Genomic DNA, 53,040 nt, shown 5'->3' on the forward strand with positions numbered 1-53,040 from the left:
CCGGTAGCTGCCGTGGGTGATCAGACGGTGGTAGACCGCGGTGGTGGCCAGCATCCGGATCAGGTAGAGCGCCAGCGCCCAGCCCGCGGCCGCCAGGCTCAGCCCCGTGGCCAGCAGCAGCAGGCAGCCGAGGTGCGACACCAGGATGAAGACGGGCCCCAGGGCGTAGAGGAAAAAACGAACACGACCGCTGTCCAGAGGGAACGTCTGTAGAGAGGAGTTCACACTAGGCGCTGGCTTCGGGAAGCCGTGCCCGCCCTTCCAGTTCGGCAGCCGGGATGGGGTCCTCGGCTAACGCGGCCCGCCACCATCCGCCGCAGCGTGACCCCCGCCCTGCGTGGCGGGTCCTTATCGAAGCGGAAAGGCCTGCAGGCCGAGGCCGTAGGTCAGCCCCATGCGGCCGGCCCAGTACAGCAGCAGCAGCGCGCCCATGGCCGCCAGGTGCCAGCCCCGCAGCACCCGGGGCACCAGTCGGCCGGTGCGCAGCGCCTGCAGCGCCCAGAGCACCAGGCCGGCGGCCAGCACCGGGCCGAAGGCGTGCAGGGCCACGGCATCGTTGAAGCGACCCACCAGACTCGCCGCCGTGGCCCGGGTGAGATAGCAGGTGGGGCAGGGGATGCCGGTGAGGGCCCGCAACGGGCAACTCAGGCCGGGCAGACCCGGATGCAGCCCCTTGAGCACCAGAAAACCGGTGGCCCCCAGGGGCAGGAGGGGGCCGCAACGAGCAAGCCGGCGGATCCAGCGCCGGCCGGCCGTGCTCACCGATCCACCGATCCCATGATCACGTCGATCGAGCCCAGGATGGCCATGATGTCGGCCACCTTGGCCCCCTTGAGGATGTGGGGGAGGATCTGGAGGTTGTTGAAATCGGCGGCGCGGATCTTCCAGCGCCAGGGGGTGACGTCGTTGTTGCCCATGATGAACACGCCCAGTTCACCCTTGCCCGATTCCACCCGGCAGTAGAGCTCGCCATCGGGAATCTTGAAGGTGGGCGCCACCTTCTTGGCGACGTACTGGTAGTCGAAGCCGTACCACTCGCTCTTCTTGCCTTCGGCCATCCGGCGGGCCTCCAGATTCTCGGTGGGTCCGCCGGGAATCATGGCGATGGCCTGGCGCAGGATCTTCAGCGACTGGCGCATCTCCTCGATCCGCACCCGGTAGCGGGCATAGCAGTCTCCCTCCTTCTCCCAGGCCACCGACCATTCGAAGTCGTCGTAGCACTCATAGTGATCCACCTTGCGCAGATCCCAGGGCACGCCCGAAGCCCGCAGCATCGGACCGGAGAGGCTCCAGTTGATCGCCTGCTCCCGCTCGATCACCCCCAGCCCCTCGATCCGCTTGCGGAAGATGGGGTTGTTGGTGATCAGTTTTTCGTACTCGTCGATCTTGGGGCCGAACCAGTCGCAGAAGTCGGCGCACTTCTCCAGCCAGCCATAGGGAAGATCGACGGCCACCCCGCCGATGCGGAAGTAGTTGTTGTTGATCAGCCGCTGGCCGGTGGCCGCCTCCCACAGGTCGTAGATCATCTCCCGCTCCCGGAAGATGTAGAAGAAGGGCGTCTGGGCGCCGACGTCGGCGAGGAAGGGGCCAAGCCAGAGCAGGTGGTTGGCGATGCGGTTGAGCTCCAGCATCAGCACCCGGATGTAGCTGGCGCGCCTGGGCACCGGCACGTCAGCCAGCTTCTCGGGGGCATTCACCGTGATCGCCTCGTTGAACATGCCCGCCGCGTAGTCCCAGCGGCTCACGTAGGGCACGAACATGACGTTGGTGCGGTTCTCGGCGATCTTCTCCATGCCGCGATGGAGGTAGCCGATCACCGGCTCGCAGTCGATCACGTCCTCGCCGTCGAGGGTCACCACGAGCCGCAGCACCCCATGCATCGACGGGTGGTGGGGGCCGAAATTGACCACCATCGGCTCGGTGCGGGTCTCGAGCTGGGTCATGCCCTTCGCAAGGAACGGAGTGCCGGGATCTTAGGAAGGTGAGATGGCCGTTTCGTTCGCCCATCTCCCGGTTCTGGCCGATTCGGTGCTCGCAGCCTTCTCCGGGTTGCCTGGACAACCGGCCGGCGCCGATGACGGGGCTGTTCACGGGGCTGCCGAGGCCGGGGAAGCGCTGCTGCTCGACTGCACCCTCGGCGGGGGCGGCCACAGTGCCCTGCTGCTGGCGGCCCACCCCGCTCTGCGCCTGATCGGCCTCGACCGGGACCCCGCCGCCCGGGCCGCGGCCGCCGAGCGGCTCGCCCCCTTCGGTGATCGGGCCGTGATCCAGGCGGCCAACTTCGCCGACTTCACCCCGCCCGCTCCCCTGGTGGGGGTGCTGGCCGATCTGGGGGTGAGCAGTCCCCAGCTGGACGAGCCCGGTCGGGGCTTCAGCTTCCGCGCCCCCGGCCCCCTCGACATGCGCATGGACCCCGACGCCGGCGAGACCGCCGCCGAGCTGATCGACCGGTTGGACGAGTCGGCCCTGGCGGACCTGATCCACGCCTACGGCGAGGAGCGCCTGTCGCGCCGGATCGCCCGGCGCCTGGTGGCGGAGCGCCCCTGGGCCGGCAACGGCCGCACCACGGCCGATCTGGCCTACGCCGTGGCCGGCTGCTTCCCACCCAAGGCGCGCCACGGCCGGATCCACCCGGCCACCCGCACCTTCCAGGCCCTGCGGATCGCGGTCAACGATGAGCTGGGCGCCCTCGACCGGCTGCTGGTGCGGGCCCCCGACTGGCTGGTGCTGGGCGGGCTGCTGGCGGTGATCAGCTTCCACTCCCTCGAGGACCGGCGCGTCAAGACGGCTTTCCTCAGTGACCCGCGCCTGGAGCGGCTCACCCGCAAGCCGCTGGTGGCCAGCGAGGAGGAGGAGCAGGCCAATCCCCGCAGCCGCTCCGCCAAGCTGCGGGTGGCCCGCCGCGTGGCCTGAGCCGTTTGCCATGACCCCGGTCAGCCTGCCCAGCCTCGACCGCGCCGATCTGCTCTGGTGGATCGCCCTGCTGATCCAGGCCCTCGCCATCCCGGGCACGGTGCTGCCGGTGGCGCCCGGCCTGACCCTGCTGCCTGTGGGCGCCCTGCTCTGGTGCTGGGCGGTCGGCTGGGCCGCCGGCTGGCCGGCCCTGGCCCTGGCCGTGGTGCTGCTGCTCCTGGGCTGGGGGGCCGAGGCCCTGGGCCTGCTGCTCGGCCCGGCCCGGCTGCAGGCCACCCGCTGGAGCTACGTCGGGGCCGGCGTGAGGCTGGTGGTGGGTCTGCTGGGGCTGCTGCCGGCCCTGCCGGTGGGCGGACCCCTGCTGGGGGCCCTGGTGGGTCCGCTGCTGGGCGCCAGTCTGGGCGAGCTCATCACCGCCGCGCCGTCCCTCGGCCCGCCCGGCCTGGGCCGGCTGCGGCGCTCCCTGCTGGTGGGCCTGGCGGTGGTGGCCGGGATGCTCGTCAGCCGGCTGGCCCAGCTGCTGCTGGCCCTGGTGGGGTTGCTGGGATTCGTGCTGCTGACGGTGGGCCCCTTCGCTTAGCGGCCGGGCAGGGGCGGCAGGGGATCGGGGCCGCCGCCGGCCAGCACCAGCTGCCGGTAGGCCGCCGTGGCGATGCAGACCACCAGGGGCCAGGCCACGAAGCCGCCCACCAGGCAGGCCAGCAGCCCCAGGAGCACCAGCAGACCTTCGATCAGGGTGAGCAGCAGCACCATCAGCCAGCTGGGGTCCACCAGGGCCCGCCCGCGCTGCACGGCGGTGCGGGAGCCGGCGCGCTCGAACAGCACGATCTGGGTCAGGAAGCTCTGGTTGATCGCCAGGTAGATCACGCCCAGCAGCACCACCCCCAGCAGCAGGGCGAACACCACCGCCAGGCTCAGCCCGAGCACCTCCACCAGCGTGCGGCTGAACGGCACCAGTTGATCGGCATAGACGCTCAGCAGGGCCAGGGGCCCGCCCACCAGCAGCAGCAGGCCGAGCAGGGGCACCCCCACCACCGCCAACAGCACCAGCCAGGCGCGCAGCAGCCGCAGGAAGGCCTCCCCGTCCCAGCGCATCAGCTGCCCGAGGGAGGGGTGGCCGCCCTGCAGGGCGCTGCCGGCGCCGCGCACCAGCCCGATGGCGCACCAGAGATTCAGCAGCAGGTTGGCCGTCAGCCCGATCAGGTAGAGCACCCAGTCGAAGGGGTCGCTGGAGGCCACGCCGCCGCTGCTGATGCGGCTCTGCAGGGGCTGGATCAGGAACTGGAGGGCCACCACCACCAGGGGGAAACCCACGAAGGGCCCCGGGCTGCGGCTGAAGGCCCGCCAGCCCTCCTGCAGCGCATCACCGAAGTTGAGCCGGGGGCCCTGCCGACCGCCGGGTGTGGACATCAAGAAAAGGGCGCAGGCCCGAAAGCTAGACAGCCACCCGCAGCTCCGCCACCGCCTCGCTCACCGCCGCCACGGCCGCCTCGATGTCCGCCGCCGTGGTGCCCCGGCCCAGGCCGAAGCGGATCGCGGCGCTCGCGGCGCGCCTGTCGAGGCCGAGGGCGGCCAGAACGTGGGAGGGGCTGCCCTGGCTGCAGGCCGAACCGCTGCTCACCGCCAGCACCCGGCGCAGCTGGCGGTGCAGGCGGGTGCCGTCCACACCCTCGACGCTGACGTTGAGGCTGTGGGGCAGGCACTGGCGCGGGTGGCCGTTGCGGCGCACCCCGCCGAGGGCCGCCAGACCCTCCCACAGCCGGTCCCGCAGGGCCCCGAGCCGTCCGGCCCGCTCCTCCCGGTCGGCCAGGGCGCCGGCCACCGCAGCGCCGAGGCCCACGATCAGGGGCACCGGCAGGGTGCCGCCCCGCAGCCCGCCCTCCTGGCCGCCGCCGAGCTGCTGGGGGGCCAGGGGCACGCCCGGGCGCCGCAGCAGGGCGCCGATGCCCTTGGGGCCGTACAGCTTGTGGCCGCTGAGGCTGAGCAGGTCGATGCCCAGGTCGGCCATGGCCAGGGGGATGTGGCCCGCCCCCTGGGCGGCGTCGCAGTGGAACAGCACGCCGCGATCCCGGCAGAGGGCGCCGATGGTGGCCAGGGGCTGCAGCACGCCGATCTCGTTGTTCGCCGCCATCACCGACAGCAGCAGGGTGTCGGGGCCCAGGGCCGCCGCCAGCCGGTCGGGGTCCGCCAGGCCATCGGCTGCCACGGGCAGCACCGTGAGCGGAAAGCCATGGCGTTCCAGCCAGGCCAGCGGCTCCAGCACGGCCCGATGCTCGGTGGCCAGGGTCACCAGCTGGCGGCGGGGGTCCCCCCGCTCCAGGGCCGCTTCGGCCGCCCCCCGCAAGGCCAGGTTGTTGGCTTCGGTGGCGCCGCTGGTGAAGATCACCGCTTCGTCGGCCATGCCCAGGGCCGCGGCCACCCGGTGGCGGGCGATGTCCACCGCCGCGCCCGCCTCCAGGGACGGCCGGTGCAGGCGGCTGGAGGGGTTGGCGGGGTTCGCCGACCACCAGGGCGCCATGGCCGCCACCACCGCCGGATCGCATGGGGTGCTCGCGTGGTGGTCGAGGTACGTCAGCATGGGGCCATGCTGAACCGTCTCCGCTGCTTCGGTGTCGCCCCCCTGCGGCTGGCGTCGGCCTTGCTGATGGCCCCGTTGGCGGCGTTCACCCTGGCCGCCGTGACGGTCGGGGTCGCCGTGACGGCGGCCGTCCCCCTGGTCCTGCCCGGCCCGGCGGCGGCCCAGGAGCCGTCCCGCAGCAACGAGGAGAACCGACCCAAGGGCTTCCGGGTGCTGCTGGACCGGGTCACCCACCGGGGCCGGGAGGTGGTGGGCATCTACGGCCTGGTGCCCGAGCCGGCCCAGCCGGGCATGTGGCGCGTGCAGGTGTGGGAGGAGCTCGACGACCGGGTGACCGTCGCCACCGACAAGATCGGCTGCAGCGTCAGCGCCCCCCTGCGGATCACCGGCAGCTCCCGCCGCCTGATCATCCGCGAGCTCAACCCCGGCGGAGTGATCACCCCGGCCAACCGCCTCGATCACCTGATGTGGTGGGCGGTGTGCGTGCCCGAGCAGGCCGGCAGGGACCCAGCAAGCCTCGGTCCGGTGGCCCGGCAGCTGGGCTACAGCGGCCTGCTGCCCGAGCGGGAACAGGTGGTGCTCGGTCCCGGTCGATAGATTTCCCCCATGAGCCAGGAACCCGCCGCCGCCGCCGGCCCCAACCCCGAGCCGTCCGGGCCGCCGGAGGGGTCCGAAGCCGCCGTCAGCACCCCGGTGCGGCTGCTGCTGGTCGATGACGAGCCCGGGCTGCGCACGGCGGTCAAGGCCTACCTGGAGGACGAGGGGTTCGCCGTCACCACCGCCAATGACGGCGAAGAGGGTTGGACGGCCGCCCAGGCCCAGATGCCCGATGTCGTCATCACCGACGTGATGATGCCCCGCTGCGACGGCTACGGCCTGCTGAAGCGGCTGCGGGCCGACGAGCGGCTCGGTGGCACGCCGGTGATCTTCCTCACCGCCAAGGGCATGACGGCCGATCGCATCGCCGGCTTCCAGGCCGGCGCCGACGACTACATCCCCAAACCGTTCGATCCGGACGAGCTGGTGGCCCGGGTGCGCAATGTGGTGCGGCGCCAGGAGCGGCTGCTGGCGGAGGCGGCCCGCTTCGCCGATGCCGACATCGGCGCCATGGCGCGCCAGATCACCGAGATCCGCTCGATGCTGGGCGGCGGGGGTGGCTCCGGCACCGGCAGTGGCGGCAGCACCCGCAAGCCCGTCAGCGATGTGCGCCTGGACTTCACCCCCCGCGAGGCCAGCGTGCTGCAGCTGGTGGCGGAGGGAATGATGAACAAGGAGATCGCCCGCCGGCTGGAGACTTCGATCCGCAACGTCGAGAAGTACGTCAGCCGGCTGTTCATCAAGACCGGCACCGCCAGCCGCACCGAGCTGGTGCGCTTCGCCCTCGAGCATGGGCTGGTGGACTGATGGTCCCCCGTCCCTGGCTCTGAGCCTGCCGCCGGGCTGGCTGCCGTCCCGCCCCAACGACGGCTGGGCCTACCGCGATCGCATCCCCCCCGCGGCGGCCGGCCTGGGGGTGGTCGCCTTCTATGCCGGCCGCTACGGCCACTCCAGCGCGGCGGCATGGGAACGGCGTCTGGCCGCCGGCGAGATCAGCCGCAACGGGCTGCCGCTGCGGGCCGACGCGGTGCTGGCCGGCGGCGAGCGGTTGGTGTGGCGGCGTCCCCCCTGGCCGGAGCCCGCCGTCCCGGCCCACTGGACCGTGATCCACGACGACGGCGATCTGCTGGTGATCGACAAGCCCAGCGGCCTGCCCGTGCTGCCGGCGGGCGGCTTCCTGGAGCACACGGTGCTGCGGCTGCTGGAGCGCCGCCACGGCGACGACCCCGCCGGCGTGCCGCGGCCGGTGCACCGCCTGGGGCGCTTCACCTCCGGTCTGCTGGTGTGCGCCCGCCGGCCGGCCACCCGCGCCTGGCTGAGCGCCCAGCTACGGGAGAGCACGGGCTCCCTGGCCAGCGGCGCCGGTGGTGGTGGGGGTGGCGGGGAGGCTGGCGGCGTCGCTGGCGGGGCCCCGCCCTGCCGCAAGCTCTACCGGGCCCTGCTGGTGCCGGGCCGGCTGGTCCTGGCCCCCGGCGACAGCCTGGCGATCACCACACCGATCGGCCGGCGCCCCCACCCGCCGCTCGGGGAGATCTGGTGCGCGGCCGACGCCGGCGATCCGGGCGCCCTGGCGGCCCGCAGCCAGCTCACCCTGCTGGCGACGGGCCACGGGGCCGATCTGGTGGAGGTGGCGATCGTCAGCGGCCGCCCCCACCAGATCCGCATCCACTGCGCCGCCATCGGAGCGCCGCTGCTGGGGGATCCGCTGTACGGGCCGGGCGGGCGGGCCCGCCCCGGGGGCCTGCCGGGGGAGGGCGGCTACCGGCTCCAGGCCCGCTGGCTGCGGTTGCACCGCCCCGAAGGATCGATGCTGGAGCTGGAGGCCCCAGCGGTGGAAGGCCTGGGCTGATCGGCGCCATGCGGTGCCGCTGGAACGCTGGCCCGGACCTGGGCGGGCCCGTGCATGGCTGTGCGGGCGAGCAGGGCCGTCCACTGGTTCCCTTCAGCGCCTGTACAGGCTGTACAGAATCAGCACAACCTCCCGTGGAGGCCACGGGGCCAGGCGCCGCTGCGATACCCAGGGCTGCGGCCGCCGGTTGCCGGTCAGGCCGGTTCGCGCTCGAAGGCGATCAGGCGGGAGAAGTAGAACGGCGCCTGGTTGAGGCTGCGGTGCACGGGGCGGAAGCCGGCGGCCGCCGCCGCCGCCACGATCCCGTCCTCCCGCAGGGTGTAGGCGCGGGTGGTCTTGCTGGGCCCGGGAAACAGCTGGCCGATCTGCTTGAGCACCGCCAGCAGCGGCGTGTAGGGGGCGAAGCTGACGATCAGCTGTCGCTCGGCCATGGCCGCCAGGTGCCGCACCATCGCTTCGGCGGCCACCTGGGGGTAATGGATGAAGACATCCAGGCAGATCACGGTGTCGTAGCGGCCCTGGAGGCTCTCCAGGTCGGAGACGCTGAAGCTCAGCCGCTCCGAGGCCAGCCCGGCCTCGCTGGCCCGGCGGCTGGCCTCGGCCACCATGGCGGCGGAGAGATCGCTGGCGGCGATCGAGCCGGCCCCGAGGGCTGCCAGGGGCAGGCTGAGGCTGCCGACGCCACAGCCGGCGTCGCAGAAGCTGCGGCTCCCCAGGTCGCCCTGCTGCTGCAGCCAGGCCAGCACCGCATCCACGGTCTTCTGGTGGCCGAGGCGGATGTTGCGCTGGACCCGGTTCACCTCCTCACTGTCGCTGTAGATGCGGTTCCAGCGCTCGAAGCCGGTGCTCTCGAAATAGGCCTGCACCTCGGCCTTCTCGGCCTGCGTCTCGGCCTGTACCTCAGCGGGTGCGGGGGGTTGCAGTTCCGGGGACATGGGGCACGGGGCCGTTCAGGTGGGCCGGATCCTAGGGAGCTGGAGCCTGGGGCACCGCCGCAGATCCCCCGGCCGTCGCCGCAGATCCCCCGGCCACCGCCGCGGGGCGCCGCCAGTCCAGGCGCCCATCGGCCGCCGTGCTCCAGCGCAGGGTGTCCGCCAGGGGCCGCCCCAGCAGCAGCTGCTCCAGCGGCTGCCGCTCCCCCAGCAGGCGCCGCGGCGCCAGGGTGGCGGCGGCGATCGAGTCAGCCACCAGGCCGCCCCAGGCGGCCAGCCGCCGCACCCCCTCCAGCAGCGGCAGGGTCACCCCCGCCAGGGTGCCGTCCTCCAGCCGGCAGCTGCCGTCCTCCACCAGCAGGACGCGCTCGTCCCAGCGGTGGCGGCCGTCGGCCAGTCCGTAGGGGGCCAGGGCATCACTGACGATCACCACCTGCCGGGGCGCCAGCCGCTGCAGCAGCACCGCCACGGTGGGGTCGACGTGGACGCCGTCGGCGATCAGCCCCAGGGCCACCTGCCCCTGCCGCAGGGCCTCCCCCACCGGTCCCGGGGCGCGGTGGTGCAGCCCGGCCATGGCGTTGAAGCTGTGGGTGAGCATTCCCACCCCCTGGGAGAAGGCCCGGCGGGCCTGGGCCGCATCGGCGCCGCTGTGGCCCAGGCTCACCACCACGCCGGCGGCCCGCAGCGCCGCGATCAGCGCGTCGGCCCCCTCCAGCTCCGGGGCCAGGGTCACCAGGGCGACATCGGCCTCCGGGCCGCCCGTGAAGCCGGCGATCAGCCCCTCGAGGGCGGCCCGGCTGGGGGCCTGCAGGTGCTGGGCCGGGTGGGCGCCCCGGCGTTCCGGCGCCAGGAACGGCCCCTCCAGGTGGGCGCCCAGCAGACGGCAGCGGCCGGGCCGGTGCCGGCGGCGGGCCTCGGCCAGCACCGCCAGGGCCCGGCGCAGGGCCTCCGGGGCGCAGGTCACCAGGGTGGGACAGATGGCGTCCACCCCGTCGCTCCACAGCAGCTCCAGCAGGTCCTCCAGGCGGGGCAGGTCGTCGAAGCCCAGTTCGGGAAAGGCCAGACCGAGGCCACCGTTGATCTGCAGGTCCACTCCCCCCGGGGACAGCCAGTCGCCGTCCCAGTCCTCGCCGGCGGCCCGGCTGCCCGGCGGCGTCGGCCGCACCCGGGCGATCCGGCCGCCGTCGTCGACACCGACCCGCCAGCGCCAGCCCGCCTCGGCCCGGGCCGGGTCATCGCCCGGCAGTCGCAGGTTGGTCAGCCAGCGCATCCGGGCAGCGGCGGGACGGGACAATGCCATCCTCGCCGCCCCCGCCCCATGGATCCCGAGTCCACCCCGTCCGCCGACGCCCCAGCGCCCCGGGTGGCGATCGTGATGGGCAGCGATTCCGACCTGCCGACCCTGGAGCCGGCCGTGCGGATCCTGGAGCAGCTGGGGGTGGCCAGCGAGGTGCGGGTGCTCTCGGCCCACCGCACCCCGCGGGAGATGGCGGCCTTCGCCGAGACGGCCGCCTCCCGGGGACTGCGGGTGATCATCGCCGGGGCGGGTGGCGCCGCCCACCTGCCCGGCATGGTGGCCGCCTTCTCCATGCTCCCGGTGATCGGCGTGCCCGTGCGCAGCCAGGCCCTCTCCGGGGTGGACTCCCTCCATTCGATCGTGCAGATGCCGGCGGGGATCCCCGTGGCCACGGTGGCGATCGGCGGTGGCCTCAACGCCGGCCTGCTGGCGGCGGCCATGCTGGCGATCGCCGATCCGGTGCTCGCCCAGGCCCTCGAGGCCTACCGCCGGGGCCTGCATGACCAGGTGGTGGCCAAGGATGCGCGCCTCCAGGCCCTGGGCAGCGCCGCCTACCTGGAGCAGATGGGCCGGGGATGAGGACCCGGGCCCCCCTCCCCTGGCTGGTGCCGGTCCGGCAGGCCAAGCTGGTCGGCGATCGTCGATCCTCCGGGGCCAGGCCCCGCTCCCGCTGATGCTCGAGCGGCTGGTCCTGCCCCCCTGGCTGCGGTTCTCCCTGGCCCTGCCCCTGCTGGTGCTCAACCTCTGGGTGCTGCGCCAGCTGCTGCTGCCTTTGGCGCCGTTCCCGGCCCTGTTCCTGACGGCCGCCCTGCTGGCCTTCCTGCTCGACATCCCCAGCCGCTGGCTGATCCAGCGGGGGCTGCCGCGGGCCCTGGCCCTGCTACTGGTGCTGGGGCTGAGCCTCTCGGCGGTGGTGCTGGCGGCCCTGGTGCTGGTGCCCCGCCTGGTGGAGCAGCTCGGCGACCTGGTGCTCGCCCTCCCGGGTTGGCTGGCGGAGGGGGAGACGCTGCTGGGGCAGTTGCAGAGATGGGCCACCGAGCGGGGGCTGCCCACCGATTTCGGCGGCCTGAGCAGCGATCTGATCACCCGCACCAGCAAGATCGCCTCCCAGCTCAGCCAGCAGGTGCTGGGGATCCTGGGGGCCACGGTGAGCATCACCGTCAACACGGTGATCGTGCTGGTGCTGGCGGTGTTCCTGCTGCTGGGGGGCGAGGGCATCGCCAGGGGCCTGGCGGAATGGCTGCCCTCCGGCACCCGCGCCCTGGTGCTCAGCACCCTCGATCGCACCTTCCGGGGCTACTTCGCCGGCCAGGTGGTGCTGGCCCTGATCCTCAGCGGCGCCCAGTGCCTGGTGTTCACCCTGCTGGGGATTCCCTACGGCGTGCTGTTCGCGGTGGCGATCGGCTTCACCACCCTGATCCCCTACGCCAGCGCCCTCACCATCGTGGGGGTGAGCGTGCTGCTGGCCCTCGAGGATCCGCGCACTGGGCTGGAGGTGCTGGCGGTGGCGATCAGCGTCGGCCAGGTGGTCGACCAGGTGATCCAGCCGCGGCTGATGGGCTCGATCGTGGGGCTGCAGCCGGCCTGGCTGCTGATCAGCCTGCCGATCGGCGCCCGGCTGGGGGCGCTGATGGGGCTGGGGGAACTGCTGGGACTGCTGCTGGCGGTGCCGGTGGCCAGCTGTTCCAAGACCTTCCTCGATGCCTGGGCCCTGCGCCTGCGTGCCGAACCGCTCAGGCCTCCGCCGGAGCCGGAATGATGCCGCGGCGCTCCAGTTCCGCCATCACCTGGGCCACCGAATCCTCGAGGCCCTGCTCGCCGGTGGCCACCCGCAGCTCGGGGGCCTCCGGAGCCTCGTAGGGGCTGGAGATGCCGGTGAACTCCTTGATCTCACCGGCCCTCGCCTTGGCGTAGAGCCCCTTGGTGTCCCGCTGTTCGCAGACCGCCAGGTCGGCGGCGCAGTGGATCTCGAGGAAATCGCCGTCCTCCACCAGCGCGCGGGCCCGCTGACGGTCGGCGCGGAAGGGGGAGACGAAGGCGGTGAGCACCACCACGCCGGCATCCAGAAACAGCTTGGCCACCTCACCGATGCGGCGGATGTTCTCCTCCCGGTCGGCGTCCGAGAAACCCAGATCGCTGCACAGCCCGTGGCGCACGTTGTCGCCATCGAGCACGTAGCAGGCCAGCCCCTGCTCGAACAGGGCCGAATTGACCGCATTGGCCAGGGTGCTCTTGCCTGCCCCCGACAGGCCCGTGAACCAGAGGATGGCGCTGCGGTGGCCCCGCTGGTGGGCCCGGGCAGCCCGGGTCACGGTGGAGTGGTGCCAGACGATGTTGGTGGCCTTGGCCGGCGAGGTCATCTCGGACACGGAAACGGGGCGGTGGCTTCGGGCCGCATTCTCCCCTACCCCCCCGCCTGCTTCGGTCGGTAGCCGTCCTTCTCCAGGGCGGCCAGGGCCGCCGCCACGTGGTCCCCCTGCAGTTCGATCATCCCGTCCTTGAGGGTGCCGCCGGTGCCGGCGCTGGCCTTCAGCCGCTTGAGCAGCAGGCGCAGCTCGGCCTCGGGCGCCTCCAGCCCGGTGATGGCGGTGACCAGCTTCCCCCCCTTGCCCGCCTTGGTGCGCTGCACCCGCACCTTCTGGAGTGCCCGGGGCGTCGTGGCCGAGGCGGCCTCCGGCCGCTGCAGGCTGTCCGGCCCGCTGAACTCCCGCCAGCCCCCCTTAGGCATCGGTGGGCCCTCCCGTGATCAGCCGCCTGAGGCGGCGGCCGGTGGCGGCCACCAGCCGGGAGGGAAGCGATCTGGGGCGCATCGTCTCGGGCAGGGTGGGGGGTTCGGAGAAGTCGTAGCCATCCCCGACGCGGTGCCGGGCCAGGGCCTTGTGGCCGGCGGCGGCCGTGTAGTGGCAGACGTAGGAGCGGCGGGTGAGGCTGGGATCGCGCATCGGGGTGCCCCCGTGGATCAGGGCCCCGTGCCAGATCAGCACATCGCCCCGGCGGGGCAGGTAGATGCTCGGCGTCCAGCCCTGGGCCTCGATCAGGGCCTCCAGATACGGGCCGTAACCCGCCGCCGTCCGGGGGTCGCCGTCGCGGCTGGCCAGGATCCCCCCCTCGCCCCAGTCGTAGAACTGATCGTTCGCCAGCAGATGGGAGCCCTTGTAGTAGACGAGCGGTCCGGCCCGATCGCTGATGTCCTCCAGGGGGATCCAGGCGGCGGCCAGGTGGCCCAGGCGGCTGTGGTGGTGCACGTAGGAGAAGTCCTGGTGGAGGGACTGCTCGCTGCTCTTCCAGAAGGTGAGCGTCTGGATCAGCCCCGGCGCCGAACCGAAGAGTTCATCGAGGAAATGGATGATGGGATCGGCGAAGGCCAGCGAGCGGGCCGCCTCGAAGTAACGGTGCAGGTCGTTGAGCTTCAGCCCCGGGCCGGCATCGCGGAGATCGGTGATGCCGAGCAGCGACAGATTGCGCAGGACCCGGGCCCCGTAGTGCTCCGCCTTGCCGTCGATGCCGATCATCCCGTGCAGCAGGGAGGTGCGGGCCAGAGCGGGCAGGGCCTCGAGGTCGCGGTCCATCCGGTCGAGGAGCTCCGGGTCCAGCACCTGCGGGAAGATCGCCACCCCATCCCGCAGGAACTCGAGCACGGGGCCGGAGTAGATCCGGCCGGCCAGTTCCGGCTGCTGTCGATGCAGGCGTTCCGCCAGAGGCAGGGAGGTCAGATAGTCGGCGGGAAGCATCTCTGGCGTTCGTGGGCGACTCGGTCGGCAGCCATCCGCCACTGCCGCCCCGGGTGGCGGCTCCCTAAGGTGAATTATCTCCCCTTGCGCAGCGCCGGTGACCAGCACCGCCCCAACCCGCAGCGCCGATCCTGCCGAGCTGCAGCCGTCGGTCCGCCCGGATGGCCTGGGCCGTTTCGGCCCCTTCGGCGGGCAGTACGTCCCGGAAACGCTGATGCCCGCCCTGGCGGAACTGGAAGTGGCCGCGGCCGAGGCCTGGGCCGATCCCGCCTTCACCGCTCGGCTGGATCACCTGCTGCGCACCTACGTGGGCCGGCCCACCCCCCTGTATGAGGCCGAACGGCTCACGGCCCACTACCAGCGGCCCGAGGGAGGTCCGCGCCTGTGGCTGAAGCGGGAGGACCTCAACCACACCGGCGCCCACAAGATCAACAACGCCCTGGGCCAGGCCCTGCTGGCGCTGCGGATGGGCAAGAAGCGGATCATCGCCGAAACCGGCGCCGGCCAGCATGGTGTCGCCACGGCCACGGTCTGTGCCCGTTTCGGCCTGGAGTGCGTCATCTACATGGGCGCCGAGGACATGCGCCGCCAGGCCCTGAACGTGTTCCGGATGCGGCTGCTGGGCGCCACCGTCCAGCCCGTCACCGCCGGTACCGCCACCCTCAAGGACGCCACCAGCGAAGCCATCCGCGACTGGGTCACCAACGTGGAGAGCACCCACTACATCCTCGGCTCGGTGGCCGGCCCCCACCCCTACCCGATGCTGGTGCGGGATTTCCACGCCGTGATCGGCCAGGAGGCCCGGAGCCAGTGCCTGGAGGCCTTCGGCCGGCTGCCGGATGTGCTGATCGCCTGCGTGGGCGGCGGCTCCAATGCCATGGGGCTCTTCCATCCCTTCGTCGAGGACGCCTCCGTGCGCCTGATCGGGGTCGAGGCGGCCGGCGAGGGCGTGGCCACCGGCCGCCATGCCGCCACCATCACCGAAGGCCGGGTGGGGGTGCTCCACGGTGCCATGAGCCTGCTGCTTCAGGACGACGAGGGCCAGGTGCAGGAGGCCCACTCGATTAGCGCCGGCCTCGACTACCCGGGCGTCGGTCCGGAGCACAGCTACCTGCGCCAGATCGGCCGGGCCGAGTACGCCGCCGTCACCGATGCCGAGGCCCTCGAGGCCCTGCAGCGGGTGAGCGAACTGGAGGGCATCATCCCGGCGCTGGAGACGGCCCACGCCTTCGCCTGGCTGGAGTCCCTCTGCCCCACCCTGGCCCCCGGTACCGAAGTGGTGCTCAATCTCTCCGGCCGCGGCGACAAGGACGTCAACACGGTGGCGGAAAAGCTGGGCGACGGGCTGGCGGGGTAGCCCCTCAGAGGGGGTCGTGCTCCCAGGGGAAGCGGGGCAGCTTGTTGAGCCCCTCCTGCATGTGGCGGGCCCAGACGTCCATGGTGTGCTGGATCTCGGGAGCGTCCTTCTCCAGCTTCAGGTGCCGGCTCACCTTGAAGGCATCGCGGGGCAACAGGGCGATCTCGAAGGGCGGCCCCACGGTGAGATTGGAGCGCCTTGTGACGATCTCCGACACCAGGCAGAGCCGCGCCGCATCCTCCAGGGAGAGGTCGGGGCGGCCGATGTAATCGAGGGGAGGCTTGCCGTACTTGGTTTCGCCGATCTGCAGGAAGGGCGTGTCATCGGTGGCCATGATCGCGTTCCCCTGGGGATAGATCATGTAGAGCCCGTGGGGCTGGCCCGCGATCTGGCCGCCGAGGATGAAGCTGGCCTCGCCGCTGGCGCCCGCCTGGCGCAGGTTGGGGTTGAACTCCTTCTGCACCATCACGTTGAGCCGGCCGATGTAATCGGCCACCTCGAACAGGTAGCGGGCGGTGAGCATGCTCGGCCCGGCGGGGGGGTCGTCCTGGCGGGTCCACTGGGGGCTGGGGCCTGCGCCATGGTTCTCGATGTCACGGCGGATCCGGTTGAGCACCGCCTGGGTGGTGCCCAGGTTGCCGGCCGCCATGAGCACGAACAGCCGGTCGGGGGCCGGCGCCAGCACGTGCATCTTGCTGTAGCTCGAGATGTAGTCCACCCCCGCGTTGGTGCGGGAATCGGAGGCGAACACCAGGCCGCTGTGGAGCAGGAAGCCGAGGCAGTAGGTCATCAGCTGAGCAGCCTCTCCAGGATCGAGGCCACCGACTGAACCGCGGCCCGGGCGGTGGCGTAGGCCATCCGCATCGGACCCACCAGGCCCACCTGGCCGCGGCCGCCGTGGCCCGTGCGGTAGGTGGCCTGCACCACCGAGCACTGGCCGAGGGCCGCGTGGGGATGCTCGGTGCCGATCCAGATCGCTTCGGTCGCGACCGGGTCCTGGGGGCCGGTGAGGCCCAGCAGGGCCCGGGGGCCATGCTCCACCAGCTGCACCACGGGCAGCAGGCTGGAACTGTGGCGGAACTCCGGCTGGGCCAGCAGCCCGCCCAGGCCCGCCGCCACCACCGCATCGAGCTCCTCGCTGCGGATGCGGCCGTGGCTGTCGAGGGCCTGGCGCAGCAGTCCGCCGCTGCGGCGCAGCTCCGCCGGCAGCCGCTCCCAGGGGATGCGGCCGTCGCCGCCGGCCCGGAGCTGCTGGTTGCTCCAGCGCTCCAGGATCGGCAGCTCCTCCTCCAGGCCGGCGCCGAGGCGCAGGTTGAGGCTGGTGCTGAAATCGGGCCCCTGGACGAGGAACACCAGCAGCCGGTCGCCGCTGGGCACGAGCCGCACCGCCTGCAGCAGGGGGCTGGGTCGCTGGGGGCGGGTGATCAGGCTGAGCAGGCCGGTGAGATCGGCGAGGCGGCGGGCCAGGTGCAGCAGCAGATCATCGAGGGCGGCCCACTGCAGGCTGATGCCGGCCAGCTCGCGCTCCAGCTGCAGGGCGGCGGCCCCCGGGGCCGGCAGCAGCTGATCGACGTAGAGGCGGTAGCCGCGCTGGCTGGGGATCCGGCCGGCGGAGGTGTGGGGCTGCGTCAGCAGGCCGCGCTGCTCCAGGGCCCCCATGGCCGTCCGCACCGTGGCGGGGCTGGCCGGCAACCCGAAACGCCGCACCAGCGTGTGGCTGCCCACGGGTTCGACGGTGTCCACGTAGTGCCGCACCGTGGCCTGGAGGACCTCCTGTTGTCGGCGCGGCAGCGTGTCCAAGGAATGGGGGAAAAGTTGAAAAGCTAAACAGATCCTTCATCCTAGGTGCGACGGACCCGCCTTCCGCCGTGGAAGGGGGTTCAGTAACGGGGAACCCGGGGATCCACCTCCCGGCTCCAGGCGTCGATGCCCCCCTGCAGGTTCCAGACCTCGCCGTAGCCCTGCTCCTGCATCAGCCAGCAGGCGAAGTGCCAGCTGCGGATGCCGGCATGGCAGAGCACCACCACCGGCTGTTGCCGGTCGAGCAGGGTCTCCAGCTCCGGGATCCATTCGCCGGAGCGGCTCAGGGGCAGATGCACCACCGGGTGGGGTAGGCGTGCCTCCTCGAGCTCCCGGTCCTCCCGCACGTCCACGATCCGCAGCGGTTCCCCCTCCGCCAGGCGCCGCTGCAGCTCCATGGCGGAGAGGCTGCGGGGGGTGCCCGTAGGGGTCGGCTCGTCCATGGCGGGCGTCGGAGGGGGGGTGGCGTCAGGATGGTCCCATCCTGCTGAGAACGCATGAAGGCCCGCCCATTCCTGGCGGTGCTGCTGGCCCTGGTGCTGGTGGTGTTCGGTCTGGGGCTCGGTGGCTGGTGGCTGGTGTGGCAGCGCAGTGCCCTGCGTCTCCAGCGGCTGCCGCTGGAGGTGCCGCGGGCGGCCCGGTTCGTGCCCCGGGACGCCCCCTTCAGCCTCCACCTGTTCACCGACGGCGACCAGCCCCTCGACTATGCCCGGGCCGTCGCCCCGCCCCGCCAGCGACGCCAGGCGGCGGAGGCGGTCGGCCGGCTGCGGGACGGGGCCTTCGCCGCGGCCGGCCTCGACTACGGCACGGAGCTGAGCTCCTGGCTGGCGGCACCGGTGGGCCTGGCCCTGTTCGAGGCGGATGCCGGCGGCGCGGTGGGGGCCAGCCGGCGGGGGGGCTGGCTGCTGGTGCTGGGCAGCCGGGACGACGGCGGCGCCCGCCGCTTTCTGCAGCGCTTCTGGCAGACCCGCAGCCTGGCGGGCACCGATCTCCAGATCAGCACCTACCGGGGCCTGGGGCTGATCAGCGGCCGGGGGGCCCTGCTGGGCCGGACGCCGATGCCCCTGGCCACGGCCCTGGTGGATGACGACCTCGTCCTGATCGCCTCGGGACGGGGGGTGCTGGAGCAGGCCCTCGACGTGTCCCAGATCGACGAGCTCAACCAGGCCGGCCAGCCCGGCTTCCAGGAGGGGCTGCGGCGCCTGGGCACCGGGGCCGCCCTGGTGCAGGCGGCCCCGGACGCCCTGGAGCGCTGGCTGGGGCTGCCGCTGCCGGCGGCGGCCGACCAGCGGCCCGGCGGGCTGCTGCTGGCCCTGCGGCCCGATGGCCGCAGCCTGCGGCTGTCGGGCCTGCTGGAGCTGCCGCCGCAGACGGCGCTGCCCCAGGTCGGTGCCGACGGCGACCTGGGGCGGGCCCTGCGGGCCGCCCTGCGCCGACCCTCCGCCAGCCTCGCCCTGGTGCAGGACCCCGCCGCCATCGCCGCCATTCCCCTGCTGCAGCCGCTGCTCACCCGCATGGTCGGAGGAGTCGGGGCGGCGGGGTCCCCGCCCGCCCTGGTGGTGGGGACCGACGGGGGGCCCCTGCTGGCCGCCGCCAGCGGTGAGCGCTGGCTGCTCGGCACGGCGGCCGACCGGCCGGAGGCGGCGGCCGTCGAGGCCTCCCTGGCGGCCGATGGCCTGATCGCCGCTCCCCTGGAGGTGGAGGGCCGCCCGCTGCAGGTCTGGACGCGGCTGAGGGCCGGACCCGCCCGTCGCGACGGCAGGGCCGAGCAGTTGCAGGCCCCCCTGCTGGGCTGGCGCTGGCAGCGGGGCGACCAGGCCTGGTGGGGGGAGTCCCTGGGGCAGCTGGAGAGCCTCGAGAAGCCCACTGCGAAGGGCGCGGCGCGTCCCCAGGACCCGCTGGAGCTCCTCGCCGCCCCGGAGGCCGCCCTGCAGTGGGCCCTCGATGGTCCGCGGGCCCGCGATCTGCTGGCCTCCTGGCAGCCGTGGCAGCGCCTCACCGCCCTGGCCGGCGGATCCCTCAGTGACCCGGTGGCGGGTCTGGCCCTGGCCCTGACCGGGGAGTCCGGGGGCCTGACCGTGGACGCACGACTCGACTTCGGGAATCCCTGACCATGGCGTCCCCGTCCTGGGAACTGCTGCTGCTGCGCCATGGCATCGCCGAGGACCGTAGCCCGGATCGCGTCGACGCCGAGCGGGAACTCACCGCCGCCGGGCGGGCCCGCACCCGGGCCATGCTGGAGCGGGCCGCCGGCCTGGGGCTGCGGGCCGATCGCCTGCTCTCCAGTCCCCTGGCCCGGGCCCGGCAGACCGGGGAGATCGCCCGCGAGGTCGGGCTGGCGGAGGGCCTGGAGCTGGCCCAGGCCCTGGAACTGGGGGGCGACCCCCTGCCCCTGCTGCCGGCCTGGCTCAGCCAGGCGGAGGGGGGCCCGGGGGCGCCCTGCCGGCTGTTGCTGGTGGGCCATGAACCGGACCTGGGGCTGCTGGCGGCCCGCCTGCTGGGGGCGCCGCCCGGAGCCATCGCCCTGCGCAAGGCGGGCCTGGCCCTGCTGCGCCTGCCCCTGCTGCCGGCCGGGGCGGCCCTGGCCGGCACCGCCCGGCTGGAATGGCTGGTGCGGCCGAAGCTCTGGCTGCCCCGCCCCTGAGCCGGCAGCCGGCGCTACGGCAGAAGCCCCTTCCTGCGCCTAAGTTCGTCCCATCCACAGGATTCGGCATGGCGGCGGTGAGCACCCCAGAGGCCAACGACCCTCAGGGCACCCCTCCCTCCCCATCGCCCCCGGCGCCGGCCACACCCACGTTCCGCCCGGGCCTGGAGGGGGTGCCGGCCACCCAGTCGGCGGTGTGTGACATCGAAGGCCAGCGGGGCCTGCTCACCTACCGGGGCTACCCGATCGAGCAGCTGGCCAGCCACAGCAGCTTCCTCGAAACCGCCTACCTGCTGATCTGGGGGGAGCTGCCCACCATCTTCCAGTTGCGGGAGTTCGAGCAGGAGGTGCAGATGCACCGGCGGCTCAGCTTCCGCATCCGGGACATGATGAAGTGCTTCCCGGCCACGGGCCATCCGATGGATGCCCTCCAGGCCAGCGCGGCCTCCCTGGGGCTCTTCTATTCCCGCCGCGCCCTGTACGACCCCCAGTACATCGTCGATGCGGTGGTGCGGCTGATCGCCAAGATCCCCACGATGGTGGCGGCGTTCCAGCTGATCCGGAAGGGTCAGGATCCGATCCAGCCCCGGGACGACCTGGCCTACTCGGCCAACTTCCTCTACATGCTCACCGAGCGGGAGCCCGATCCCCTGGCGGCACGGATCTTCGACGCCTGCCTGATCCTGCATGCCGAGCACAGCCTCAACGCCAGCACCTTCAGCGCCCGCGTCACGGCCAGCACCCTCACCGACCCCTACGCGGTGGTGGCCTCGGCGGTGGGCACCCTGGCCGGCCCCCTGCACGGCGGCGCCAACGAGGATGTGCTCGACATGCTCGACCAGATCGGCAGCATCGACCAGGTGGAACCCTGGCTCGACCGGGCGATCGCCCAGAAGCAGAAGATCATGGGCTTCGGCCACCGCGAGTACCGGGTCAAGGATCCCCGGGCCGTGATCCTGCAGGGCCTGGCCGAGGAGCTCTTCCAGCGCTTCGGCCACGACGCCATGTACGACGTCGCCCTCAAGCTGGAGGAGGTGGCGGGCCGGCGCCTAGGGCCGAAGGGCATCTACCCCAACGTCGACTTCTACTCCGGTCTCGTCTACCGGAAGCTGGGTATTCCCCGCGACCTGTTCACCCCCATCTTCGCCATCGCCCGTACGGCAGGATGGCTGGCCCACTGGAAGGAACAACTGGGTGCCAACCGCATCTACCGTCCCTCGCAGATCTACACCGGCCCCGCCGAGCGGGGCTGGCTCCCCCTGGAAAGCCGTCCGGTTCCTGGCTGAGTCACTGGCTGACCCGTTCCCCCCTAGGTTCCCCCCCAACGGAGTTCTCTGATGCTGTCCACTGGCCTGATGGGTGCCGCCATCGCTCCCCCCGGTCTCGATCTCCAGTCGAGCTTCCTTGACCTCGCCCAGGCCATGGGCCTCACCCCCGCGGCGGCCCGCCTGCTGTGGCTGCCCCTGCCCATGGTGCTGGTGCTGGTGGGGGCGGTCGTCGGGGTGCTGGTGAGCGTCTGGCTCGAGCGCAAGATCTCGGCGGCGGTGCAGCAGCGCATCGGCCCGGAGTACGCCGGCGCCCTGGGGGTGCTCCAGCCCCTGGCCGATGGCCTCAAGCTGGTGTTCAAGGAGGACATCATTCCGGCCCGGGCCGATGGCCTGCTGTTCAGCCTCGGCCCCGTGCTGGTGGTGGTGCCCGTGATCCTCTCCTGGCTGGTGGTGCCCTTCGGCCAGAACCTGCTGATCAGCAACGTGGGGGTGGGCATCTTCCTGTGGATCGCCCTCAGCAGCATCCAGCCCATCGGCCTGCTGATGAGCGGCTATTCCAGCAACAACAAGTACTCGCTCCTGGGGGGCCTGCGGGCCGCCGCCCAGTCGATCAGCTACGAGATCCCCCTGGCCCTGGCGGTGCTGGCGGTGGTGATGATGAGCAACTCCCTCAGCACCGTCGACATCGTCGCCCAGCAGACCGGGGCCGGCATCTTCAGCTGGAACATCTGGCGCCAGCCCGTCGGCTTCGTTATCTTCTGGATCTGTGCCCTGGCGGAATGCGAGCGCCTGCCCTTCGACCTGCCGGAGGCCGAGGAGGAGCTGGTGGCCGGCTACCAGACCGAGTACTCCGGCATGAAGTTCGCCCTCTTCTATCTGGGCAGCTACATCAACCTGGTGCTCTCGGCCCTGCTGGTGTCGGTGCTCTACCTCGGCGGCTGGAGCTTTCCTGTCCCGGTCGAATGGATCACCGGCTGGCTCGGTGTCTCCCCCGACGCCCCCCTGGTCCAGGTGATCACCGGCTCGATCGGCATCGTCAGCACGATCCTCAAGGCCTACCTGCTGGTGTTCTTCGCCATCCTGCTGCGCTGGACCACCCCCCGGGTGCGGATCGACCAGCTGCTCGACCTGGGCTGGAAGTTCCTGCTGCCGATCGCCCTCGTCAACCTTCTGGTCACCGCCGGCCTCAAGCTGGCCTTCCCGGTCGCCTTCGGCGGTTGAACCCGTTCCCCGGATACCAACACAGCGGCCCCCACCGGGCCATCATGGTCCCCATCCCGTAACCCCCACGCCCCTGCCATGTTCGGGTTTCTCAAGCAAGTCGGTGACTACACCCGGGAGGCGGTGAGCGCGGCCCAGACGATGACCCAGGGGCTGGCGGTCACCTTCGATCACCTGCGCCGTCGGCCGATCACGGTCCAGTATCCGTACGAGAAGCTGATCCCCTCCGAGCGCTACCGGGGCCGTATCCATTACGAGCTCGACAAGTGCATCTCCTGCGAGGTGTGCGTGCGGGTCTGCCCCATCAACCTGCCCGTGGTGGACTGGGTGATGAACAAGGCCACCAAGAAGAAGGAGCTGCGCAACTACTCGATTGATTTCGGGGTGTGCATCTTCTGCGGCAACTGCGTGGAGTACTGCCCCACCAACTGCCTCTCCATGACCGAGGAGTACGAGCTGGCGGCCTTCGATCGCCACAGCCTCAACTACGACAACGTCGCCCTCGGCCGCCTGCCCACCAGCGTCACCTCCGACCCGGCCGTGTTCGCCCTGCGGGAACTGGCCTACCTTCCCAAGGGCGCCATGGATCCCCATGGGGTGCCCGCCACCGAGCCGCGGGCCGGCCAGCTGCCGTCCCAGGTGCTGGAATCGCTCCAGCCGGTCCCCAGCGGTGGGCCGTCCGCCGCCGCCCCCTCCGACAGCACCGCAGAGTCCTGATGTCGATCGCTTCCACCACCCAGCAGATCTGTTTCCTGGTGCTCTCGGCCACCACGGTGATCGGCGCCCTGGGTGTCGTCCTGCTGCCCAACATCGTCTATTCCGCTTTCCTGCTCGGCGGCGTCTTCCTTTCGGTGTCCGGGCTCTACCTGCTGCTCAACGCCAGCTTCGTCGCCGCCGCCCAGATCCTGGTCTATGTCGGGGCGGTCAATGTGCTGATCCTGTTCGCGATCATGCTCGTGAACAAGAAGGAAACCCTCGCCGCGATTCCCGGCCTGCTGGTCCGCCGTCTGCTCTCCGGGGCCGTCTGCGCCGGCCTCTTCGCCCTGCTGCTGCGGGTGGCGTTCACCACCCCGTGGGCCCTGCCGGGCCCCACACCGGTGGGCGAGGAGGCCACGATCCGGATCGGTGAGCACCTCTTCACCGACTATCTCCTGCCCTTCGAGCTGGCGTCGGTGCTGCTGCTGATGGCCATGATCGGGGCGATCGTGCTGGCCCGTCGCGACGTCTTCAGCACCGACGTGATCACCGGTGAGCCGGCCGATCAGGGTCTGATCGAGAAGGACCGCACCCCGCTGCTGATCGACACGAGCGCCAACACCCCCACCCTGATCACCAAGCCATGATCTTCGACGCCGCCTCCCCGATCCCCCTCGAGGGCTTTCTCGCCGTCGCCGCCATGCTGTTCTGCGTGGGTGTCTGGGGGCTGATCAACAGCCGCAATGCCGTGCGGGTGCTGATGAGCATCGAGCTGATGCTCAACGCCGTCAACATCAACCTGATGGCCTTCTCCAACTACCTCGATGGTCAGCTGATCCGCGGCCAGGTGTTCGCGATCTTCGTGATCACCGTGGCGGCCGCCGAGGCCGCCGTCGGTCTGGCCATCCTGCTGTCGCTCTATCGCAACCGCGAAACCGTCGACATGGAGCGCTTCAACCTGCTGCGCTGGTAGCGGTGCCAGCGTCCGCGGAGTGCGCCCATGCGGCTTGAGAGGGTCTGGCTGATCCTGCGCAAGGGCAGCCAGGCGGCCCAGCGCCAGGCCCGACGCTGTGCCCAGGACCTGCGCTCCCAGGGAGCCATCGTCACCACCGCCGTCAGCGGGCTGGGGCTGAACCCCTTCCCCGGCCTGCTGGCCACCGAGGCCGAGCTGCCCGATCTGGCCGTGGTCCTCGGCGGTGACGGCACCGTGCTGGCCGCGGCCCGTCACCTGGCCAGCCACGCGGTGCCGGTGCTCAGCTTCAACGTCGGCGGCCATCTGGGCTTCCTCACCCATGAGCGGCGCCTCCTGCGGCTGCAGGGCGATGGCCACGGGGAGAGCGGCGGCCACGATCCCGACGACACCCTCTGGCAGCGGCTGCGGGACGATCGCTTCGCCATCGAGCGGCGCATGATGCTGGAGGCCCGGGTCGACCGGGGCGACGGCGTGCCCCAGGAGGGGGACGGGGCCTCCGACGCCGACCCCAGCGGCGTCGGCGATGGCCCCCACACGGCCCTCAACGACTTCTACTTCCGTCCCGCCCTCGACGAGCTCTCCCCCACCTGCATGCTCGAGCTCGAGATCGACGGGGAGGTGGTGGATCAGTACCGGGGCGATGGCCTGATCATCGCCACCCCCACCGGCTCCACGGGCTATGCCATGGCGGCCGGCGGCCCGATCCTCCACCCGGGGATCGAGGCGATCGTGGTCACGCCGATCTGCCCGATGAGTCTCTCCAGCCGGGCGGTGGTGGTGCCGCCCGGCTCCAGGCTGTCGGTGTGGCCCCTGGGGGAAACCAGCCGCCGGGTGAAGCTCTGGAAGGACGGGGCCCATGCCACCGTGCTGGAACCCGGGGATCGCTGCGTCCTGCAGCGGGGCCGCCATCCGGTGCTGATGCTCCAGCTCGAGCAGAGCCCCTCGTACTACAGCACCCTCACCCACAAGCTCCACTGGGCCGGCAGCCTCACCGCCGTCGAGCCGTCGCGCAACTGATCCGCGCCCATCCACGCCCCGACGCCCCCTGACCATGGCCCTGGAAATCGAGCGCCGCTTCCTCGTCCATGGCGAGCAGTGGCGCCCCCATGTGCGGGGAGAGCAGCTGATCCGCCAGGGGTATCTGGCCAGCGGCAGCGAGGGCCTCACCCTGCGGGTGCGTCTGGCCCGCCCCCCCGCCGGGCCCGTGGCGGCCTTTCTCACCCTGAAGCTGCCTGTCCCCGGCGAGGCCCTGACGCGCCAGGAGTACGAGTATGCGATTCCGGCCGCCGACGCCGAGGCCCTGCTGGAGCGCTGCGACCATCGGCTCGGCAAGACCCGCTTCGCGCTGGACCTGCCCGGGGGCGACTGGGTCCTGGATGTGTTCGAGGGCGCCAATGGGCCCCTGGTGGTGGCGGAGGTGGAGCTGGAGCGCCCCGACCAGCCGGTGGCCGTTCCCCCCTGGTGCGCCAGGGAGATCACCGGCCGCGGCGAGCTCAGCAATGCCGCCCTGGCCCGCTGTCCCCTGGCGATGTGGTCCGAGGCCGACCGCCGGGCCCTGCTGGCCCAGCTCGACTGAGCGGGTGTCCCTGGGCCGGGAGCGGGGTGCCGTCGGTGCTCAGCCCTTGCCGTTCCCGTCCTCGGTGGGCAGGGCGCAGCAGTTGAAGCCGTCACGGCAGATCTTGCCGTGGTCCATGGCCCAGTTCAGCAGGGCCACCCGGTTCTTGGCGCCCGTCTTGGTGAAGATGTTGCTGACGTGGTTGTCGACCGTGCGCTTGCTGATGGTGAGCTGGCCGGCGATCTCCAGGTTGGTCAGTCCGGTGGCCACCAGCTCGATGATCTCGAGTTCCCGCTCTGACAACTCGCTGCGTGGGTGGATCATGGGCCGCTCCAGGGACGGGGATGGGGACAGGGAGCTGGCAGCCGCCATGGACCTGCGCTCAGCCATCGGCTCCTCGGCGAGAGCTGTCTCACTCTAGGCAGCGGCTGCTCCATGATGCCCCTGTCTTGGAGATGGCCGTTGCAGCTTCGACAGGCCTTGGCGGACGGTCGGTTCGCCGTGACGGCGGAGGTGACGCCGCCCCGGGGAGGCGATCCCGGTCGCACAATCGAGGCGGCGACGGCGCTGCGGGGTCTGGTGCAGGCGGTCAACGTCACCGATGGCAGCCGGGCCGTGATGCGGATGAGCAGCCTCGCCGTGTGCCGTCTGCTGCTGGAGGCCGGCATCGAGCCGGTGCTGCAGATGACCTGCCGGGACCGCAACCGCATCGCCCTGCAGGCCGATCTGCTCGGGGCCCACGCCCTCGGCATCCGCAACCTGCTCTGTCTCACCGGTGACCCGGTGAGGGCCGGCGATCAGCCCGGGGTCCGGGCGGTGAACGAGCTGGAGGCGGTGCGGCTGCTGCAACTGGTGCGGGGCCTCAACGCCGGCGAGGATCCGGTCAAGGGGGAGTTGCCGGACGGGGCCACGGCCCTCTTCCCCGGCGCCGCCGCCGATCCCCAGTCCCCCAGCTGGAGCGGGCTGCTCTCCCGGGTGCGGCGCAAGCAGGAGGCGGGCGCCCGCTTCCTCCAGACCCAGATGGTGATGGATGCGGAGGCCCTGCGCCGCTTCGTGGGGGAGATCACCGGCCCCCTCGGACTGCCGGTGCTGGCCGGGGTGTTTCTGCTCAAGTCGGCCCGCAATGCCCAGTTCATCAACCGGGTCGTGCCGGGAGCCTGCATCCCCCAGTCCCTGATCGACCGGCTCGCCGGGGCGGCCGATCCGGCGGCGGAGGGGGTGGCGATCGCCGCCGAGCAGGTGGCCACCTACCGCTCCATCGCCCAGGGGGTGCACCTGATGGCCATCAAGGCCGAACATCGCATTCCCCAGATCCTGCGGCTGGCGGGACTAGGGGGCACCGCTGGCGGCGAGGTCGGTGCCCAGCAGCTCGGCCATGGCCTTCTGCTGCGGTGAGGGCGTGCCCACGTCCTGACGGCGGGAATCGGTGATCAGCCAGTCGAGGGCGGCCTCCTGGAGATCAAAGTGGTCGCCGTTGCGATCGACGCAGTAACGGCCGTAGACCAGCTTCTCGACGAGCTGCACCCCGGGGCCGATCCGGGAGTAGTCGAAGATGATCGAGTTGTCGATCGTGGCCCCTTCACAGATGTGGCAGCTCGGCCCGATCATGGCCGGCCCGATGATCGTGACGCCGTTTTCGATGCGGGTCATGCCGCCCACGAAGATCGGCCCCTCGACATGGATGTGGTCCCAGTCGGCCGCCACGTTGAGGCCGGCATAGATCCCGGGGCGCACCTGCCTGCCGGGAATCTGCACCTGGCGCACGTCCCCCTGCAGAACGCTGCGGATCGCCTGCCAGTAATCCGGCACCTTGCCGATGTCGACCCACTCGAACTCCATGGGCAGGGCGTAGAAGGGGGCCCCGGACTGCACCAGCCTGGGGAACAGATCGGCGGCGATGTCGAAGGCTTCGCCGCTGGGGATGAAGTCGAGGACCTCCGGCTCGAAGATGTAGATGCCGGTGTTGATCATGTCGCTGGCGGCTTCTTCCACCGACGGCTTCTCCTGGAAGGAGAGCACCCGCCCGGCTTCATCGGTCACCACCACCCCGTAACTGCTCACCTGGTCGCGGGGGACGCGCTTGGTGATCAGGCTGGCCATGGCCCCCTTCTCCCGATGGCGGCGCACGGCTTCAGAGAGATCGAGATCGATCAGGGCATCGCCGCAGAGCACCACGAAGGTGTCGTCGAAGAAGGCCTGGAAATCCTGGATCTTCTTCAGGCCCCCGGCCGAGCCCATGGCTTCGCCGATCAGCTCTCCGTCCTTGATGCGCCCCTCGAAGCTGTAGGCGATCTGGACACCGAAGCGCTGGCCGTCGCGGAAATAGTTCTCGATCTCCTCGGAAAGGTGGGAGACATTGACCATGATTTCGTTGAAGCCGTGCTCCCGGAGCAACTCGAGCAGAAACTCCATCACGGGTTTCTGGAGGATCGGGATCATCGGCTTGGGCGTTGTGTGCGTGATCGGACGCACCCGTGTTCCCTTGCCTGCCGCCAGGATCATCGCCTTCATCGGCGTCGTTTCAGGTCGGAGGTGAAAACCCAGCCTAAGGAGAAACCTCAGGCAGCCACTGCTTCCCGAGCCGGCCCCCTATCTGACCCCTGGCCTGGGAGCCGCGGCAGGCTCACCGCCTCCCCCCGCTCCTCACGGCGCCGCCGCAGGCTGAGGGGGCCATAGAGGCCGCCGTCCTGGGCCAGTTCCACCTTGCCCTGGGAGGAGAGGAACAGCAGGGCCCAGAACACCCCCACCCGATCACTGTCGAGATCGGCGTCCTCCGGCGAGCCGGCGCGGGGGCAGGCCAGGGCCTCCGCCCAGGCACCCACCAGGGTATCGAAGGCCACCCACTCGAGGATCTCGGCGGTGGGTTCCCACTCCAGCAGGAAGCGGCTGAGGGCGGCGGTGGTCTCCGGCAGCTTCTCCCGGTGGGCCAGGGAGGCCACCTGGGCGATCGCCGCCCGCTCGCTGTAACGGCGGGCGCGGGGCCTGTGGCGCCCTTCCCCCCCCTCCTGCTCGAGCCGCTCGGCGATGTCCTCGAGCTGGCGGATCAGTTCCCCCAGGGTGACGGGGCGCTGCAGGGGGGGCGGCGCCACCGGCCGGCGTAGCAGGTGCCGTTCGGGCCGCCGCGGCAGGACCACGGCGGAGGGGTCCCAGCCATCGTCGTCCTCGGGGGCGAAGGAATCCTCCAGCAGCGGTTCGGGCGGGAAGGTGGCCGATTCCAGCAGTTCCGCCTTGAGCCCCACCAGCACCGAGGCGGCCAGGAAGGCCTCGCTGGACTCGGCCAGATCCCGTTCGTAGCTGCCCCCGCCGGGGGCCAGGCGCCTGGGCAGCTCGATGCGCTGGCGCAGCTGGTCGAGGAAGCCGTCGACGACGGCGATCACATCCACGTCCCAGGGGTCGATGTCGCCCCGTTCGGCCGCGTCCTGGAGCAACCGGATGGCGAGTCTGGCGCCCGCTTCTGCCACGCGCGATGTCCTGCTTGGAGGGTGCCGTCCCTGGGCAAGCTACCGGCTGTGGCCTGTCGGCACCAGTCGCGGTGATGACCGAAGCAACTCCGCAGGTTCAGTCGACCGCCAGGGACAGCCCCTCCTCCCCCCCGGCCGAGGACGGCGCCGAGCTCTCCCCGGCGGCCGGCAGCAGCCCCAGCTGGGCGTCCACGGTGGCCCGGTAGCGGCGCAGATCGTTTTCCAGCTCGCTGATCCGCACCTGCTGGGCCTCCACTTCGCCGGCGGTCTGCAGGGTTTCCACCTTCCGCACCACGCCGCTCCAGACGGCGTAGATCCAGGCGGCGGTGGCACCGAGACCGCCCACCACCAGCAGCAGGGCCGCCAGCGGCAGGGTGGTGCTGACCCCCGGCAGGAAATGCACCGTGGTGGCCGTGGTGTTCTCCAGGGTGAACATCACCGTGGCCAAGCCGAAGCTGAAGATCAGAAGGAAGTTGATCTGCCGCATGGAGACCCTCGCTGTGCGATGGAGGAGCGTAGGCATCCTCCCCGGAGGATGGCGCCATGGCCCCGGGCCTGCGCAGGGTTTCGTAACCGGCCCCCGAGCGGCCCCCCGCCTTGGCGGGGACGGGGTTCAGCCGAGGGCCGGGGCGTGCAGCAGGGCCGGCGGGAGGCTGCCGAAGGCGCCGGTGGCCATCACCGCCGGGACCGGGGCACGGCCCACCTTCACCATGGCCACCGACTCCCGCTCCACCAGGGCCTCGATCGCGGCCCGGTAGCTGTCGGTGACCAGGCGCGGGTAGAGGCCGATGCCGATGATCGGCACCAGCAGGCAGGAGATCACGTAGATCTCCCGCGGCTCGGCGTCGACCAGGTGGGTGTGGGAGGCGAGCTCGGGGTTCTCCTTGCCGAAGAAGATCTCCCGCAGCATCGACAGCAGGTAGATGGGGGTGAGGATCACGCCGATGGCCGCCAGCACCGCGATGACGATGCGGAAGCTGAGGCTGTAGGCCTCGCTGGTGGCGAAGCCCACGAACACCATCAGCTCGGAGACGAAGCCGCTCATGCCGGGCAGGGCCAGGGAGGCCAGGGAGCAGACGGTCCAGAGGGCGAACATCTTGCGCATCTTCTGGCCCACGCCGCCCATCTCGTCGAGCTGGAGGGTGTGGGTGCGGTCGTAGGTGGCGCCCACGAGGAAGAACAGGCTGGCGCCGATCAGGCCATGGCTGATCATCTGCAGCATGGCGCCGCTGGTGCCCAGGGCGCTGAAGCTGCCGATGCCGATCAGCACGAAGCCCATGTGGCTGATCGAGCTGTAGGCGATCTTGCGCTTGAGGTTGCGCTGGGCGAAGGAGGTGAGGGCGGCGTAGATGATGTTCACCACCCCCAGGATCACCAGCAGGGGGGCGAACTGGACGTGGGCCTCCGGCAGCAGCTGGACGTTGAAGCGCAGCAGCGCATAGCCGCCCATCTTGAGCAGGATGCCCGCCAGCAGCATGTGCACCGGCGCGGTGGCCTCACCGTGGGCATCGGGCAGCCAGGTGTGCAGGGGCACCACCGGCAGCTTGACGCCGAAGGCGATCAGCAGGGCGGCGTAGCAGAGCACCTGGAAGCCGGTGCCGAACTCCTTGGCCGCCAGCACGGTGTACTCGAAGCTGGGGGCCCCGCCGCCGTGGAAGGCCATCGCCAGGCCGGCCAGGAGGATGAACAGGGAGCTGCCGGCCGTGTAAAGGATGAACTTGGTGGCGGCGTACTGGCGCTTCTTGCCGCCCCAGATGGCCAGCAGCAGGTACACCGGCAGCAGCTCCAGCTCCCAGGCCAGGAAGAAGAGCAGCATGTCCTGCACGGCGAAGACGGCGATCTGACCGCCGTCCATGGCCAGGAGCAGGAAATAGAAGAGCCTGGGCTTGAAGGTCACCGGCCAGGCCGCCAGGCAGGCCAGGGAGGTGATGAAGCTGGTGAGCAGGATCAACGGCATCGACAGGCCGTCGGCCCCCACCGACCAGGCCAGGCCCAGATCGGGCAGCCACTGCACCCGCTCCACCAGCTGCAGGCCGGGGTCGGCGGGGTCGTAGCCGCGCAGGTAGGCCCCCACGGTGACCAGGAAGGTGGTGAGGGCGACGCCGAGGGCGTACCAGCGGACCTGCCGGCCGTCGCCCTTGTCGGGCACGAAGGGGATCAGAAGCGCGGCACCGATCGGGAACAGAATCGCGGTGCTCAGCCAGGGAAAGGGCACAGAACGGTGCTGTCCATCTGGCCGGAGTGTAGAAATCCAGGCCTCCTACCCACCCTGCGGATGGGCGTTGTCACACACAGAAGGGCTCAGCCGAAGGCCCCGAACAGCAGCACCAGGCCGATGACGCCGCCGAAGACGATCAGGGCATAGAACTGGACCCGGCCGGTCTCGAAGTACTTGAGGCCCTCGCCGCTGCCCAGGGTGAGCAGGCCGGTGAGGTTCACCACCCCGTCCACCACCTTGGAGTCGACGTCGAGCACCTGGCGGGCCAGCCGGCGGCTGCCCTGCACGAACAGCTTGTCGTTGATGGCATCGAGATACCACTTGTTGGCCAGGAACCGGTTGATGGCGGGGAAGCGCCCCGCCACGGCGGTGCCGAGATCGATGCGGTGCAGGGCGTAGGCGAGCACCGCCAGGCCGATGCCGAGGCTGGAGATGGCCACCGAGGCGCCCGCCAGGGGCAGGAACTCACCCCAGCGGAAATGCTCGGCGGCCTCCATGGCCTCGGCGGGATCGACGAGAAGGCCGAAGCGGCTGTTCCAGGGGGTGCCCAGCAGGCCGATCAGCACCGAGGGGACCGCCAGCACCACCAGGGGGGCCGCCATCTGCCAGCCCGACTCGTGGGGATGGCCGGCGTGGTCGTGGTGGCCCTCCTCGGCGGATCCGCCGGCAGGCTGGCCCGCGGCGCTGAGGAGCTGGGCGCGGATGGCGGCGTCCTGGCCGCGGAAGGAGCCCTCGAAGGTGAGGAAATAGAGGCGGAACATGTAGAAGGCGGTCATCCCGGCGGTCAGGAAGCCCATGGCCCAGAGCAGCGGGAAGCTGTTGAAGGCCTGGCCGAGGATCTCGTCCTTGCTCCAGAAACCGGCCAGGGGGGGGATGCCGCTGATCGCAATGCAGCCGATCAGGAAGGTGGCCGAGGTGATGGGCATGTACTGGCGCAGGCCGCCCATCAGGCGCATGTCCTGGGCCAGCACCGGTTCATGGCCCACCACCTCCTCCATGGCGTGGATCACCGAGCCGGAGCCCAGGAACAGCATCGCCTTGAAGAAGGCGTGGGTGACCAGGTGGAACATGCCGGCCACCGGGGCGCCGCAGCCCATGGCCAGCATCATGTAGCCGAGCTGGGAGACGGTGCTGTAGGCCAGCCCCTTCTTCAGATCCATCTGGGTGAGGGCGATGGTGGCCCCCAGAAACAGGGTGATGGTGCCGATCACGGCGATCACCAGCTGCACCTGCGGAAAGGGCTCGTAGACCGGCTGGAGACGGGCCACCAGGAAGACGCCGGCCGCCACCATGGTGGCGGCGTGGATCAGGGCCGAGATGGGGGTGGGGCCCTCCATGGCGTCGGGCAGCCACACATGCAGGGGGAACTGGGCCGACTTGGCCATCGGGCCCATGAACACCAGCAGGCAGAGCAGCACCGCCACCCCGGTGGGCAGGCCACCGCCGGCCACGGCGGCAGAGAGCCGCTCACCGATCTCCTCGAAGCCGAAGCTGCCGGTGGCCCAGAACAGGCCGAGGATTCCCAGCAGCAGGCCGAAGTCGCCGACCCGGTTGACCACGAAGGCCTTCTGGGCGGCATTGGCGGCGGCGTCGCGGTCGTACCAGAAGCCCACCAGCAGGTAGGAGCACATGCCCACCAGCTCCCAGAAGACGTAGATCTCGAGCAGGTTGGGGCTGATCACCAGGCCCAGCATCGAGCTGCTGAACAGGGCCAGGTAGGTGAAGAAGCGGACATAGCCCTTGTCGTGGGCCATGTAGCCGTCGGAATAGACCATCACCAGCAGGGCGATGGTGGTGACCAGCGACAGCATCACCGCCCCGAGGGCGTCGACGCGGAAGCCCATCTGCAGGTGGAACGTGCCGGCGCCGGCCCAGTCGAACAGGACCTCGGTGGCCCCGGCTCCAGCCAGCTGTTCGGCCAGGATCGCGAAGCTCAGCACCGCGGCCATGCCGACGGTGGTGATCAGCAGCAGCGCCACCGGCTTGCGCAGGCGGTTGACGGTGCGGTTGAAGGTGATCAGCCCCAGGCCGGTGAGGCAGGCCCCCAGCAGGGGCAGCACCGGGATCAGCCAGGCAAGTTCGGAAGCGGCGGGCATCCTGGGGGCTCTGTTGGCGCGAGTTTAGGCAGGCCCGTCGGCCTGGCCCCGGCTCTGTGGGGGCCTGCCCATCGACCCCCGCCGGCCGCTGGCGGCTTCAGCCCAGCCAGTGGGCGAGGCCCGTGCGCGAGAAGCTGGTGGCGCCGAGGCCGATCCAGCGGTGGGCCCACCAGAGGACGCCGATGGCGATGGCGATGCCCAGCTGGGAGGGCCGCAGGAATTCCGCCGCCACCAGCCTCTGGCGACCGTCCAGCACGGCGGCGAAGGGCAGCACCGAGGTGGAGGCCCGCAGCTCCTCGAAGGCGGCCCCGAAGCGGTTGCGCAGGCGCCGGTCCCCGTTCCAGACGGCGAACAGGTGGTGGCCGATCAGCCCCACGCAGGCCACCAGGGTGAAGCTGGTGCCGATCCAGAGCAGGTGGGTGGCACACCAGAGGACCTGGCCCACGGCCTGGGGATGGCGACTCACCCGGATGATCCCGGTGGCGTAGAGCCGCACCTGGGGCCTGAGCACGGCCGGGATCTCCAGCAGGTTGTAGGTGGCCGGATAGAGAAACAGGAAGCTGATGGCCGTGCCGGTCCAGACCACCGGCACCACCCAGGGCTGGTCCTGCAGGTTCCAGAGCCGGACCCCGTCGTAGCGGTGGGCGAGGAAGTAGCCGACCACCACCACCGCCGAGGGGATGCTGAGGCCGGCGAACAGCAGGCGCCAGAGCCGGGCCCCGATCCGCTCCTCCCCCCAGGCCCGCAGGGAGGCCCCGCCGCTGTGGATCAGGGCGAAGACCACCAGCAGGGCCAGCATCACCACGCTGCTGTGCTGCGGACCCGCCGGAACCAGGGGGAGCGAGGGCATGGTGAGCGGCGGCCGGTGGCGGATGTGACAGGTCGATTCTTGCCACGGGGAGAGCCCCCTAGAGTTCCGCACGGCCTGCCGGCTCCGGCGAACGGTCCCCCCGCGGCCTCCCCGACCCATGGCAGATCTGCCTTTCACCCTTGACCAGCTGCGCATCCTGCGCGCCATCGCCAGTGAGGGCAGCTTCAAGAAGGCGGCCGACAGCCTCTATGTCACCCAGCCGGCGGTGAGCCTGCAGATCCAGAACCTGGAGAAGCAGCTCGACGTCTCCCTGTTCGACCGCGGCGGCCGCAAGGCCCAGCTCACCGAAGCCGGCCACCTGCTGCTCAGCTACTGCGACCGGATCCTGAGCCAGTGCCAGGAGGCCTGCCGGGCCCTCGACGATCTCCACAACCTGCGCGGCGGCTCCCTGGTGGTGGGGGCGAGCCAGACGACGGGCACCTATCTGATGCCCCGCATGATCGGCCTGTTCCGCCAGAAGTACCCGGACGTGGCGGTGCAGCTGCAGGTGCACAGCACCCGCCGCACCGGCTGGAGCGTGGCCAACGGCCAGATCGACCTGGCGATCATCGGTGGCGAACTGCCGGCGGATCTCAACGACCTGCTGCAGGTGGTGCCCTACGCCAACGACGAACTGGCCCTGGTGCTGCCCCCCAAGCACCCCCTCTCCCGCCTGCCCGAGCTCACCAAGGACGACCTCTACCGCCTCGGCTTCGTCTGCCTCGATGCCCAGTCCACCACCCGCAAGATGGTGGACCAGCTGCTCAGCCGCTCCAAGCTGGATGTGCAGCGGCTCAAGATCGAGATGGAGCTGAACTCCTTCGAGGCCATCAAGAACGCCGTTCAGGCGGGCCTGGGGGCGGCGTTCCTGCCGGTGGTGTCGATCGAGCGGGAACTGGCCGCCGGCACCCTGCACAGGCCCCAGGTGTCCGACCTGATGGTGCGGCGCCAGCTGAAGCTGATCACCCACCCGGCCCGCTACTGCTCGCGGGCCGCCGACGCCTTCCGCCGCGAGGTGCTGCCGGTGTTCGCCAGCCCGGACAGCCCCCTGCGTCAGGTGCAGACCGCGCCGGGGCTGGCCGAGCGCAACGGCGTCAGAACTGATCGGCCTCCGGTGTGATGCCGACGGCGTCGTCGGCGGCGCCGGCCACGCCCCGGGTCTGGAACTTGTTGCCGGTGATGTCGGTCTGGTAGACGCAGCGCACGATCGGCTTGTCACGCACCGAGCCGATGTAGGCGAAGGTGTTCATGCGCTGCTTGCACTGGCGCATCTGCTCGGCGGTCACGGCCCCCTCCTTCTGCAGCACCGACCAGTTCTCCCGGCGGATGACGCAGCCGGGCTGGAGCGTGGGCTGGGTCACGAAGCTGCTGCTCGGGTTCATCGTGGTGTACAGCTCGATGTCCATCACGAAGGCGCTGGCGCCCCACTGCTTGCAGAACTCGGGGTCGGGCACCGCCATGTCGAGCTGCTGGGCGCTGGCGATGTTGCCCTGGTTCCCCTGGGTGGTGCTGGTCACGGCGCTGCCGATGCCGATGCCCACCACCAGCACGCCCGCCAGCACCGCCACCGTGGCCACGTTCAGCTGGATGGCGGGACCGCCACCGGAGGGGCCACCGCCGTTGCCGGCGGGGGGCCGGCCGCCGCCGCCGTTGCTGCCGCGGCGGCCCGGGGTGCCGTAGCGGGGATCCTCCCGGCCGCCATAGCCGGTGGAGAAGCGATCGCTCCGGTCGTCGTAGCGGTCGGAGCGGCGGTCGGTGCGCGGCTCGTAGCGGTCGGGTCGGGGCGCGTAGCCGCCCGGTTCGGGCCGGCCGGCGCTGCTGCGGGAGCGGGTCACAGGGTTTCGGGGCTGCGGGGCAGGCCCATCGAGTAATTGAGCACCCGGGCCTCGGGGTTGTAGCTCACCTCACCGGCCTGGAGCATCTGGCGCACCAGACCCTCCAGCTCGGAGCCGATGCGGCGCAGGCTGTAGTCGCTCAGTTCCTGGCCGGCCTGGGCCGCCACCAGCTCCCGGAAGCGGGCGCGCACCTTCTCGAGGGCCGCCTCGTCCCAGAGGAACTCGTTGTCGGGATCGATGTCGAGGGTGAGCTGGTCCGGGTCGGGGACGAGGTCGTCGTTCTCGACCCGCGCCGTGAACAGTCGGATGTGGCGGGTGGTGGACTTGAGCAGCGTCTCGACCATGGGCTCGGCCTCGGGGGCGGGGATCGGCAGAAGGGGGTGGCACCCATTGGGTGCTGCTCCAACTTTAGGTAGGTCGGCGGCCGATTCCGTCGCCGCGGCTCCCCGGCGCCGGTCGCCCCTGCCCTGGAAGGCCCGATAAGGTTGCTGCTGATCTCGGGTACGACATGCGGGTTGTCATCGCCGGGGCCGGTCTGGCCGGCCTGTCCTGCGCCAAATATCTCTGCGACGCCGGCCACACCCCGATCGTGCTCGAAGCCAGAGACGTGCTGGGCGGCAAGGTGGCGGCCTGGCAGGACGACGACGGCGACTGGTACGAAACCGGCCTGCACATCTTCTTCGGCGCCTATCGCAACATGCGCCAACTCTTTGCCGAACTGGACATCGAGGATCGTCTGCAGTGGAAGTCCCACTCGATGATCTTCAACCAGAAGGAGGTGCCCGGCACCTACAGCCGCTTCGATTTCCCTGATCTGCCGGCGCCGCTCAACGGGGTGGCCGCGATCCTGGGCAACAACGACATGCTGACCTGGCCGGAGAAGATCGCCTTCGGCCTCGGTCTGGTGCCGGCCATGCTGCGCGGCCAGGCCTATGTGGAGGAATGCGACAAGTACAGCTGGAGTGAATGGCTGCGGATTCACAATATCCCGGAGCGCGTCAACGATGAAGTCTTTCTCGCCATGAGCAAGGCGCTCAACTTCATCAACCCCGAAGAGATCTCCAGCACGGTGGTCCTCACCGCCCTCAACCGCTTTCTCCAGGAGACGGACGGCTCCAAGATGGCCTTCCTCGACGGCAATCCGCCGGAGCGGCTCTGTCAGCCGATGGTCGACTACATCGAGGCCCGCGGCGGTGAGGTGCATCTGGAATCGCCGCTCCGGGAGATCCGCATCGACAAGGATGGCGCCGTGACCGGCTTCCGCATCGGCGGCATCAAGGGGCGGCCCGAGCGGGAGGTCCAGGCCGACGCCTATGTGAGCGCCATGCCCGTCGATCCGCTCAAGCTGCTGCTGCCGGAGCCCTGGAAGCAACTGCCCTACTTCAGCAAGCTCGAGGGCCTGCGGGGGGTGCCGGTGATCAACATCCATCTCTGGTTCGACCGCAAGCTCACGGACATCGACCACCTGCTGTTCAGCCGCTCCGACCTGCTCAGCGTCTACGCCGACATGAGCAACACCTGCCGGGAGTATGCGGATCCCGACCGCTCCATGCTGGAGCTGGTGTTCGCCCCGGCCGCCGACTGGATCGGTCGCCCCGATGCGGAGATCGTGGCCGCCACCATGGAGGAGCTCAAGCGTCTGTTCCCCATCCACTTCACCGGCGACACCCCGGCCGTGCTCCGCAAGTCGGTGGTCGTCAAGACTCCCCTCTCCGTCTACAAGACCGTGCCGGGCTGCCAGCAGCTGCGGCCCTCCCAGGACTCCCCCATCCCGAACTTCTTCCTGGCCGGCTGCTTCACCATGCAGCGCTACCTGGCCTCGATGGAGGGGGCGGTGCTGAGCGGCAAGCTCTGTGCCGCCGCCGTTGACGCCCGCCTTTCCGGCAGCGGCCAGGGTCCGGCCCCCGCCCAGAGCCTGGCGACGGTGTGAGTGTGCTGGCCCCGCTGCCCCTCGACCACGCCTCCGATCTGGAGGAGGCCTACGAATCCTGCCGACAGGAGACGGCGCAGTGGGCCAAGACCTTCTACCTCGGCACGATGCTGCTGCCGCCGGCCAAGCGCCGGGCCATCTGGGCGATCTACGTCTGGTGCCGCCGCACCGACGAACTGATGGACAGCGCCCAGGCCCAGACGCTGTCGGCCGAGGTGCTGCTGGAGCGACTCGATGCCTGGGAGGAGCGCACCCGCGCCCTGTTCGCCGGCCATGCCGTCGATGGCCTCGACCGGGTGATGCTGGACACGATCGAGCGCTTCCCCCAGCCCCTGCAGGCCTACCTCGACATGATCGAGGGGCAGCGGATGGATGTGCTGCGCGACCGCTACGCCAGCTTCTCCGATCTCCAGCTCTACTGCTACCGGGTGGCGGGCACGGTGGGTCTGATGACCCAGGAGGTGATGGGGGTCGATGCGGCCTACACCTCCGCCCCCTGGAGCGAGCGGCCCGACACCTCGGAAGCGGCCGTGGCCCTGGGCATCGCCAACCAGCTCACCAACATCCTGCGGGATGTGGGTGAGGACCGCGGCCGCGGTCGCATCTACCTGCCCCAGGAGGATCTCGACCGGTTCGGTTACTCCGAGGCCGATCTGATGGCCGGCCGGCTCAATGAGAACTGGCAGGCGCTGATGCGGTTCCAGCTGGAGCGGGCCCGGGACTGGTTCAACCGCTCGGAGGCCGGCGTGCGCTGGCTGGCTCCCGATGCCCGTTGGCCGGTGTGGGCATCGCTGCGGCTGTATCGGGGGATCCTTGATGTCATCGAGAGGTTGGATTATGACGTCTTCAATCACCGCGCCTTCGTGCCCCGGGTCGGCAAATTGCTGGATCTCCCCCTCTCCTATGTGATCGCCCAGACGCGATGAAGCGGCGCCCCATCCGCCAGGCCCACCGCCTCAGCCTCCGCCTCAGCCGCACCCTCGCCGCCGCCGTCGCCAACGTCATCAGCGCCGGGCTGGCGCTGCCGGACCCGGCCCTGGCCCAGTCCCTGCCCGCCACCGTCAGTCCGCCCGAGGTGAAGGCCGTGGAGGGCCTGGGGGCCGGCTGGCCCGGCCCGATGCCCACCGGCGACCGTCTGCCCCCCCTGCCGCCCGACCTCCTGGGGGCCCTGACCATGGAGCAGGCGGCGGCCTGGGCCGTGGACCGGAATCCCGTGGTGCGCTCCGCCTATCAGTCGTTGGTGGCCACCCAGAACAGCCTCGGCGCCGCCTACGCCAGCTGGTGGCCGACCCTCAACCTCAGCCTCAACGGCGGGCCCTACGCCTCCAAGACCTTCTACAACTACCCCTTCAGCGCCTCCGCAGGCTTCCCCATCTCGGGTTCCGGTCTCAGCAGTGAGAGGGTGTTCGAGGCCAGCTATTTCCAGGCGATCGGCCAGATCGACACCACCTGGAACCTGATCGATCCCACCCGGTCGGCCACGATCTGGCAGAGCAAGTACCTGGTCCGCCAGGCGGCCGACACCTACGTGATCACCCGCCGCGACCAGCGCCTCAAGACCCAGTCGGCCTACATCGACCTGCAGCGGGCCCTGGCCGCCGTCCAGACCGGCCGCCAGATCGTCGAGAACGACGAGCTCCTCTATCGCCTCGCCCAGACGCGGGTGCAGATGGGGGTGGCCTCCCGCCTGGAGGTCTTCAAGCAGCAGACCGTTCTGCTGGCCGATCGCCAGGCCCTGCTGGCCGCCGAGCAGCAGGTGGAGACGGCCCGGGCCAACCTCGCCGAGCTGTTGGCCACCCCCAGCCCCGAGGCCCTCACGCCCGCCACGCCCTTCGCGCCCCTCGGCGCCTGGGGCCATTCCCTCGACGACTCGATCACGGCCAGCCTCGCCTACCGCAAGGTGCTGGAGCAGCAGCTGCTGGCCGTCAAGACGAACGAGGCCCAGGCCCAGATCTACCTGGCCACCTACCGCCCCACCCTGCAGCTGATCACGTCCCTGTACTGGACGAAGGGGGTGGGTTACCTCAACCAGGGCCCGCCGTTCGTGCCCAATGCCCGTTCCGACGAATGGAACGGATCGGCCCTGCTGCAGCTGACGTTCACGGGTTTCGACGGCGGCCAGGCCCGCATGAACGCCGCCGCCGCCCGCCGTCAGGCGGCGGCCGCCGCCGAGACCTACAGCGCCACCCTCCTGAAGGTGCGCAGCGAGGTCCAGTCCCTGGTGGCCCAGGCCCGCTCCGGCCGCAGCATCGTGCTGGCCGGTGCCGAACGGATCAAGGCGGCCAACGGGGCGTTGCGCCTCCAGACCCTGCGCTTCAACGCCGGCTACGGCACGATCACCGATGTGGTGCAGGCCCAGCAGGAAATCAGCCAGGCGGTGAGCTCCTACATCCAGAACCTGGCCACCTACAACGACACCCTGGTGCAGCTCAGCCGCTCGAGCGGCCTGCCGGTTCAGCCCGATCCCGGCCTTCTCCAGGCGGTGGGCGATCCCCTGCAGACCCTGCGTCTGCCGACGCGGATGGCCCAGATGCGCTGATCTGCTCCAGCCGCCGCTGGCGCATGGCCCGGGCCCGGGCACTGAGCTGCTCGAAGCCCGGGTCGTTGAGGATCGAGCAGACCTGACCCTGCAGCTCGCTGGCGTTGATGTTGATCTCCATCTGTCGGATCTGGTCCCGCAGGGAGTTCTCCCGGTCGGCCACGGCCCCCGACATCCGGTTGAAGGCCCGCACCAGCCGGCCGATGGCGTCGTCCGCCGGGTAGGTGAGGGCCTGATGATCCTTGCCGTCGGCGATGGCATCGGCGGCGGTCGCCAGCTCCCGCAGCTCCCGTCGGATGCCGCGCGCGATCAGCCAGGCGGCGACGCCACTGGCGCTGATCAGGATCAGGGTGAGGACCACCAGGCGGCGGACCATCTCGTCCTTGGCCTCCTGCATCGGCAGGAGGGCATCCGCCAGGGCCTCCTCCTCCACGGACACGACCGCCAGCCAGTTCCACTCCGGGAAGGCGGCGATGTAGAGGTGCTGCATCACGGGGGTGTCGGTGCCTGGGGGCCGGACCATGGCCCTGCGCTCGAAGGGCTGGCTGTGGCCCAGGGTGCGTGGATCCGGGATGCCACCGTTCTGCCGCAGGGCCAGGGCCAGGTCGACGCAGGCCTGGGTGTCCTCGGTCTGGTAGCTGCAGTACAGGCCCCCGGTGGGGGTGATGCCGAAGAAGGCCGCCTGGTGGGTCTCGGCGGGGAAGAGGCTGGAGCCGGCGGCGAGGAGCTTGGAGGCGGCCTGGGTGCTGACGTCCACCAGCAGGGCCAGGTGGCCTTCGCCGGGCTGGCGACCCGAAAGGACGGTCAGCCGGGCCATCCGCCATTCCCCATCCAGCTGCAGCATGGCGCTGCGACTCGTCTGCGCGGCCGGAGCGCCCTTGAAGAGGTGTTCGAAGTCGTCCACCGTGGCGGGCAGGGCCGGTGCGCCGGGCTCCAGGGCCAGGCCCTGGCTGGTGATGCCCGTGAGCCGGCGCCAGGTGCCGCTGGGGTCGCGGTAGTAGACGGCGGCCCGCTCCCGCAGCAGGGCCAGGGGGAGCCGCAGCTGATTGTTGAGCAGGGCGGGGGCCTGCTCCCGCGCCAGGGGCCGGCCCTTCCAGGACAGGCGGCCTTCGGTGTCCATCCGCAACGGCGCCAGGGCCCTGCGCAGGTCCTTGGAGTCCTCACGGATGACCCGGCTGAACTCCTCGGCCGACTTCCGGATGATGGAGGTGGTGACCGCCAGGGAGGAGAGGTTGTCGTGATCGAACATCGTGCTGATCTCGATCCGGGCCTTCTGGGCCAGGCGGATCGAGCCGATGGTGGCGAGCGCCAGGAAGATCGCCAGGCTCACGAGCGGGCCGCTGATCCCCAGGATCATCAGCCGCACGGAGAGGCGCAGGGGGCGCCCCTTCCTCACTCCCACTGTCCTCTGCGGCTGCCCGGCGAGCCGTTGGCGAATCGTCAAAAGGGCCTGCAACGCCATGCCTATGATTTTCCCACGTCCGTGAGATGGATCGCTTCATGACCAGGATCCTTTCCGTCCATTCCTTTCGCGGTGGAACGGGAAAATCCAACCTCTCGGCGAATCTGGCGGCCGCTTTCGCAGCCCGAGGGCTCAGGGTCGGCGTCTTCGACACCGATCTGGCTTCACCAGGAATCCATGTGCTGTTCGGGTTCACGGCAGGGCCGGAATCCCATACGCTCAATGATCATCTTCAGGGCTCGATTCCGATTGAAAAGTGCTCCTATGACGTCACACCTGCCTCGCTGGCAGGTGGCAAGGGGAGGATTCTCCTGGTGCCAGCCGCCATGGAGGGCGACCGGATCGCCCGGTTGCTGCGGGAAGGCTATGAAGTCGAGCGGCTCAACGATGCCCTGTTCAGCCTGGGACAGAGCCAGCGGCTGGATCTGCTGATCGTGGACACCCACCCCGGGATCAACGAGGAGACCCTGCTGTCCACCGCCATCTCCGACTGCCTGGTGATGGTGATGCGCCCCGATCAGCAGGACTACCTCGGCACCGCCGTGGCGATCGAGGTGGCCCAGAGACTGATGGTGCCGGAAGCCCGCCTCGTGGTGAACAAGCTGCCGCCCCATTTCGATGCCGAACAGGTGCGCGCCCGGGTGGCCCAGAGCTACGGCATTCCGGTCGGAGCGATCCTGCCCCTCAGCGATGACCTGCTCACCATCGCCAGTGGCAGCCTGGCCCTGGTGGATGTCCCCTCCCACCCCTGGAGCACCGGAGTGACCCAGCTCGCTGCCGACCTTGCCGATGCGCTCCTCTGAGCCCGCCAACGACAACGGCCCCGCCAACGACAACGGCCCCGCCAACGACAACGGCAATGACGCCGACGTCCGTGCCGGCGCCGACGGCCCCCTGCCTCCGGCCCTGCCGGAGGGGCCCCTGACGATGGCCCGGCTGGTGGCGCTTGAGCCCGCCGCCCTGCGCCGATTGCTGACCACGGGCCTGCGGGCCGGTCTGACGGAGGCCGAGCTCGACGCCGGCTGTGCGGCGGCAGCTGCCCCCGGGCAGAAGCCGGCCGACCTGCGGGCCCTTCTGCAGCAGCGGGGCTGGCTGGGCTGGGATCCCGACCGTCAGCGCTGGCGCACCCGCCTGGGCGCCACCACACCGTCGGCGCCGTCTCAGGCCTGATCCGCCAGGGCCAGCCACTCCTCCAGCACCGGGTTCACCCGGGAGGGATTCTCATCGTGGGGGCAGTGGCCGAGGCCGCCCAGGATGCGCAGGTCGTGGATGGAGGCGAAGGCCTCCGCCCAGCGCCGGGCCTCGGCCACCGGCTCCCACGGATCCGCCTCCCCCCAGAGCAGCCGGACCGGGCCGGGCAGTTCCGCCAGCAGGTCCGGGGCGAGCCGGTCGCGGAACAGGTTGATGAACCCCCGGAAGCTCTCCTCGGCGCCGGGGCTGCGGGCCGGGGTCAGCAGCAGCTGCACCAGCTGGTCGTCGATGCCGGCGCCGGAGGGGTAGGCGGCGCCCAGCACCCGGCGGATCACAGCCGGATTGGCCACCCAGCGGAACAGGCGGCCCGTGAGCCAGCGCTGGCGCACCAGGCGCTTGAGCAGGGGCCGGCCGATCCGGCGCAGCGGGGGCTGCTCGCTCAGGCGGCGGTCGTCGAGGCTGCGCTGGGCGCAGTCGATCAGGATCACCTGGCGGGCGTCATCACCGAGCCTGGCGGCGGCGGCCAGGGCCACGACGCCCCCGATCGAATTGCCCACCAGCTGCACCGGCGTGCCGACCACCTCCCGCACGAAGGCGGCCACCTGGTCGGCCCAGAGGTCGATGCCGTAGCGGAGCGCCAGCCCGTCCTCCGGCTCATCCTCGAGCCGGGAGGGGGGCTTGCTGCTGGCCCCGAAACCCACCAGGTCGATGGCGTACACCGGGCGCCGGCCGGCCAGTGCCGGCAGGTTGTGGCGCCAGTGCTCCTTGCAGGCGCCGAAGCCGTGGATCAGCAGCGCGGGCAGTGCCCCGGTCGCCTCCGGAAGCGCCGATGGGCGGGTCACGTAGCTGATCGACTGCCCCTGCCACGACCAGGTGCCCAGCCAGTCCGCCGGGAAGATCGTGCCGGCATCGGCCGGGGCTGGGACGGGCATGGGGCCTGACGGCGGGGGACTCAATGGGACCCCTTCCAGGGTTCGACCCTGCCATCTTCGATGGCCCAGATGCGATCGGCGTCATCGAGCAGGCGCAGGTCGTGGGTCACCAGCAGCACGGAACTGCCCCGCTTGCGGCAGAGGTCGCCCAGCAGGGCCACCACCTCCTGGCCGGAGGTGCTGTCGAGGGAGGCGGTGGGCTCGTCCGCCAGCACCAGATCGGGCTCGGGGGCGAGGGCGCGGGCGATGGCCACCCGCTGCCGCTGGCCGCCGGAGAGCTCGGAGGGGAAGTGGTGCAGCCGATGGCCCAGACCCACCGCCTCGAGCAGGGCGGTGGCCCGGTGTCGGCGCCGCTCGGGGTCCGGCTCGCTCAGCTGCAGCACGAGCGCCACGTTCTGCAGGCTGGTGAGGGAGGCCACCAGGTTGTGGCTCTGGAAAATGAAGCCGATGCGGCGGCGGATCTCCACCCGCATCCGCTCGCTGGAGCGCCGCACCTCACTGCCCAGCACCCGCAGGGAGCCCTCCTGGACCGATCGCAGGGCCCCCACCAGGGTGAGCAGGGTGCTCTTGCCGCTGCCGGAGGGCCCCACCAGCAGGGTGATCTCGCCGGGGTTCACCGTGAAGCTGATCCCGTGCAGGATCTCGCTGCGCAGCGGACCTTCCCCGTAGGCGTGGCGCAGATTCTCGGCGACGACAGGCAGCATCGGGGGATCAGAAGACGCTGGCCGGATCCGCATCCCGCAGCTTGTTGAGCGCGATGGCGGCCGCCACGGCGCAGACGCCGATGGTGAGGCTGAACACCAGCACGGTCTTGCCGGTGGTCATGACGATCTGGATGCCGGAGACGGCGGTGAGGAAGGCATAGAGGGCGGCGCTCGCCACCAGGGCGGGCACGAAGGAGGAGATCGCCAGGATCGAGGCCTCCTGCAGCACCAGCAGCAGCAGGAAACGGTTGCGGAAGCCCAGGGCCTTGAGGGTGGCGTACTCGTGCAGGTGGTCGCTGACATCGGTGTACAGCACCTGATAGACGATCACCCCCCCCACCAGCAGGCCCATGATCGTGCCGAAGCCGAAGATGATGCCGAAGGAGGAGCTGGTGTTCCAGTAGTTCTGCTCGTTGGCGATCAGTTCCGGCTTGGTGAACACCTGCAGCTGACTGCCGTAGAGGGCCCGCAGGTGGCGCTGGACGGGGGCGATGGCGGCCGGATCGCTGACGCGGATCAGGCCCATGGAGATCTCGCCCTCGTTGATCTGCTTGTAGGCGAGCTGCAGGGCCGTGGTGTCGCTGCTGATCAGGTTGCTGTCGGCGGCGAAGGTGGAGCCGAGGCGGAACAGGCCCACCACCCGGAAGGTCTTGGAGTAGTCGGAGAGGATCATCGTCTGGCTCCCCTGGGCCTTCACCGCCGCCGCCACCGGGCCGGTGTTGCTGTTGCCGGCCGCATCGAAGAGCACGTAGCCCGGGGTGCGGATGCGGTCGATCTGCTCGCGCACCGGCGCCAGATCGAGAATCTGCTGGTCGGGATCAAAGCCGATCAGGCGCAGGCTGGTGGGCTTGATCCCACCCATCTGCTGGGCGTTCACATTGGCGACATAGACGGGGATGACATCGCTCACCCCCGGCACGCCCAGCGACTGATAGAGCTGGGACTGGGGGAACTGCTGGAAGGCGCCGCTGTCGCGGGTGCCGGGGCTGATCACCACCAGATCGGTGATCAGGGCCTGGTAGAAGGTGGTGGCGCTGGTCAGCAGGCCCGACTGGAAGCCCAGCTGCATGAACATCAGCAGGGCGGCGAAGCCGATGCCGGTGACGGCCACCAGGTAACGGATCGGCTGGCGTTTCAGCTGCAGCCAGGCCACCGGCAGATCGCCCAGGCTGCGCCTCAGGGAGCGGCCGATCACGGCAGGAAGCGGACGTTCACGTTCAGCCCGCTGAGCCTGGCGAGGCGGGCGGAGTCGGCGGGGCTCAGGCCGATCTTCACCAGCACCACCCGGGCATTGACGTTGTTATTGGAATTGACGCTGAACAGGTCGCGGTCGGAGACCTCCCCGGTGATCTCCTGCACCCGGCCCTGGAGCCTGCCGCTGAAGCCGCCGCTCTCCGGCCAGATCTCCACCGGCTGGTCGGGGCGCACCTGGGGAATGTCGCTCTGGAACACCTGGGCCCACACCTGCATGGCCCCGACCTGGCCGATCTGGGCGAGCCCCTGGTCGGTTTCCTTCATGCCCGGCCAGCTGTAGATCCGCAGCAGCTTGCCGTCGAGGGGGGAGCGGATCTCGGCGTTCCTGAGCTGGCTGCGGGCCTGGGCCAGGTTGGCCTTGGCCACCGCCACGTCGGCGACGGCCACCTGCCGGTCGACCGGGCGGACGGTGAGGTTGTCGTAGAGGGTGCCCTTGAGGGCCTGAATGTTGGCCTGGCCCTGGGCGAGGGCCGCATCGGCCTTGCCGAGTTCCTCCTCGGAGATCGCCCCGGCCTTGAACAGCTCCACACTCTTCTGCTGGCTGATCTTGAGGTAGGGAATCACCACCTGCTCGGCCTTGAGATCCGCTTCGGCCTTGGCCCGGGCCCCCTGGCGCGCCCCCGCATCGACCTGGGCCAGCTTGGCCTCGCTGAGGGCCAGCTGGCTTTCGGCCTGAACGACCCCCTTGCGCAGGCTGGCCCAGCTGCTGAGGAAGCCCAGCAGCTGGCCGCGGCGGATGGTGGCCCCCTCGGAGACCAGCCACTTGTCGACCACCTCCGAGCCCCCGCTGTTGCCCGAGGCGGTGGACAGGGACACGACGCCCCCCTGGGGGGTGAGCCGTCCGAGGGCGGTCACGGCCCGGGGCGCCAGGGGCAGCGGCGGTGGAGCCGGGCGGTGGCTCAGCTGCCAGCCCGCCAGCCCCAGCACGGCCAGCACCGACACCGTCGCCAGCTTCTGGCGGCCGCTGCCCCAGGCACGCTCCCGCCAGAAGCGCTGCAGGCCCTGGAGCCTGTCGACGTGCGGCGCTTCCGTCACGAACCGAGGGGCTCCGGGCGCGCCATGGTAGCCGCCGGTTCCGCGCTCAGCCAGCGGCGGTGCATGCGGCGGTATTCGATCGAAAGGATGTCGGAGGCCACATGCCGCTCCTGGGTGAGATCCAGGGGGACGGGGGTCGGGCGCTGGCTGCGCACCACCCCGTGGTCCTCCTCGAAAATGGTGCGCGAGATGGCGATCGACTGGGCTTCGCTGCCGGGCAGCCGCCAGCGCTTGCGTTTGGAATACTTCACCCAGCGGGCGAGGGTGTGGGTGTCGCTCTGGGGCAGGCTGGCGTTGAAGAAGATGAAACGCAGCTGGTCGCCGATGCTGGTGTCGACGATGTTGAGGTTGGGGTAATAGAAGCTGAAGGTGGTGGTGGCGCAGAGGGGGCCGTTCTGACCGGAGAGGGTGCGCAGCAGCTTCAGGGCCCCCTTCACCGGCAGCTCGAAGCTCACCGTGGCGGCGATCATCCGATCCTCCTTGCGGAGATCAACGGGAACCGACAGGGGTGAATCCTGGCTGGCGAAGGTGCTCTTGTGCACCCAGTAGGCATGGGAATTGTCGAGGTTGGACTCGATCACCCGGCTGTAGTGGGTCTCCCAGTCGAAGCTGCTCTCCACGTGGCCCCAGGCGTCGTCGGGGAAGACGGGCAGATCGGGCAGCAGGGCCGGATCGGGCGGTCCGGAGCCCCACCACATCCAGATGAAGCCCCGGGATTCGACCGCCGGCCGCTCCCCCACCAGGGCGCTGCGGGCCGGCGGACTGGCGCCGGCCGGCTCGGCGGGGGCCTCCAGGCAGGTCCCGTCGGCGGCGAATTTCCAGCCATGGAACGGGCAGCGCAGGCACCCCTCCTCCTCCAGCCGCCCCAGGGCCAGGGAGGCCCCCCGGTGGGGGCAACGGTCGCTGAACAGCCGGGGCCGGCCTTCCGCATCCGGGAAGAGCACGAAATCGTGGCCCGCGAAGGGGACGGCCACCGGGCCTTTCCGGAAGGCGAACGAAGAGGCGACGGCGTACCAGCAGTTCGAAGCCAGTTGGGACACCTGGGATGGGGATGTCTCTGAGGCGGACCCAGATAAGGCCCCAGATACGGCCCCAGATACAGACCCAGCGACTGACATGCTCTGCCGATGCTGAGCGGATCTTAGGCGAACCGTCCCGATCGAGAGTGCGACACCCCTTAGATTGGCGCCGCCGCCAAGGTTGGGTCGCCCCACACTGCCGTCCGCATGATCCGCAAGTGATTCGCAAGCTGCGCAGTCCTCTGGCGATCGTGTTTCTCACCCTGTTGCTGGACAAGCTGGGCGAAAACATCGTCTATCCCCTGCTCCCCTTCATCCTCGAGAAGTTCTCTCCCGACGGACTCACCCTGGGGTTGCTGGCCTCCACGGCCACCCTCTTTTCCGTGCTGGCGTCACCGATCATCGGCTCCCTCAGTGATGCCTGCGGCCGCAGGCCGGTGATCCTCCTGTGCGTGGCCATCAACGCCCTGTCCCTGTTCATGTTCGGCCTCGCCGGCACGCTGGGGCTGATCTTTCTCTCCAGGGCGATCAACGGTGTCTCGACCGCGACGGTGGGCACGGCCCAGGCCTACATTTCCGACATCTCCACTCCGGCCAACCGGGCCCGCAACTTCGGCATCAGCGGCGCGGCCTTCGGCCTCGGGGCCATCGCCGGTCCGGCCCTGGGGGGGGCGCTGGTGGGATTCGGCATGCGCATTCCGGTGTTCGTGGCCGCCGCCCTGGCGGCCTACAACTTCCTGATGGCGTTTCTGTACCTCAAGGAGACCCTGCCGCTCCAGAACAGGCCCCGCTTCCAGTGGTCCCAGATCAACGGCCTGGCCCCGGTGATGGCCCTGCTGGCGCTGCCGAAGGCGAATCGGGTGGCGCTGGCGTTCTGCTGCTTCAATTTCGCCTTCAGCGGCTTCACCACCCTGCTGGTGCTCTATCTGAAGGATCAGTTCTCCTGGTCGGCGTCGCAGTCGAGCGGCATCTTCGTGGTCGTCGGCCTCACCGTCACCTACGTGCAGGTGGCGCTCACGGGCCCGCTGGTGCGGCGCCATGGGGAGGCCCGGCTCAACATCTACGGCCTGGTGGCGGTCGCCGCCGGCATCGCCCTGATCCCCCTGGCCCGGGTCTTCGGCGCCGCCGCCGCCGTCGTGATCGTCACGGCCGCCGTGATGCTGTCGGTGGGGGCGGCCTGCGTGATCCCCACCGCCCGCAGCCTGGTCTCGCGGCTGGTCCCGGAGAACCGGCAGGGCGTGATGCTGGGCAGCCTGCTGGCGATCACGGGCCTGGCCAGTGCCCTGGGTCCGATGCTGGCGGGGGTGCTCTACGACCTCTCCCCCACCCTCTGCTTTCTGCTCCAGGCGGTGGTCTGCCTGCTGGGGGCGCCCCTGCTGCGCGGCATCAGGGAACCCGTGCCGGTGCCCGTCGACATCGCCGGCTGAACTGGTGCGCAGAAGAGGGCGCCTCAGACGCGGGCGCGCTCGCGCATCATCCGCCGGTATTCCACCAGGATCAGGTCGGAGTCGATCAGCACCTCGTGGGAGCCGCGGAAGGTCACCCGTTTGGGCTCCTGTTCACTGATCACGGCGGCGTCCTCCTTGGAGATCTGCAGGCCCGTGTCCAGGGTGATGCGATCGAACAGCCGGTTCAGCACCGGCGTGGCGGTGAGGAAGTTGCGGCCGTTGGTGACCCGGACGGTGGTTTCAGCGTCGTTGTCGGGCACGTGGGCCTGCAGCGCCGCCAGGGTCAAGGCGCCGAAATGGATGATCGAGACCACCACGTTGGGGTACAGGAAGCGGTACTCCTTGTAGGCATTGGCGCTGTCCCCCTTCAGCAGCAGGCGGGTGAGGCCGTTGAGCTTCTTGACCTTGATCGGCATGCGCCCGTAAAGGCTGCCGGGTTGCACCTGCACCGGATAGTGCTCCAGGCTGAAGTCGGTGGCCGGGTCCACCCGTCCGATGCTCTTGCCATGCACGAAGGCGGCGTGGGTGGGGTCGATGCCGTTCTCGATCGTGCGGGTGAAGTGGGTGGCGTAGGTGTAGGCCATGTCACCGCCGGCCCGCAGGGTCAGTCCGTCCAGTTCCGGGATGGGGAGCACATCGCCATCGGGGCTGGCCTGGTGGCCGGCCAGCCACAGCCACACGAATCCGTGCCGCTCCCGGGTGGGGTAGGTGCGCAGCCGCGCCTGGCGCGGGATCGATTCCTCGGCCCGCAGGGCCGGGATGTGCACGCAGCTGCCCTGGGCGTCGTACTGCCAGCCGTGGTAAGGGCAGACCAGGCGGTCCCCCGTCGCCCAGCCCGCCGCCAGGGAGCAGCCCCGGTGGGCGCAGCGGCCATCGAAGGCCAGCACCCGGCCGCCGCCATCGCGCATCAGCACCACCTCCCGGCCCTGGAAGCGGTGGGCCAGGGGCTGGGCACCCACCTGGCTGGAGAGCCCGACGGCGTACCAGCAGTCGGTGGGCCAAGGCGAGGGGGGCTGCATCTCAGGGCGTGGGGGCAGTGGCGGAGGCCGGGCAGGCCCGGGCCAGGGCGCGCCGGTAAGCCAGGATCAGCTGGTCGGAGGCCAGCAGCAGCTCATCCCCCTGGGTGCTCCAGGAGGGGCCCGGGGGCTGGGTTTCCACCACGGCCCGGTCCTCCTCGTAGGTGTCGACCGTGTTGCGGATCGAGTTGCCGTCGGCCCAGCGATAGGGGAGGAAGTTGCGCACCCCGATCCACTTGGTGAGGGTGGTGTGGTCGTCGACGGGGATGTTGCTGGCGAAATAGATGTACTGATAGCCCTTCCAGTTGAAGTCCAGGGCGATCCTGTTGATGTTGGGAAGGTAGCCGGTGAGGGTGGAGCTGGAGTGGCTCCTTTTCCTCTTGACGATGTACTTCAGCAGGCCCACCCGGGCCGGTGGCTTCAGCTTGTGATGGGTGGACACCAGGCCCGGTTCGCTGACGATCTCCAGGCTCTCCACGCTCGCGTCCTCCCGGTTGCCGAAGAAGGGCCGGTGCACGAAGGGGGCGTGGGAGGTGTCCAGAGCCGACTCCACCACCCGGCTGAAGTGGGCGTTCCAGGTGTAGGACCCGCTCACCGCCCGCCAGCCCGGCTGCCCCAGTTCCGGGAAGGGGGGGATGGGCACCTCGGAGGCCCGCCCGGCCTCGCCGGGAAAGATCCAGACGAAGCCGGACTGCTCCCTGACGGGGAAGGTGGCCATGCGGGCCAGGGCGGGGATGGGCGTACCCGGCGGATCGGCAGGAATCCGGACGCAGTGCCCGTCCACGTCGTAGCTCCAGCCGTGGTACGGGCAGCGCACGCAGGAGCCCTCCACCCATCCCCGGGCCAGGCTGGCGCCGCGGTGGGCGCAGTAGTCCGCCAGCGCGTGGGCCTGGCCGGCCCCATCGCGGAAGAGCAGGTAGCGGCGCCCCAGGAGGGTGACGGAAACGGGTTGGTCGCGGAGCCCGTGGGCATGCTCCACCGCATACCAGAAGTTCTCGAGTCCCTGGGTCATTCCTCAGCCGGGCGCGACACGGGTTCCATGGGCCGACCGCCCCTGTTTAGCACCATCGGGGCCGGGAACCAAGTTGAAACGGCTGAAGCAATTAGACTGCCGCCCTGTTGAACGGCGACCGTTGCGCAAGCTTCACCTGGATCCCGGTGAGTTCGCCTACCGCAGTGGAGAGAGTGGTCAGGAGGTGTACCTCGTCCGCACCGGGGAGATTGAACTGATCACCCTGTATCCCGAAACCGGAGAAGGTGTCGACGGTCACCATGGCCCCGGCCACGTGTTCGGTGAGGTGGAGCTCATCGACGGCCGTGCCCGCACCCATACCGCCAGGGCCGCCAAGCCCACGGAACTGCTCGTCTTCAACCGCGACGAGCTGATGGATCTGCTGTTCGAGCACCCCGAGCGCAGCCTCGTGCTGGGACGCAGCGTCTTCGACCGCCTCCGGGACCTTTACACCAACGGGACCCTGGAGTCCGACCTGGCGCGCCTGCGCGAGGAGATGCAGGCCAGCATCCGGGACGCGGTCGTGGCCCATGAGGGGCGGGTGGTGCGCAGCCACAACGGCATGGCCGCCATCGCCGTTCCGATCGTGCTGATGGTGCTGCTGGCGATCGGTTCCTACTGGTACTTTCACCGGGGTTGAGCCGGCGGCCCGGCCGTCCCAGCCCCGTCCCTCCCAGGCGACACCGAGTCCTGTCCCCGTCACCGAGCCCCGTTCCATGAGCATCCAGCCGGTCCCGCCCGAGGAGAAGGAGCAGGCCCTCTCCGCCTTCCGGGAGCTGATCAGCGCCGATGTGGAGGCCGGCATCGACAACCACGAGCGCAAGATGACGCGCCTGGGGTTCGTCTTTCTGGCGATCTTCGTCGGCGTGATCGGCCTGATGGCCGTCCTCCCCTGACACCGCCCCCGCGCCCGGCGGGCCAGCGGGTCGGGGGGACGGTGCCGGATCAGACCGCGGCCTTCTGGTTGGCCAGCAGGCTCTTCAGCTTGGCCAGTTCACCGGCCCAGCGGGGATCGGGGGCGCCTTCGCCGACGGCGTCGGCATGGACCACCTTGTTGACGCTCTTGCGGGCGGCCGTCGGGGCGCTGCCGGGACGGCGGTCGCCGCCGGCGCCGCCGCGGACCTCACGGCGCTGCTCGGAGATCTCGATGCGCAGGGTGCTGCCGCCGAAGTCCTTGCCGTTGAGCTGGGCGATCACCGCCTCGGCCTGGGCCAGGTCGTCGACGTTGGCGAAGCCGAAGCCACGGCAGGTCCCGGTCTCCCGGTCGTTCACCGCCTTGAAGCGAACCCCTTCTCCCACGCTCGAGAAGAGAGCATCCAGCTCTTTGGCATCAAAGGTTTGCGGCAGGTTGCCGACATAGAGACGAACGCTCATGGGGAGGGGCTCAGGAAAGGGAAAAACTCTGGCAGGCGGTGCGATCGCGCCATTGCATCCAGCAGTTAATCACGCCGCCGGTCCGACTCCGCTTCGGGTTCCCGCCGCTCCAGCCAGAGTCGGGCGGCGGCAAGGGCCGCCTTGACCGCACCCTGGTCCGCCAACTCCGCTGTGTCCGTCGCTGCGGTTTCACCCAGTCGACCGAAGGCCCGTTCGGCCGTCAGGTGGTCGATCAGCTGGCCCAGCCGCGGCC

At 70.5% G+C, this 53,040-nt stretch carries 59 protein-coding genes (2 of these 59 cut by a window edge); 27 read left to right on the forward strand and 32 right to left on the reverse strand.

Annotated features, from left to right (window positions below):
• The 3 genes from L107_RS10775 to L107_RS10785 form a co-directional block, all read right to left on the reverse strand.
• A protein-coding gene (locus L107_RS10775; protein WP_159818711.1) for an acyl-CoA desaturase crosses the window boundary here: on the reverse strand, positions 1–225 show its 5' end (the start). 657 nt of this gene lie to the left of the window's left edge; only the first 225 of its 882 coding nucleotides appear in the window; it begins with the start codon at positions 223–225; its stop codon lies beyond the left edge, outside the window.
• Between the two features lie 123 nt (positions 226–348).
• The gene (locus tag L107_RS10780; RefSeq protein ID WP_159818713.1) at positions 349–762 is read right to left on the reverse strand and encodes a DUF2752 domain-containing protein; all 414 of its coding nucleotides are present in this window, start codon (positions 760–762) and stop codon (positions 349–351) included.
• Entirely contained in the window at positions 759–1,943 is a 1,185-nt protein-coding gene (locus tag L107_RS10785; RefSeq protein ID WP_159818715.1) for an NAD(P)H-quinone oxidoreductase subunit H, read from the reverse strand. The genes L107_RS10780 and L107_RS10785 overlap by 4 nt, the downstream gene beginning before the upstream one ends.
• A gap of 43 nt (positions 1,944–1,986) precedes the next feature.
• Between L107_RS10785 and rsmH the strand changes: the two genes are divergently transcribed.
• Both rsmH and L107_RS10795 read left to right on the forward strand, forming a co-directional pair.
• Complete coding sequence (rsmH, locus tag L107_RS10790; RefSeq protein WP_159818717.1) at positions 1,987–2,913, forward strand: 16S rRNA (cytosine(1402)-N(4))-methyltransferase RsmH; 927 nt, start codon at positions 1,987–1,989, stop codon at positions 2,911–2,913.
• A gap of 10 nt (positions 2,914–2,923) precedes the next feature.
• Positions 2,924–3,493, forward strand: a complete 570-nt coding sequence (locus L107_RS10795) for a DUF456 family protein (protein ID WP_159818719.1) — start codon at positions 2,924–2,926, stop codon at positions 3,491–3,493.
• Here the strand turns inward: L107_RS10795 and L107_RS10800 are convergent.
• Both L107_RS10800 and L107_RS10805 read right to left on the reverse strand, forming a co-directional pair.
• A complete protein-coding gene (locus L107_RS10800) occupies positions 3,490–4,323 on the reverse strand; it encodes a hypothetical protein (protein ID WP_159818721.1) in 834 nt (277 codons plus the stop codon). The genes L107_RS10795 and L107_RS10800 overlap by 4 nt on opposite strands.
• A 25-nt stretch (positions 4,324–4,348) precedes the next feature.
• Positions 4,349–5,491 carry a cysteine desulfurase family protein gene (locus tag L107_RS10805; RefSeq protein ID WP_159818723.1) on the reverse strand — a complete coding sequence of 381 codons (1,143 nt, stop codon included), beginning with the start codon at positions 5,489–5,491 and terminating at the stop codon, positions 4,349–4,351.
• Between the two features lie 6 nt (positions 5,492–5,497).
• Between L107_RS10805 and L107_RS10810 the strand changes: the two genes are divergently transcribed.
• From L107_RS10810 to L107_RS10820, 3 genes are read left to right on the forward strand one after another with little or no spacing between them, the layout of a single operon-like run.
• Positions 5,498–6,088: a hypothetical protein gene (locus tag L107_RS10810; protein ID WP_159818725.1), complete on the forward strand. Its 591-nt coding sequence runs from the start codon at positions 5,498–5,500 to the stop codon at positions 6,086–6,088.
• A 9-nt stretch (positions 6,089–6,097) separates the two neighbouring features.
• Positions 6,098–6,895: a response regulator transcription factor gene (locus L107_RS10815; protein WP_159818727.1), complete on the forward strand. Its 798-nt coding sequence runs from the start codon at positions 6,098–6,100 to the stop codon at positions 6,893–6,895.
• Positions 6,879–7,937, forward strand: a complete 1,059-nt coding sequence (locus tag L107_RS10820; RefSeq protein ID WP_159818729.1) for an RluA family pseudouridine synthase — start codon at positions 6,879–6,881, stop codon at positions 7,935–7,937. The genes L107_RS10815 and L107_RS10820 overlap by 17 nt, the downstream gene beginning before the upstream one ends.
• Before the next feature lie 194 nt (positions 7,938–8,131).
• Here the strand turns inward: L107_RS10820 and bchM are convergent, their stop codons facing one another.
• Complete coding sequence (gene bchM / locus L107_RS10825; protein ID WP_159818731.1) at positions 8,132–8,872, reverse strand: magnesium protoporphyrin IX methyltransferase; 741 nt, start codon at positions 8,870–8,872, stop codon at positions 8,132–8,134.
• A gap of 31 nt (positions 8,873–8,903) precedes the next feature.
• Positions 8,904–10,139, reverse strand: a complete 1,236-nt coding sequence (locus tag L107_RS10830) for an N-acetylglucosamine-6-phosphate deacetylase (RefSeq protein ID WP_159818733.1) — start codon at positions 10,137–10,139, stop codon at positions 8,904–8,906.
• Positions 10,140–10,187: 48 nt separating this feature from the next.
• Here L107_RS10830 and purE point away from each other — a divergent pair, with 48 nt between their 5' ends.
• Both purE and L107_RS10840 read left to right on the forward strand, forming a co-directional pair.
• Complete coding sequence (purE, locus tag L107_RS10835; RefSeq protein WP_159818735.1) at positions 10,188–10,745, forward strand: 5-(carboxyamino)imidazole ribonucleotide mutase; 558 nt, start codon at positions 10,188–10,190, stop codon at positions 10,743–10,745.
• Positions 10,746–10,839: 94 nt separating this feature from the next.
• A complete protein-coding gene (locus L107_RS10840; RefSeq protein ID WP_159818737.1) occupies positions 10,840–11,925 on the forward strand; it encodes an AI-2E family transporter in 1,086 nt (361 codons plus the stop codon).
• Here the strand turns inward: L107_RS10840 and cysC are convergent.
• Genes cysC through L107_RS10855 form a run of 3 tightly spaced genes read right to left on the reverse strand, consistent with a single transcriptional unit; the run spans position 11,900 to position 13,897 of the window.
• Positions 11,900–12,526 carry an adenylyl-sulfate kinase gene (gene cysC / locus L107_RS10845; RefSeq protein ID WP_159818739.1) on the reverse strand — a complete coding sequence of 209 codons (627 nt, stop codon included), beginning with the start codon at positions 12,524–12,526 and terminating at the stop codon, positions 11,900–11,902. The two genes, L107_RS10840 and cysC, sit on opposite strands and share 26 nt — an antisense overlap.
• Before the next feature lie 44 nt (positions 12,527–12,570).
• The gene (locus L107_RS10850) at positions 12,571–12,894 is read right to left on the reverse strand and encodes a translation initiation factor (protein ID WP_159818741.1); all 324 of its coding nucleotides are present in this window, start codon (positions 12,892–12,894) and stop codon (positions 12,571–12,573) included.
• The gene (locus L107_RS10855; protein WP_159818743.1) at positions 12,887–13,897 is read right to left on the reverse strand and encodes a phytanoyl-CoA dioxygenase family protein; all 1,011 of its coding nucleotides are present in this window, start codon (positions 13,895–13,897) and stop codon (positions 12,887–12,889) included. Before L107_RS10855 ends, L107_RS10850 begins: the two co-directional genes overlap by 8 nt.
• Positions 13,898–13,994: 97 nt before the next feature.
• Between L107_RS10855 and trpB the strand changes: the two genes are divergently transcribed.
• Positions 13,995–15,254, forward strand: coding sequence for a tryptophan synthase subunit beta (gene trpB / locus L107_RS10860; RefSeq protein ID WP_159818745.1), 1,260 nt, complete (start codon positions 13,995–13,997; stop codon positions 15,252–15,254).
• A 4-nt stretch (positions 15,255–15,258) separates the two neighbouring features.
• Here trpB and L107_RS10865 read toward each other — a convergent pair whose 3' ends face one another.
• From L107_RS10865 to L107_RS10875, 3 genes are all read right to left on the reverse strand, one after another.
• Positions 15,259–16,044, reverse strand: coding sequence for a 20S proteasome subunit A/B (locus L107_RS10865; RefSeq protein WP_159818747.1), 786 nt, complete (start codon positions 16,042–16,044; stop codon positions 15,259–15,261).
• Positions 16,044–17,054: a heat-inducible transcriptional repressor HrcA gene (locus tag L107_RS10870; protein ID WP_159818749.1), complete on the reverse strand. Its 1,011-nt coding sequence runs from the start codon at positions 17,052–17,054 to the stop codon at positions 16,044–16,046. Before L107_RS10870 ends, L107_RS10865 begins: the two co-directional genes overlap by 1 nt.
• A gap of 80 nt (positions 17,055–17,134) precedes the next feature.
• Entirely contained in the window at positions 17,135–17,497 is a 363-nt protein-coding gene (locus tag L107_RS10875; protein WP_159818751.1) for a rhodanese-like domain-containing protein, read from the reverse strand.
• Between the two features lie 54 nt (positions 17,498–17,551).
• On the opposite strand from L107_RS10875, the gene L107_RS10880 reads away from it, so the two are divergent.
• The 9 genes from L107_RS10880 (at position 17,552) to L107_RS10920 (ending at position 25,432) form a co-directional block, all read left to right on the forward strand.
• Entirely contained in the window at positions 17,552–19,165 is a 1,614-nt protein-coding gene (locus L107_RS10880) for a DUF3352 domain-containing protein (protein WP_159818753.1), read from the forward strand.
• Between the two features lie 2 nt (positions 19,166–19,167).
• The gene (locus tag L107_RS10885; protein WP_159818755.1) at positions 19,168–19,698 is read left to right on the forward strand and encodes a histidine phosphatase family protein; all 531 of its coding nucleotides are present in this window, start codon (positions 19,168–19,170) and stop codon (positions 19,696–19,698) included.
• Positions 19,699–19,766: 68 nt separating this feature from the next.
• Positions 19,767–20,984, forward strand: a complete 1,218-nt coding sequence (locus L107_RS10890) for a citrate synthase (protein WP_106219323.1) — start codon at positions 19,767–19,769, stop codon at positions 20,982–20,984.
• 51 nt (positions 20,985–21,035) lie between these two features.
• Positions 21,036–22,187 carry an NADH-quinone oxidoreductase subunit NuoH gene (gene nuoH, locus L107_RS10895; RefSeq protein WP_236550632.1) on the forward strand — a complete coding sequence of 384 codons (1,152 nt, stop codon included), beginning with the start codon at positions 21,036–21,038 and terminating at the stop codon, positions 22,185–22,187.
• Between the two features lie 78 nt (positions 22,188–22,265).
• Entirely contained in the window at positions 22,266–22,904 is a 639-nt protein-coding gene (gene ndhI / locus L107_RS10900) for an NAD(P)H-quinone oxidoreductase subunit I (RefSeq protein ID WP_106219322.1), read from the forward strand.
• Positions 22,904–23,530 carry an NADH-quinone oxidoreductase subunit J gene (locus L107_RS10905; protein WP_159818757.1) on the forward strand — a complete coding sequence of 209 codons (627 nt, stop codon included), beginning with the start codon at positions 22,904–22,906 and terminating at the stop codon, positions 23,528–23,530. The genes ndhI and L107_RS10905 overlap by 1 nt, the downstream gene beginning before the upstream one ends.
• Positions 23,527–23,856, forward strand: coding sequence for an NADH-quinone oxidoreductase subunit NuoK (gene nuoK, locus L107_RS10910; protein WP_106219320.1), 330 nt, complete (start codon positions 23,527–23,529; stop codon positions 23,854–23,856). The genes L107_RS10905 and nuoK overlap by 4 nt, the downstream gene beginning before the upstream one ends.
• A gap of 27 nt (positions 23,857–23,883) precedes the next feature.
• Positions 23,884–24,873: an NAD(+) kinase gene (locus L107_RS10915; RefSeq protein ID WP_159818759.1), complete on the forward strand. Its 990-nt coding sequence runs from the start codon at positions 23,884–23,886 to the stop codon at positions 24,871–24,873.
• 34 nt (positions 24,874–24,907) lie between these two features.
• A complete protein-coding gene (locus L107_RS10920) occupies positions 24,908–25,432 on the forward strand; it encodes a CYTH domain-containing protein (protein ID WP_159818761.1) in 525 nt (174 codons plus the stop codon).
• 39 nt (positions 25,433–25,471) lie between these two features.
• Here L107_RS10920 and L107_RS10925 read toward each other — a convergent pair whose 3' ends face one another.
• Entirely contained in the window at positions 25,472–25,735 is a 264-nt protein-coding gene (locus L107_RS10925) for a LuxR C-terminal-related transcriptional regulator (RefSeq protein ID WP_106219317.1), read from the reverse strand.
• 114 nt (positions 25,736–25,849) lie between these two features.
• Here L107_RS10925 and L107_RS10930 point away from each other — a divergent pair, with 114 nt between their 5' ends.
• Positions 25,850–26,806: a methylenetetrahydrofolate reductase gene (locus L107_RS10930; RefSeq protein WP_370515483.1), complete on the forward strand. Its 957-nt coding sequence runs from the start codon at positions 25,850–25,852 to the stop codon at positions 26,804–26,806.
• Here the strand turns inward: L107_RS10930 and L107_RS10935 are convergent.
• The 6 genes from L107_RS10935 to L107_RS10960 form a co-directional block, all read right to left on the reverse strand.
• A complete protein-coding gene (locus L107_RS10935; protein WP_159818765.1) occupies positions 26,741–27,922 on the reverse strand; it encodes an NDP-sugar synthase in 1,182 nt (393 codons plus the stop codon). The two genes, L107_RS10930 and L107_RS10935, sit on opposite strands and share 66 nt — an antisense overlap.
• Before the next feature lie 47 nt (positions 27,923–27,969).
• The gene (locus tag L107_RS10940) at positions 27,970–28,872 is read right to left on the reverse strand and encodes a segregation/condensation protein A (RefSeq protein ID WP_159818767.1); all 903 of its coding nucleotides are present in this window, start codon (positions 28,870–28,872) and stop codon (positions 27,970–27,972) included.
• Positions 28,873–28,969: 97 nt separating this feature from the next.
• Positions 28,970–29,359 carry a lipopolysaccharide assembly protein LapA domain-containing protein gene (locus L107_RS10945; protein ID WP_159818769.1) on the reverse strand — a complete coding sequence of 130 codons (390 nt, stop codon included), beginning with the start codon at positions 29,357–29,359 and terminating at the stop codon, positions 28,970–28,972.
• A gap of 126 nt (positions 29,360–29,485) precedes the next feature.
• On the reverse strand, positions 29,486–31,087 hold the full coding sequence (locus L107_RS10950) for an NAD(P)H-quinone oxidoreductase subunit 4 (protein WP_159818771.1): 1,602 nt from the start codon (positions 31,085–31,087) through the stop codon (positions 29,486–29,488).
• A gap of 86 nt (positions 31,088–31,173) precedes the next feature.
• Positions 31,174–33,186 carry an NAD(P)H-quinone oxidoreductase subunit 5 gene (locus tag L107_RS10955; RefSeq protein ID WP_159818773.1) on the reverse strand — a complete coding sequence of 671 codons (2,013 nt, stop codon included), beginning with the start codon at positions 33,184–33,186 and terminating at the stop codon, positions 31,174–31,176.
• Between the two features lie 97 nt (positions 33,187–33,283).
• Complete coding sequence (locus L107_RS10960) at positions 33,284–34,036, reverse strand: NnrU family protein (protein WP_159818775.1); 753 nt, start codon at positions 34,034–34,036, stop codon at positions 33,284–33,286.
• A gap of 118 nt (positions 34,037–34,154) precedes the next feature.
• On the opposite strand from L107_RS10960, the gene L107_RS10965 reads away from it, so the two are divergent.
• Positions 34,155–35,156 carry a LysR family transcriptional regulator gene (locus tag L107_RS10965; RefSeq protein WP_159818777.1) on the forward strand — a complete coding sequence of 334 codons (1,002 nt, stop codon included), beginning with the start codon at positions 34,155–34,157 and terminating at the stop codon, positions 35,154–35,156.
• Here the strand turns inward: L107_RS10965 and L107_RS10970 are convergent.
• Together L107_RS10970 and L107_RS10975 are read right to left on the reverse strand one after the other, a co-directional pair.
• Positions 35,131–35,871 (reverse strand): DUF3172 domain-containing protein, encoded by a 741-nt coding sequence (locus L107_RS10970; protein ID WP_159818779.1) that lies wholly within the window; start codon positions 35,869–35,871, stop codon positions 35,131–35,133. The two genes, L107_RS10965 and L107_RS10970, sit on opposite strands and share 26 nt — an antisense overlap.
• Entirely contained in the window at positions 35,868–36,215 is a 348-nt protein-coding gene (locus tag L107_RS10975) for an NAD(P)H-quinone oxidoreductase subunit M (protein ID WP_159818781.1), read from the reverse strand. The genes L107_RS10970 and L107_RS10975 overlap by 4 nt, the downstream gene beginning before the upstream one ends.
• 164 nt (positions 36,216–36,379) lie before the next feature.
• Here L107_RS10975 and pds point away from each other — a divergent pair, with 164 nt between their 5' ends.
• From pds to L107_RS10990, 3 genes are read left to right on the forward strand one after another with little or no spacing between them, the layout of a single operon-like run.
• The gene (gene pds / locus L107_RS10980; RefSeq protein WP_159818783.1) at positions 36,380–37,801 is read left to right on the forward strand and encodes a 15-cis-phytoene desaturase; all 1,422 of its coding nucleotides are present in this window, start codon (positions 36,380–36,382) and stop codon (positions 37,799–37,801) included.
• Positions 37,798–38,727 carry a phytoene synthase gene (locus L107_RS10985; protein ID WP_370515484.1) on the forward strand — a complete coding sequence of 310 codons (930 nt, stop codon included), beginning with the start codon at positions 37,798–37,800 and terminating at the stop codon, positions 38,725–38,727. Before pds ends, L107_RS10985 begins: the two co-directional genes overlap by 4 nt.
• Entirely contained in the window at positions 38,724–40,340 is a 1,617-nt protein-coding gene (locus L107_RS10990; RefSeq protein ID WP_159818785.1) for a TolC family protein, read from the forward strand. Before L107_RS10985 ends, L107_RS10990 begins: the two co-directional genes overlap by 4 nt.
• Here L107_RS10990 and L107_RS10995 read toward each other — a convergent pair.
• Positions 40,231–41,736, reverse strand: a complete 1,506-nt coding sequence (locus tag L107_RS10995; RefSeq protein WP_159818787.1) for a HAMP domain-containing protein — start codon at positions 41,734–41,736, stop codon at positions 40,231–40,233. The two genes, L107_RS10990 and L107_RS10995, sit on opposite strands and share 110 nt — an antisense overlap.
• Before the next feature lie 104 nt (positions 41,737–41,840).
• On the opposite strand from L107_RS10995, the gene L107_RS11000 reads away from it, so the two are divergent.
• Positions 41,841–42,605 carry a MinD/ParA family protein gene (locus tag L107_RS11000; protein WP_159818851.1) on the forward strand — a complete coding sequence of 255 codons (765 nt, stop codon included), beginning with the start codon at positions 41,841–41,843 and terminating at the stop codon, positions 42,603–42,605.
• Positions 42,592–42,972 carry a hypothetical protein gene (locus tag L107_RS11005; protein WP_159818789.1) on the forward strand — a complete coding sequence of 127 codons (381 nt, stop codon included), beginning with the start codon at positions 42,592–42,594 and terminating at the stop codon, positions 42,970–42,972. The genes L107_RS11000 and L107_RS11005 overlap by 14 nt, the downstream gene beginning before the upstream one ends.
• On the opposite strand, the gene L107_RS11010 is transcribed toward L107_RS11005, so the two are convergent.
• Genes L107_RS11010 through L107_RS11030 form a run of 5 tightly spaced genes read right to left on the reverse strand, consistent with a single transcriptional unit; the run spans position 42,963 to position 48,036 of the window.
• Entirely contained in the window at positions 42,963–43,925 is a 963-nt protein-coding gene (locus L107_RS11010; protein ID WP_159818791.1) for an alpha/beta fold hydrolase, read from the reverse strand. The two genes, L107_RS11005 and L107_RS11010, sit on opposite strands and share 10 nt — an antisense overlap.
• A 20-nt stretch (positions 43,926–43,945) precedes the next feature.
• Positions 43,946–44,629, reverse strand: a complete 684-nt coding sequence (locus L107_RS11015) for an ABC transporter ATP-binding protein (protein ID WP_106219301.1) — start codon at positions 44,627–44,629, stop codon at positions 43,946–43,948.
• A 7-nt stretch (positions 44,630–44,636) separates the two neighbouring features.
• Positions 44,637–45,824, reverse strand: coding sequence for an ABC transporter permease DevC (devC, locus tag L107_RS11020; RefSeq protein WP_106219300.1), 1,188 nt, complete (start codon positions 45,822–45,824; stop codon positions 44,637–44,639).
• Positions 45,821–46,918, reverse strand: a complete 1,098-nt coding sequence (locus L107_RS11025; RefSeq protein ID WP_159818793.1) for an HlyD family efflux transporter periplasmic adaptor subunit — start codon at positions 46,916–46,918, stop codon at positions 45,821–45,823. Before L107_RS11025 ends, devC begins: the two co-directional genes overlap by 4 nt.
• Positions 46,915–48,036 carry an aromatic ring-hydroxylating dioxygenase subunit alpha gene (locus L107_RS11030; RefSeq protein WP_255451613.1) on the reverse strand — a complete coding sequence of 374 codons (1,122 nt, stop codon included), beginning with the start codon at positions 48,034–48,036 and terminating at the stop codon, positions 46,915–46,917. The genes L107_RS11025 and L107_RS11030 overlap by 4 nt, the downstream gene beginning before the upstream one ends.
• Before the next feature lie 119 nt (positions 48,037–48,155).
• Between L107_RS11030 and L107_RS11035 the strand changes: the two genes are divergently transcribed.
• Positions 48,156–49,364 carry an MFS transporter gene (locus tag L107_RS11035; RefSeq protein WP_159818797.1) on the forward strand — a complete coding sequence of 403 codons (1,209 nt, stop codon included), beginning with the start codon at positions 48,156–48,158 and terminating at the stop codon, positions 49,362–49,364.
• Positions 49,365–49,387: 23 nt separating this feature from the next.
• Here the strand turns inward: L107_RS11035 and L107_RS11040 are convergent, their stop codons facing one another.
• On the reverse strand, positions 49,388–50,404 hold the full coding sequence (locus L107_RS11040) for an aromatic ring-hydroxylating dioxygenase subunit alpha (protein ID WP_159818799.1): 1,017 nt from the start codon (positions 50,402–50,404) through the stop codon (positions 49,388–49,390).
• 1 nt (position 50,405) lies between these two features.
• On the reverse strand, positions 50,406–51,413 hold the full coding sequence (locus L107_RS11045) for an aromatic ring-hydroxylating dioxygenase subunit alpha (RefSeq protein WP_159818801.1): 1,008 nt from the start codon (positions 51,411–51,413) through the stop codon (positions 50,406–50,408).
• 121 nt (positions 51,414–51,534) lie between these two features.
• On the opposite strand from L107_RS11045, the gene L107_RS11050 reads away from it, so the two are divergent.
• The gene (locus L107_RS11050; protein WP_159818803.1) at positions 51,535–52,053 is read left to right on the forward strand and encodes a cyclic nucleotide-binding domain-containing protein; all 519 of its coding nucleotides are present in this window, start codon (positions 51,535–51,537) and stop codon (positions 52,051–52,053) included.
• A 76-nt stretch (positions 52,054–52,129) separates the two neighbouring features.
• On the forward strand, positions 52,130–52,309 hold the full coding sequence (locus L107_RS11055) for a hypothetical protein (RefSeq protein ID WP_159818805.1): 180 nt from the start codon (positions 52,130–52,132) through the stop codon (positions 52,307–52,309).
• Positions 52,310–52,358: 49 nt separating this feature from the next.
• Here L107_RS11055 and L107_RS11060 read toward each other — a convergent pair whose 3' ends face one another.
• A complete protein-coding gene (locus L107_RS11060; RefSeq protein ID WP_106219292.1) occupies positions 52,359–52,787 on the reverse strand; it encodes an RNA-binding protein in 429 nt (142 codons plus the stop codon).
• A 65-nt stretch (positions 52,788–52,852) separates the two neighbouring features.
• Positions 52,853–53,040, reverse strand: partial view of a CCA tRNA nucleotidyltransferase gene (locus L107_RS11065; RefSeq protein ID WP_236550634.1) — the final stretch only. 1,075 nt of this gene lie beyond the right edge of the window; the window shows 188 of its 1,263 coding nt (coding positions 1,076–1,263); its start codon lies beyond the right edge, outside the window; the stop codon is at positions 52,853–52,855.

It is taken from the genome of Cyanobium sp. Copco_Reservoir_LC18 (genome assembly GCF_009834675.1).
Classification (GTDB): domain Bacteria; phylum Cyanobacteriota; class Cyanobacteriia; order PCC-6307; family Cyanobiaceae; genus Cyanobium; species Cyanobium minutissimum.

Excerpts from the sequence above, each read along its gene's own strand:
- L107_RS10785 (WP_159818715.1), bottom strand. The coding sequence starts at position 1,943 with ATGACCCAGCTCGAGACCCGCACCGAGCCGATGGTGGTCAATTTCGGC.
- rsmH (WP_159818717.1), top strand. The coding sequence starts at position 1,987 with ATGGCCGTTTCGTTCGCCCATCTCCCGGTTCTGGCCGATTCGGTGCTC.
- L107_RS10795 (WP_159818719.1), top strand. The coding sequence starts at position 2,924 with ATGACCCCGGTCAGCCTGCCCAGCCTCGACCGCGCCGATCTGCTCTGG.
- L107_RS10800 (WP_159818721.1), bottom strand. The coding sequence starts at position 4,323 with ATGTCCACACCCGGCGGTCGGCAGGGCCCCCGGCTCAACTTCGGTGAT.
- L107_RS10805 (WP_159818723.1), bottom strand. The coding sequence starts at position 5,491 with ATGCTGACGTACCTCGACCACCACGCGAGCACCCCATGCGATCCGGCG.
- L107_RS10810 (WP_159818725.1), top strand. The coding sequence starts at position 5,498 with ATGCTGAACCGTCTCCGCTGCTTCGGTGTCGCCCCCCTGCGGCTGGCG.
- L107_RS10815 (WP_159818727.1), top strand. The coding sequence starts at position 6,098 with ATGAGCCAGGAACCCGCCGCCGCCGCCGGCCCCAACCCCGAGCCGTCC.
- L107_RS10820 (WP_159818729.1), top strand. The coding sequence starts at position 6,879 with ATGGGCTGGTGGACTGATGGTCCCCCGTCCCTGGCTCTGAGCCTGCCG.
- bchM (WP_159818731.1), bottom strand. The coding sequence starts at position 8,872 with ATGTCCCCGGAACTGCAACCCCCCGCACCCGCTGAGGTACAGGCCGAG.
- L107_RS10830 (WP_159818733.1), bottom strand. The coding sequence starts at position 10,139 with ATGCGCTGGCTGACCAACCTGCGACTGCCGGGCGATGACCCGGCCCGG.
- purE (WP_159818735.1), top strand. The coding sequence starts at position 10,188 with ATGGATCCCGAGTCCACCCCGTCCGCCGACGCCCCAGCGCCCCGGGTG.
- L107_RS10840 (WP_159818737.1), top strand. The coding sequence starts at position 10,840 with ATGCTCGAGCGGCTGGTCCTGCCCCCCTGGCTGCGGTTCTCCCTGGCC.
- cysC (WP_159818739.1), bottom strand. The coding sequence starts at position 12,526 with ATGACCTCGCCGGCCAAGGCCACCAACATCGTCTGGCACCACTCCACC.
- L107_RS10850 (WP_159818741.1), bottom strand. The coding sequence starts at position 12,894 with ATGCCTAAGGGGGGCTGGCGGGAGTTCAGCGGGCCGGACAGCCTGCAG.
- L107_RS10855 (WP_159818743.1), bottom strand. The coding sequence starts at position 13,897 with ATGCTTCCCGCCGACTATCTGACCTCCCTGCCTCTGGCGGAACGCCTG.
- L107_RS10865 (WP_159818747.1), bottom strand. The coding sequence starts at position 16,044 with ATGACCTACTGCCTCGGCTTCCTGCTCCACAGCGGCCTGGTGTTCGCC.
- L107_RS10875 (WP_159818751.1), bottom strand. The coding sequence starts at position 17,497 with ATGGACGAGCCGACCCCTACGGGCACCCCCCGCAGCCTCTCCGCCATG.
- L107_RS10880 (WP_159818753.1), top strand. The coding sequence starts at position 17,552 with ATGAAGGCCCGCCCATTCCTGGCGGTGCTGCTGGCCCTGGTGCTGGTG.
- L107_RS10885 (WP_159818755.1), top strand. The coding sequence starts at position 19,168 with ATGGCGTCCCCGTCCTGGGAACTGCTGCTGCTGCGCCATGGCATCGCC.
- L107_RS10890 (WP_106219323.1), top strand. The coding sequence starts at position 19,767 with ATGGCGGCGGTGAGCACCCCAGAGGCCAACGACCCTCAGGGCACCCCT.
- nuoH (WP_236550632.1), top strand. The coding sequence starts at position 21,036 with ATGCTGTCCACTGGCCTGATGGGTGCCGCCATCGCTCCCCCCGGTCTC.
- ndhI (WP_106219322.1), top strand. The coding sequence starts at position 22,266 with ATGTTCGGGTTTCTCAAGCAAGTCGGTGACTACACCCGGGAGGCGGTG.
- L107_RS10905 (WP_159818757.1), top strand. The coding sequence starts at position 22,904 with ATGTCGATCGCTTCCACCACCCAGCAGATCTGTTTCCTGGTGCTCTCG.
- nuoK (WP_106219320.1), top strand. The coding sequence starts at position 23,527 with ATGATCTTCGACGCCGCCTCCCCGATCCCCCTCGAGGGCTTTCTCGCC.
- L107_RS10915 (WP_159818759.1), top strand. The coding sequence starts at position 23,884 with ATGCGGCTTGAGAGGGTCTGGCTGATCCTGCGCAAGGGCAGCCAGGCG.
- L107_RS10920 (WP_159818761.1), top strand. The coding sequence starts at position 24,908 with ATGGCCCTGGAAATCGAGCGCCGCTTCCTCGTCCATGGCGAGCAGTGG.
- L107_RS10925 (WP_106219317.1), bottom strand. The coding sequence starts at position 25,735 with ATGATCCACCCACGCAGCGAGTTGTCAGAGCGGGAACTCGAGATCATC.
- L107_RS10930 (WP_370515483.1), top strand. The coding sequence starts at position 25,850 with ATGCCCCTGTCTTGGAGATGGCCGTTGCAGCTTCGACAGGCCTTGGCG.
- L107_RS10935 (WP_159818765.1), bottom strand. The coding sequence starts at position 27,922 with ATGAAGGCGATGATCCTGGCGGCAGGCAAGGGAACACGGGTGCGTCCG.
- L107_RS10945 (WP_159818769.1), bottom strand. The coding sequence starts at position 29,359 with ATGCGGCAGATCAACTTCCTTCTGATCTTCAGCTTCGGCTTGGCCACG.
- L107_RS10955 (WP_159818773.1), bottom strand. The coding sequence starts at position 33,186 with ATGCCCGCCGCTTCCGAACTTGCCTGGCTGATCCCGGTGCTGCCCCTG.
- L107_RS10960 (WP_159818775.1), bottom strand. The coding sequence starts at position 34,036 with ATGCCCTCGCTCCCCCTGGTTCCGGCGGGTCCGCAGCACAGCAGCGTG.
- L107_RS10965 (WP_159818777.1), top strand. The coding sequence starts at position 34,155 with ATGGCAGATCTGCCTTTCACCCTTGACCAGCTGCGCATCCTGCGCGCC.
- L107_RS10975 (WP_159818781.1), bottom strand. The coding sequence starts at position 36,215 with ATGGTCGAGACGCTGCTCAAGTCCACCACCCGCCACATCCGACTGTTC.
- pds (WP_159818783.1), top strand. The coding sequence starts at position 36,380 with ATGCGGGTTGTCATCGCCGGGGCCGGTCTGGCCGGCCTGTCCTGCGCC.
- L107_RS10990 (WP_159818785.1), top strand. The coding sequence starts at position 38,724 with ATGAAGCGGCGCCCCATCCGCCAGGCCCACCGCCTCAGCCTCCGCCTC.
- L107_RS11000 (WP_159818851.1), top strand. The coding sequence starts at position 41,841 with ATGACCAGGATCCTTTCCGTCCATTCCTTTCGCGGTGGAACGGGAAAA.
- L107_RS11005 (WP_159818789.1), top strand. The coding sequence starts at position 42,592 with ATGCGCTCCTCTGAGCCCGCCAACGACAACGGCCCCGCCAACGACAAC.
- L107_RS11010 (WP_159818791.1), bottom strand. The coding sequence starts at position 43,925 with ATGCCCGTCCCAGCCCCGGCCGATGCCGGCACGATCTTCCCGGCGGAC.
- L107_RS11015 (WP_106219301.1), bottom strand. The coding sequence starts at position 44,629 with ATGCTGCCTGTCGTCGCCGAGAATCTGCGCCACGCCTACGGGGAAGGT.
- L107_RS11030 (WP_255451613.1), bottom strand. The coding sequence starts at position 48,036 with ATGTCAGTCGCTGGGTCTGTATCTGGGGCCGTATCTGGGGCCTTATCT.
- L107_RS11040 (WP_159818799.1), bottom strand. The coding sequence starts at position 50,404 with ATGCAGCCCCCCTCGCCTTGGCCCACCGACTGCTGGTACGCCGTCGGG.
- L107_RS11045 (WP_159818801.1), bottom strand. The coding sequence starts at position 51,413 with ATGACCCAGGGACTCGAGAACTTCTGGTATGCGGTGGAGCATGCCCAC.
- L107_RS11055 (WP_159818805.1), top strand. The coding sequence starts at position 52,130 with ATGAGCATCCAGCCGGTCCCGCCCGAGGAGAAGGAGCAGGCCCTCTCC.
- L107_RS11060 (WP_106219292.1), bottom strand. The coding sequence starts at position 52,787 with ATGAGCGTTCGTCTCTATGTCGGCAACCTGCCGCAAACCTTTGATGCC.